We start from the raw sequence: 57,671 nt of genomic DNA on the forward strand, positions 1-57,671 counted from the left end.
TTAAATTATTATATTCAAACTGCTCCATCATTTCATCATAGGCCGCCTTTAGCTCAACATATTTGGTGTTGATATGATGGTTGACCTTGTGAATGTTCTTGTTTTTCCAGGCTACAGTGTCCGTAGCGGTGATCTTTGGTGCCCCCACTCCTGTGGCATAAGGCTTTAAAGCAGCGTCATAGCGCTGGTCTTCCTCATTAAAAACTATTTGATCTGGTTTTTTTGTAGTGCCCATAATTTTTGTAAACCTACTTCCGATTGTTAATTACTTTAAAAAATCGACGATTTTTGAACTCATGGGGTCTACGGATGGTTCAAATATCTCCAATAGCCTAACTTTTCATCCAACAGGTATTTTTGAAATTCCATTTAACCGTATATACGGCAGAAGCCTCCACTGGAGCACTTTTGTCCATTGGAGTTTTATTCATTACCAATTTCTTGGCCAAAGATTTTAAAGGGTGCATTACCGGATTTTTACGCTGACAAATTTCCTTTTAGCCGCTTCTCAATTTTTTGTTTAATAAGGGTCAGTCGTTTCATGAGATCCATGATTCTACTGTCATTTTTTTCCTTATAAACCTCATTAAGACCAAGAATAAGTTCTTTTACCTCCCTAGAGGCAACAATGCGGTCATTAGTAGATTTGAATGAAGTTTTGCGTTGTTCAAACTCCAAAGCTCTATCCATTATATCCATAGAAGAATTATTTAATAGTTGTGTTGACATCAATCTAATCGTTCCAATTGCTTCATAATTTCTTCGGCCTCAAATACTTTTTCATCACTTTGCTTTCGGTTAGTGGTGGAAAGGGCGTGTGCCTCCTTCATTAGTTTTTGATACTTTTCCTGAAGAACTTCTTTTTCTGATTTCTTTTTGAATAATCCGAACATAGCAATTTATGTATTAAATTTTGGAGTACATACTTTCTTAAGTCGATATTAACATGTACATGGTAAATTTACAAAATGTTTATATATTTTTACATTTTGTTAAACAAAATAACATGCTTTTAACTTTTTATACCATCAAAATTTAGCTGAAAGTCGAATTGTCGATTTCTGCATACTTGAAGATACACTTAATTTCCATGGTATTTTTTATCTTTAGGAATGTTTTCATTTAATTTGAGACCCCCTCGAAATTCTTTTTTAAAATTAGTTTTTAGGTATCGGGATATTAGTAACTTTTCCCCCACAATAAACCAACCAAAATGAAAAGACGTAATTTCTTTTTGCTTTCCTTGGCCGGACTTGCAACTGTGGCCGTTCCGTCTTACTGTATATGGAAAAAAAGCAATGAGAAGAAAAATCCACTTTACGAACCTAGAATTCTGACCACTATTTTAGAGCCCTCGGATATTGTAGAAATGGGGAGGATGTATTGTAGTCAGTTTCCCGATAACGGCCTAGAAGAGAAATTACAAGATTTTCTTACTGACAACGTAAATACAGATACTGATGATCTCGCATCTATGTTGGAACAAGAGGTTAAAAAGGATTACGAAACTGGGAATACTGTGATTTTAGACGGTTGGATCCTTTCAGAAACAGAGGCGGTACAGTGTGCCCTTTTTTCCATTTCAGAATCAAATCTCTCCTAATATGCATATAGATGCTCGGGAATTGGAAGCCAATACCACCATAGAAGGTGACATCTGCATCATTGGAGCAGGTGCTGCAGGGATCAGCATGGCCCTGGATTGGATCAATTCTCCATTTAAGGTGATTCTATTGGAGGGAGGAGGATTTTCATATGAAGATGAAGTACAAAATTCCTATGCAGGAGAGACTTCTGGTCAGAAATATTACCCCTTAAAATCTAGTAGGTTGCATTATTTTGGGGGAACAACAGGGCATTGGGCCGGAATGTGCTCACCGTTTGACAACATAGACTTTACGGAGCGCAACTGGGTACCCCATAGTGGTTGGCCCATTACCAAAAAAGATCTTGATCCCTTTTATAAAAAGGCACATGAAACGCTACAACTAGGCCCTTATAATTACAATTTTGAGTATTGGCGCCGCGTTCTCCCAAATTTGAACCCCTTTCCTTTGGACAAAAATGTAGTTTGGAACAAAATGTGGCAATACAGCCAGGCCAGATTTGGAAAAATATATAAGGATACCATACTTGACGCCAAAAACATACAACTCTATACCTATGCCAGTGTCACGGAAATAAATGTCAATTCCAATGGCAACCATATTGGGGAAGCAACCATAAAAAACCTTACGGGGAAATCCCATACCGTGAAGGCAAAATATTTTATAATGGCCTGCGGTGCCATACAAAATGCTCGACTCCTATTGGCCTCTAATTCCATTTCCAAAAAGGGTTTGGGCAATGAGAATGACCTTGTGGGACGTTATTTTATGGAACATCTGGAGGTCCCCTCCGCAGAACTCTGGCTCTCCAAACCTTTTCCGACAGACCTTTACTCATGGACCTTTGGGAAGACCAAAGCCAGTGCGGAATTAGCTATTTCCGAACAAATGCAAAAAGAACATCGTATTTTGAACGGTACAGCTTCTCTTATCCCCTTAACTATTGGAAGGCTTCAAAAATCTAAATTGGATTCATGGTCCAATGAAAATCCCAAAAAAGCCATGAAAAATATGATGAAGGATTGGGATTTGGCCGCCGAAAAAGCAAAAAAAGACAATAAGGGTGCCATTTCCAAAGCTTATCAGCTCAATACCCGCATAGAACAGGCACCTAACCCCAATTCCAGAATAACCCTAGGTTCGGAGCTAGATGCCCTTGGCGTTCCCAGGGCACACCTTCATTGGGAACTTACGGCCTTGGATAAAAGAAGTATCCGGAAGATATACGAGCTTATTGGGCAACAAATGGGGATATCAAATTTGGGAAGAGTCCGCCTATTAGAGTTCCTTCAAGATCCAAACGACGACAGTTTTCCGGACACTGTAAATGGAGGATGGCATCATATGGGGACCACTAGAATGGCCAATAGTCCCAAACAAGGGGTGGTAGACTCCAATTGCAAGGTACACGGGATCGCTAACCTTTATGTAGCGGGTTCAGGCTGTTATACCACCTCTGGCGCCCCTAATCCAACCCTAACCCTGGTAGCACTTTCCCTTCGTCTATCTGATCATTTAAAAGAAAAATTAAAAGAATCCATTCTCTAATAACTAATGCGGCATACTCTTAGTAACCGAAAAAAATCATATAACCCATGGACCAGTATATTCAAGAGGAAACTTTTAAGGGCGTCAATTTTTTTGAATCCCCTTTACAAAAAGGGACCTATGAATCCTGCTCCTTCAACAACTGTGTTTTTTCCAACTGCTACCTATCCAATATTATATTTGAGGAGTGCACTTTTAGCGATTGTAATTTTAGTATGGCACATCTGAAAAATGCTTCTTTCAGAGATGTGATATTTAAGGATTGTAAACTCATGGGTCTCCGTTTTGATGAGATGGATGACTTTTTGTTTCAGGTAAGTTTTATAGGGTGCAACTTGCAATTATCCTCCTTTTATCAGAAAAATATTCCCAAAACGAAATTTGTACATTGTAATCTGGAAGGGACCGATTTTTCAGAGGTGAACTTATTGGGGGCCACTTTTGATCAATGTAACCTTAGAAATGCCATTTTTGATAGAACAAATTTGGAAAACGTGGACTTTTCCACTTCCAATCATATTCAAATGGATCCGGAAAAGAATAAATTAAAAAACGCCAAATTCTCAACCGATGGGGCCTTAGGGCTTTTGGCCAAATACAATATAAAAATTGAATATTAAAAAGACATCATTTCTGGTTCTTATCAGTGTATTGAACTTGGTTGCCTGCAAGGAAAACCATCAGTCCAAATCCCAATCAAAACAGGAACCCGTTAACAGTTCCCCAATTAAAAACCAAGTTTCCCTCATCATTTTGGGAACTGTCCAGGATGCCGGTTCACCTCATATAGGATGTACCAAAACTTGTTGTGAAAATCTATTTTTTGAACCAAGTGAAGAAAGAAGGGTAGTCTCTTTGGGCGTAGTAGATCCTGATCATAAAAAGAAATACCTCTTTGAGGCTACGCCCGATATTTCCAAACAACTAAAAGCACTAAAAAACTACGACACGTCCATACAAGGGGAAATGCCAGATGGAATATTCCTTACACATGCACATATAGGACACTATACTGGTCTTATGTATCTGGGAAAGGAAGCCATGAATTCAAAAGCTGTTCCTGTATTTACTATGCCGAAAATGAAATCATTCTTAGAAGGGAATGGGCCATGGAGCCAGCTAGTGAACAATAATAATATTACCCTGAAGGAGATATCAGAAGTAGAAGAGCTCAGGCTTACCCCTCATCTTAGCGTTACCCCAATTATAGTACCGCACAGGGACGAGTATTCTGAAACTGTTGGGTTTACCATATTTGGCCCGAACAAAAAAGTGCTATTTATTCCTGATATTGACAAATGGAATAAATGGGATAACAGTATTATTGCCTCTATTTCCAAAGTAGATCTAGCCTTTATTGATGCTACCTTCTACGATGGGGAAGAATTGAACAATAGGGATATAACCCAGATACCACACCCCTTTGTAATAGAGAGTATGGCACTTTTTAAGGACCTATCACCCAATGAAAAATCCAAGATCCATTTCATCCATGTAAACCATACCAATCCCTTGTTGGACAAAAATAGCAGTGCGTATAAAAAAGTATTGGAAAATGGGTTTAATGTGGCCCAGTTTAAGGATGTGTTTGCCTTATAGCACAATTATTTTTTGATAAGGGCATTCTTTTCAAAAGATATACCCTCCCACCCTGTTCGCATAAAATTCCTAATGTTCTGATGATCTTCCCCATGGGGGTTTTCCAAAACATCTTGTCGATAATAGTCTCCAAAACAAGATAGGGCTTCTGCTTTGTTCAAATTATGGAGTTTAGCAAAAAAAAATAGTTTACAAGATCCAGAATTCTGGCCAGCCTCGTTTACCAGCCTTCCATTGGTAAACCTTACGGGCTCAAATAAATAATGGTCCTCAATAACGGCCATGGTATCCTTGAACGATATTTCTTGTGGATCATTTCTTAATTTTTCCATAAATGCGGATACGGTCATTGGACACTAATTTTATAGATTGAGAGCACAAATATATATCAAGTAAAATGATTGTCTAAAATTTAGGATGCTGAGTAATCTTCATTCTTTATCTAAAAAATAGAATTTTTTCCCCTTAAACACTTGGCATTAGTAAATTCTCTTTATTCGTTAAAATACTGTTAATCAAATCTTTAAATTGGTATTTCCATAATATTATAGTATCTTATGAGGTATGATACACGAAGAAAAGTTAGAAAACCAAGAATTTTTAAAGAAATCCATAAGCCATTTAGAATCCAGAGGCTTTGAATCCATTAAAGCAGATCTGGAGGGTTTTGAACATCCTAAATCGTATCTAAAAAAGAGTAATGGGATGAGGGTTACACCGGATATAGTAGCAATTAAAAATGGTAGAAAATATTTTTTCGATATCAGTCTAAAATCAGAAAAACACTCCCTGCTTAAATCAAAATGGTTATTCCTGGATACCTTGAGCAGAATGAAGAGTAATCGTTTTAAGATCATCACTACCAAAGGCCATTACAAATTTACCAATACCTTAATGGAAGATCTCAATATGGATGGAGATCATTTGATGAAAGTATAAAATATATTTCTTTGCAAAATTATAAAAGGAGGCCTGAGCCTCCTTTATTTTTGTCTTGTCATTCCTATATGGGGAATCCCATCTTCCAGATATTCTTCTCCCACTTCCTTAAATCCAAGTGAATTATAGAATTTAATTAAATAACACTGTGCAGAGAGATGAATAGTGCTTTCATTAAAATATTCTTCAACAGCGGCAATAGATGCTTTCATAATATCAACACCATACCCAAATTTCCTTTCTGAAGATTTTACAACTACCCTGCCTATACTGGCCTCATTGAAATAATCCCCACTTTTGAAAATTCGTGTATAAGCCACTACTTCATTTTCCTTATAACCAATGATATGTAGGGCTTTTTGATCCTTCCCATCCAAGTCCTGGTATACACAGTCCTGTTCCACTACAAAAACCTCACTCCTAAGCTGAAGAATATCATACAGCTGGCTGGCTGTTAGTTCTTGAAATTTTTTTATTTCTACCCTCATTGTAACCTTTAATAAAAGGAATTGTACATGTTATAATGACAACAAACCATCACCTTGGGATGCTCATTCATTATGAACAGGCAATTTTTTCAATCCTTCTTTCGTGTCTTCCTCCTTCAAATTTGGTTTCCAAGAAAGTTTTAACCATTTCCAATGCCTGGGGCATTGAAATGTATCTTGCAGGCAAACTGAGAATATTGGCATCGTTGTGTTCCCGTGCCAAGGATACAATCTCTTTATTCCAACAAAGTGCACAACGGACCTTTTGATGTTTATTGGCAGTCATAGAAGCTCCATTGCCACTACCACATATAATGATACCAAAATCAACTTCGCCATTTTCTACATCATTGGCAACCGGATGTACAAAATCAGGATAGTCAACACTATCCGTCCCATCGGTACCGTAGTTCTGAACCTCAATTTTCATTGACTTTAGGAGTCCAATAACGGCCAATTTATACTCTGTTCCCGCGTGGTCATTTCCAATAGCTATTTTCATAACATAATCGTATTAATCCTATACAAATGTACAACAACCTATGGTTTTACAACAAAATACGGGTTGTTAACAACATAAATTTCAAGTTTCACCAAACTTGCTGTAATTATGCATCTTAGGTTTTATTGTTAATTGTTAATAACAACCTCATAAAAAGTAACGACTAAATTTTTATTTCCATCCTTTAAATTCAATTAGAAAATTAATTGGATCTAGCATCATTTACTTCTGATTAAATAGGAAAAAGATATTAAACGTTTCTTCTTCGAAGTTAACATTATCCACAGGTCAAACTATTAAGAAAATCATGTTGATAACGGTTATGAATAATCGTTAATGAAATTTATAATAACTTGATTTTTAAGATAAAATTAAGAATATAAGGGGTGTATAAAATGTCAACAAGTTTTCATTTCCATACAATACAATCTTTTGTCCACTTTTTTATATCGACTATTAACAGCCTATAATAACCACCATTGATTTTTTAAATTAATAAAAGAAAAAGAATATTATAGTATATATGTTTATAACATCATATCTTTTTTCTTAGGATTAAGTTAAGATGATTGTTAGAACAAGCTCCAATGGATTATAATTTGTAATTTTCCAGAAATAAATGAAATTAATGTCAAAGAAGAATAAAAGGTCAAAAAGCCAGAAGAGAAATGAAATTACCAAGGGCATTTTTACCGTGTTGGAAAATGAAGAAGGCAAAAGCTTCAATTATAAACAAATAGCTGCTAAACTTAATATAACTGAAGGTAACGGTAGAAATGAACTTATAAAAAAGCTGGTTGAACTGAAAGAGAAAAAAAGGATACTGGAAGAAGGTACCGGCCAATACAAAGCAATACCAAGTACAAAAACTTACCATCAAGGTCGTGTAGATATAACAGGAAGAGGTAATGCCTATATTATTGTGGAAGGATTGGATGATGATGTATTCATCCCTTTCAATAAATTAAAGAAGGCTTTCCATGGAGATACCGTAGATGTGTATATTTATCCAAGAAGAAGAGGGAGAAAATTGGAAGGTGAGATTACCAAAGTTATTGAGAGGAAAAAATCAACTTTTGTTGGAATCGTAGATCTTCAAAAAACGTTTGCCTTTATACGGCCATCTGATCATAGAATGTATACCGATATTTTTGTTCCCTTGGATAAAATTGGCAAAGCTAATGATGGGGATAAGGTTATTGTAAAAATAGTGGACTGGCCAGATGACCGTGATTCTCCTATGGGAGAGATTACAGAAGTTCTTGGAAAACCAGGAGAACACAATACAGAAATACATTCCATTCTAGCGGAATACGGATTACCTTATGAATTTCCTTTGGAGGTGGAACATTTTGCCGACAAACTGGATACTTCTATTAAAGAGGAAGAAATTGCTAAAAGAAGGGATATGCGTGACGTATTGACTTTTACAATTGATCCCAAGGATGCTAAGGATTTTGATGATGCGCTATCCTTCCAAACATTGGAAAATGGCAATTATGAAATTGGTGTGCATATTGCAGATGTTTCGCATTACCTAAAGACGGATACAATATTGGATGACGAAGCTTATGAAAGGGCTACGTCCGTATACCTTGTTGACAGGGTAGTACCGATGTTGCCAGAAGTTTTATCCAACAACGCTTGTTCACTTAGGCCAAATGAAGAGAAATATACTTTTTCTGCCATCTTTGAATTGGATGATAAGGCTATGCTAATAAATCAATGGTTTGGTAGAACTGTCATTAATTCCAACGAAAGATTTGCCTACGAAGAAGCCCAACATATTATTGAAACTGGCTCGGGAAATATTCCTGAAGATGTTTCTATTAGGGGAAATTCCTATACCGTAGATGATGAGGTGGTCAGTGCTACTTTGACCTTTGATAGATTGGCAAAAATTCTCAGAGAAAAACGTATGAAGGCCGGAGCTATATCCTTTGATAAGGTAGAGGTGAGGTTTAACTTAAATGAGAATAGTGAGCCAGAAGGAGTCTACTTTAAAGAGAGCAAGGATGCCAATAAATTAATTGAAGAATTTATGTTGTTGGCTAACCGTAAGGTTGCTGAGTTTATAGGAAAGCAAAAACCTGTAAAAACTTTTGTCTATAGGGTACACGATGAGCCCAACGAAGAGAAATTAATGGCTTTAAATGGGATAATATCCCGTTTTGGTCATAGTCTTAACTTTAAAAGCAAAAAAGACATCAGCGACTCCCTTAATAAGCTTTTGGAGGATGTAAAAGGTAAAAAGGAACAAAATTTAGTAGATACGCTGGCCATACGCAGTATGAGCAAAGCCATTTATACCACGGATAATATAGGTCATTATGGATTGGCCTTTGATTATTACAGTCACTTTACCTCCCCAATTAGGAGATATCCTGATGTTATGGTCCACCGTTTGTTACAACATTATTTAGACGGGGGCAATTCTGCCAAAGCTGATGTATACGAGGAAAAATGTAAGCATTCTTCCAATATGGAATCATTGGCGGCCAATGCAGAACGAGACTCTATTAAATACATGCAGATAAAATTCATGGACGATCACAAAGACCAAGAATTTGTCGGAGTAATTACAGGGGTTACAGAATGGGGGATATATGTTGAGATTATTGAGAATAAATGTGAAGGAATGGTTCGCATCAGGGATATAAAGGATGATTATTATACCTTTGATGAAAAGGAATATGCAATTGTGGGTGATAAAACCAAAAAAACCTATCAATTAGGGGACGAAGTGGTAGTTATGGTTAAGAATACGGACCTAATGAAACGTCATTTGGATTTTTCATTGTTGGGCAAGGCATAAGAATTATTCTTTGGAATAGTATTTGTACAAATAGCTGTTCTTTTAAAAAATAATAGGAATGAAACATTTATTTTGGATATTCTTTATCTGTTTTGGGACTCATATTTCGAGTGGTCAAAATGAAAAGATTACCCAAGAGTTACAGAAATTTAAGGAGATAAAGGCATTTGACGGAATTTCTGTAAACCTTATCAAGTCCTCCGTGAACAAAGCGGTTATAACAGGTGCAAACACCAAAAAAGTAGCTATTGTAAACAATGAGGGAGTCCTGAAAATCCGCATGGAAGTGGGTAAGATCTTTAGTGGATATAGAACATTTATCGATGTATATTATACAGAAAATTTATTGGTGATAGATGTGAATGAAGATGCCAGGATTACTTCGGACGATATCATAAAGCAAGAAATTTTGGAGTTAAAGGCTCAGGAAGGTGCCCAGCTTATTATTAAGGCTCAAGTGGAGCAATTACTGGTTAAAACTGTTACCGGTGGGGTGATTAAAGCCTCCGGAAGCTCAGATAATCAGGATGTGCTTATTAATACGGGGGGTATCTATGAAGGAAAAGAATTTAAAACAAAATTTAGTACCGTTAATGTAAATGCTGGATCTAGGGCCTCCATTAATGCAAGTAGTTATGTTAAGGCTGTGGTTAAAGCCGGGGGGGAAGTACTTGTCTACGGTAACCCAACTAAAATTGAAGAGAAAACTGTATTTGGTGGTACCATTAGGAAAATGTAAAAGTGTATGTTAGAAGATATTCAGGCAGCTATTCCTTTAGGTTTTTTTCTAAGCTTCATGATAGGTCCTGTTTTTTTTGTGTTATTGGAGACCAGTGCCCTTAGGGGCTTCAGAGCCGCATTGTGTTTTGATTTGGGAGTAATAATTGCGGATATCATCTTTCTTATTGTCGCTTATTTCAGTAGTTTCCAGCTATTGGAAAATTTAAGCAACCAGCCTGGTTTATTTGTCTTTGGAGGAGCTATTTTATTGGTTTATGGGATAGTGATTGTTTTAAAGAAAGGTGTGAAACATAAGGAACCGAAACTCAAGGCGACCAAAGGAGATTATCTTGGTCTTTTTGTCAAAGGTTTTTTATTGAATTTCATCAACGTAGGGGTCTTGGTTTTCTGGTTGGGAGTATTGATAGTGGTTGGACCAAGTTTGGATAACGACCCTAAAAGATTGATTGTCTTCTTCTCTTCTATGTTAGGTGCTTATGTAGTCACTGATCTTTTCAAAATATTATTAGCCAAGCAATTAAGAAAAAAATTGACCCCTCCTAGAATTTATCGTATAAAAAAAGGGTTGGGATTTATACTGATAATATGTGGTATGGTCTTGATCGTAAAGGGTTTCTTACCCAAGGATAAATTGAATATCGAAAAGGGAATAGAGTTGATTAGAGAATAAAAAAAAAGCCCAACTGAATGCAGTTGGGCTTTTTTTTTGTGAAGGAGTGTTTATTTCTTGTATTTCGCATTTAAGATGTCCAACACTTCTTTGGTTACATCTTTGGCTTCGTCCCCGTAAAGTACGCTACCCCCTTCACCTCCACCAAGGATAAAAGTATAACCTTTATCTTTTCCGAAGGCTTTAATTTCTTTTTTAACTGTACTAATGATACTATCCATTTCTGTTTGACTAATGGATTGTAGCTCTTGTTCCTGCTGTTGCAATTGTTGACCGATCATTTGGCCTCTTTGCTGTAGCATACCGTATTCTTTTTGTGCTTGATCTGCAGACATTTTTTCTGCCTTACCTTGAAAGGCCTGTGCTTCCATTTGAAAGGCTTGGGAAATACTATCCCTTTTTCTGTTCAAAGCTTCTGCCTTGGTTTTGAATTTGGATTCCATATCTAATTTCTCCTGATATTCATCCATTAATTTAACATTGTCAACAAAAGCTATTTTATTCTGTTGGCATCCAATGATGGTAAATAAAAAAGCTGCAAAAATTAATTTTTTCATTTCTCTAATTTTATGAGGGCTAAAATAGAAAAGCTTTTTCAATTTCATATCAATCGCCGTAAAGTTTTAAATGGAACAATTTTTAAAAACTATAGGTATTATAAGGATTACCTATATTATTATTGATTGCTATTGTTTAATCTTATAAATTTTAGATCAATTAGGAGAAGTATGGGGTTGTTTTGAGTAATTAAGATATATTCACCCCACTGGACCTTTAAAATCATAAAGGAGCTTCTTAAAATGAGAATTAGGTCTTTTTTAGGACGTATATGATGGAAGAATGTTCTTTATTGAAGAAACCTTGTATATTGGAGATGGTGGCCACCATAAACGCTTTAATATAATTAGGCTTGCCAGTCTTATATTTTTCTGATAAGAGTGAGACGTAATAGGCGTCAAAAAGCATGGGTTTGGTGCTGAGTAAGGAAAAGTTGTATTTAGAAAATATTCTATTAATTGCTTTTCTTGAAAAGTGGTACAAGTGTCGCGGCACATCATAGGCTGCCCAAAATTCTTTATAATGTTTTGCGTCGTAGCTTTTGAAATTGGGAACGGCAACGATCAATGTTCCATTTGGTTTCAGCAAATTATGCAATTGACTAATCTTGGTTTCTAAATTTGGAAGATGTTCCAACACATGCCATAAGGTGATGACATCATAGGAGGGTTCCGGCAGTTCCTCGTTAGAAGTTACAAGAGTGATATTTTTTTTCTTTGCCAGATTCCTGGCCTTTGGATTTGGTTCTACCCCTGCGATGGTCCAACCATTAAGTTGTGCCTGTTTTAAAAAGTCACCCGTCCCTGCTCCTACGTCCAACAAACTTTTTGTGTTAGGTGCATATTGATTTATTAAATTGAGTTTATTTCTAAGGTTTATTTTTTTTACAGATTGATAGAGTTTGTCCTGAATGGATTTCGTAGAATCGGTATGTGAAATATATCCATCACTTTCATAATAGATATCTAAATTGTTTGGTACTGGAGATGTTATATAATAGTCTAATTCTTGATTATAGACCAAGGAAAATTCTTCCTGGCTTATACTGTGATCCTTTACGATAAAATTCTTTTTCATGGGATTAACTATACTATACATCAAGGATCAAAGATACTTGGTTCTGGCTAATGTGAAAAGATATTTTTTAGATTTAGATTGAGTTGATTAAGTGAATTGTTCCACGTGGAACATACTTAAAATTTGTCATCCTAATCTTGTTAGGTTGTATTATAATAAAGTTTTTAAGGAATGTCGTTTTAGTTTAGGGCGAAAAGAAAAAGGGATTGTTCCACGTGGAACAATCCCTTTTATTATACTGTGGTATAGGTTGATTTGTTATCTACCCATAAACACTAAGAGTACGCTAATATCACTTGGGGACACACCGCTTATACGAGATGCCTGTGATATTGTTACTGGCCGTATTGCATTTAGTTTTTCTCTAGCCTCAAAAGAGAGCGATTTTAATTTTGAGTAATCAAAATTCTCAGGAATCTTTATGTTTTCTAAACGCTGCAGTTTGTCAGCATTGTTTTTCTCTTTTGCGATATAGCCTGAATATTTCACTTGTATCTCGGCCTGTTCCAATACATCCCTATCAAAGTTTTCTTCATTGACAAAATTAGAAACCGTTTCTAATTGTAGCATGTGGTCCATGGTTACATTGGGTCGGGAGAATACTTTAAACATCTTCCCTGATTGGTTGACAGGTGCCGAACCAACGCTTTCTAAAATTGGGTTGATATCTTCAGCTTTTACACTGGTCTCCCTGAAGAACTCAATAAATTTATTGGAGTTGGTTTCTTTTTCTTCCATTCTCCTTAACCGATCTTCATCGGCTAGACCTATTGCATAGCTTCTTGGAGTTAATCTTAAATCTGCGTTGTCTTGTCTCAAAAGAGTTCTGTATTCTGCGCGGGAAGTAAACATGCGATATGGTTCCTCCGTACCTTTGGTGATAAGATCATCTACCAACACCCCTATATAAGCTTCGTCCCTATTTAGAATAAACGGGTCATTTTCATTGATTTTTAAATGGGCGTTAATACCGGCCATCAAACCTTGTGATGCAGCTTCTTCATATCCGGTAGTTCCATTTATTTGTCCGGCAAAATAAAGGTTATCTATCAATTTAGTTTCTAAGGTGTGCTTTAGTTGGGTTGGTGGAAAGTAATCGTATTCTATCGCATAACCAGGTCTAAAGAATTTTACGTTTTCAAAACCGACAACAGATTTCAATGCTTTGTATTGAATATCTTCCGGTAAGGAAGTGGAGAATCCGTTCACGTAAACTTCTACAGTGTTCCATCCTTCTGGTTCAACAAAAAGCTGATGACTGTCCTTATCTGAAAAACGATTGATCTTGTCTTCAATAGACGGACAGTATCTTGGTCCCAAACTTTTGATCCTTCCATTGAACATAGGGGATCTGTCAAAACCTTCCTTGAGTAAATCATGGACTAATTGACTGGTATGTGTCATATGGCAATCCCGCTGAACCTTTAAAGGTGAAGTTGGGGTATATGAGAATTTTTCTGGAATAGCATCTCCTGGTTGAACGATCATTTTGGAATAGTCCAATGATCTACCGTCAACTCTAGGTGGAGTTCCTGTTTTCATACGGCCACTATCAAATCCAAGGGACACTAATTGTTCTGTAATACCAGTTGAGGCTTTTTCTCCTGAACGGCCTCCTCCAAATTGTTTGTCGCCAATATGGATTAAACCATTTAAGAATGTTCCGTTGGTAAGTACTACTGCCCTACTTCGTATTTCTAGTCCTAATGAAGTTTTAACGCCAGCTACTTTGGTTCCTTCTATTAATAGACCCGAAACCATATCTTGATAGAAGTCAACATTAGGAGTGTTCTCCAATGCTATTCTCCATTCTTCCGCAAAACGCATTCTATCGTTTTGTGTTCTCGGACTCCACATGGCGGGTCCTTTGGATTTATTCAACATTTTAAACTGTATGGCGGACTTGTCACTAACAATCCCGCTATATCCACCTAAGGCATCTATCTCTCTAACAATTTGGCCTTTTGCAATACCTCCCATGGCAGGGTTGCATGACATTTGGCCTATGGTTTGTAGGTTCATAGTTACCAATAGAGTTTTGGAACCTAGGTTCGCAGCGGCCGCTGCTGCCTCTGCTCCTGCATGCCCAGCGCCAACTACAATTACATCATATTCTTTATCAAACATATATTTGGCTTATTGTTCCACGTGGAACATATTGATACATTCATTTTCTTTTTTCCTCATCACATCCGAATCATCTTCAGATTTGTCTTTGTATCCTAAAAGGTGCAATACTCCATGAGACATCACACGTAACAATTCGTCTTTGAAAGCTACCTTGAATTTGGATGCGTTTTCTTTTAACCTATCTACAGAGATAAAGATATCTCCCCCTATTACCTTATCCTCAGTATAATCAAAAGTGATAATGTCGGTATAGGTATCGTGGTCCAGATATTTTTGATTGATATCCAACAGATACTCATCATCACAAAAGATATAATCTATCTGTGAATGCTTTCGCTTGTGGGCGGTTATTATTCTAGTTACCCAATCGGAATACTTGGATGTATCCTCAAGCTCAAAGTCGGTTTCAAAGTGGAAATCAATCATTCTTTTTAAAATAGGTTTTTACCTTCTCCTTGTAAATTTGCCGCAAAGGTAATGCTTGTCTATTTAAAATTTCGATATCGTTCCTATAATTCTCTAGCTCTGATGGTTTGGTCGTAATGGGATTCGTAAAATTACGATTATTGGTGTTGCTTTCCCTCTCGGATTTTTGTCCTTGTTTTAAAACCGCATTTTCAAGTTTCATCAATTCATGTTGGATATTGTTGATCTTCTCTATACCGCGTTTGGTGATGCCGTTTTCCAAAAGGTCGTTTTCAAAATCCTCCATTTGTTGGAGTAACTTTTTGGTCAAATCCCGGTCTTCTTTATTGATCATATCCAACAATTGTTGTGCGAGTTGTTCCCTCAGTAATTGTTGCTCCTTGTAAATTTGATAAATCTCCTGTAATTCCTTTTCATTGTCTTCCCCATTTCCTTCGCCATTTTGTCCGCCAGTGGATCCGTTTTTGCCTTTCTTTCCATCTTTTCCCTCTCCTTGTTGGCCATCTTCTCCCTGGCCGCCTTCACCTCCTTTTTGGCCCTTGCCCTTTTCTGTGCCTTTGCCTTCTGATTCTCCCTCGCCTTTATCGGATGGACTTTTGCCTCCTTTTTCCATTTGGCCCATCTTATCTTTTAATTCTCCCTGACCTTTTATGATATCAGGTAATTGGAAACCCTGCTCCCCGTCTTCGGAACTAGACCCTTTTCCGGATTGCATGCTTTGCTGCATATTATTCAAGATATTTGCAAGTAGGTCGGCAAGGGTATTGGATGCGGTCAAAACATATTGCTGGGAAGAAAGGGATTGGTATGTTCTGCTTTCCGCCAAATTATCAAGGGCCTTGTCTACATTATAATAGACCTCGGTAATCTGTTCGTTTACGATTTCTGTGAGGTCAACCACCCTTAAAGAAAGTGCAAACAAACTGTCATCTACATGCTCAAAAAGATTTTTTAGCTCTTGTTGGTCTCTTATTATTTGGGAGCTCTGTGACACATCTTCGTCCAGCTTCGCTAATTTGTCATACAGTTTTTCTTGTTTAAAGGAAAAAACAACGAGGTTGTCCAAAATTTGTCTTAGCATTTCAGCGTCTTCTGTTATGGTAGAACCGCCATCACTTGAAGAACTGGATTGTTCTAGCGCTTCACTCATCTGCTGCATTTTATCAGATGCCGCTTTTTGTTTTTTCGCAGCTTTATTTGCGGAATTTTCTTTTTGTTCCTCTTTGGAAGATTGAGAATCTCCTGATTCCTTTTTTAACTCCTCTAAAGCGTCGTTTTGATCCTTTTTGATCTGCTCTTTTTTGTTGGAATCTATGTCCAGGGACATTGGTTTTTTAAGTGCTTTATTATCTTTCTGTAAATCTTCCAACTCTTTGGCCAACTCCTTAAATTCTTTATTTAAAAAGTTCTGGGGTTCTGGAGATAAGCCCTCCTTTGGCTTTTTAGAAAGCGCTTCTTGCCTTTTGGCCAGATCTTCGAGATCCTTGGCCAATTGAGACGCTTTTTCTTGGACATAATACCGTTTGGTAAGTTCCAACAATTGCTCTAGATTACGTTCGCTATTTTGTTGTTTTTTAGCAATTTGCTCTAAACGTTCTGCAAGCTCTTCCTTGTCTATCTTATCGGCGATTTTATTTAGTTCCTCCAATAATTTTTCATTCTTTTTGGCTTCAATTTCCTGCCGCTCCAAACGTTCCTGAAGCAATTTGTTCATCTCTTTATCTTGACCGGTTTTTTCTAAATTATCATTTAGTTGTTTGCTGAATTTTTGCATCAACTTTTCCTGTTGTTGTTGCTTTTGCAGGAAATCTGAAATTTGATTTTTGTCGTTAAAATTGAAGTTGCTTTTTTCTTTTTGCTCCTTGTTAATCTCCTCTAGTTTTTCCCTTTGACTTTTAAATTTGGTCAAGGATTTATCCATGTTTTTAATGATGCTATGTTGATTTTCCAATTCTTTTTTGTTGAGCTGATCTGCGTTCAAAACCTTAGTGCTAAATACTTTACTTTTGGTAGATTTACCATTGTGGATAGCATCGTTATCTGTCACTTGGAAGTAAAAATCATAGTTCTGTCCCGGTTCTAAGTTTAGACCACTTGGAAAGGTATAATAGAACTGGTCAAAATTTGACTTAGAGATTGGCAGCTTTAATATCTGTTTTTTGTCCCCATTGTTTTGTGGATAACAGACCAGGGTGATTTGGGAAATACTATAATCGTCCGAGGCTTCACCAATGTAAAAGGAGATGTTTGGATTTAATGAATCTTTTACTTCTTCTACGGCTATGGATGGATAAGCATCCCTAATTACGGTTATATTATAATCCAGGGCTTCGTAGTTGCTTACATGTGAGTTGGAGGTAGATAGCGTATAGGGAAAATCTTGATATATTCTTTTATTCAATATATGGTCAGTGCCCTTATTTTCAAATTGAAAGGACGTATCCTTCGTTTTCATTAAGATCGTATTAATGTCCTCCCCCACAATGCGCCAATTGATCTTTGTGCCTTCGGGTATCGTTGCATTTCCGCCACTCCTAACCAATTCATTGGGCTTATTCAAGTATTTTGGAAATTCCAATAACATGTTAAAGGACTGTATGACAGGTGTTTCTAGGGCCTTAAGGCTGTAAACACGAGATTTTATACCGTTTGATATAAAATAAAGGTCTGTAGACATCAAAGGGGTGCTTAGGTTGTAGCTATGAACACCATTTTGCGATTTTAATAGGATTTCTTTCCCATCCATCACCATATAGACTTCAAGGGGCTTTATCTTGCCCTCAGTAATGACTTGTATTTTCAAAGGTTCACTCTCTAGAACAGTCAGGGAGTTGTTGAGTAGCTTAAAGGTAAATGGAGCCGGAGGTTCATAGGCCACTTTATAGTTGACAACCCGGTCGTATGACCCAAAAAAAGAATTTAGGTTCCCTGTTAGCCAAAGCGCTCCTAAGAGTATCAGGGGAATAAGTAGGTATTTGCCATAGACCAAACCATCTTTATAGTTTATCGCCTTGGTAAAGGGAATGCTTTTCAGGTTCTCCGACCTCTGGTCAATACTGGCCAATAGAAGTTCCGATTGGGCGGGATCATCCGCTAATTCCAATAAGTTGTACAATTTATCCCCTACTTCGGGAAAATGTTTGCCAATAAGTAAGGAAGCCTGTTTGTTGCTGAGACCTTTTTTTAAGCGGAAGAGATAAAACAATGGTGTCAGGATGTACTGAAACAGTAAAAAGAATTCAATGGCAATAAATAACACCAAAAGCATCAATCGCCCATTGGAGCCTAACCATAGGAGGTATTCCACGCCTAAAATTATTAACATAAAGAGAAGGCCCAGGGATAAAAAAAGGAGTGTTCCTTTAAGAAGTACCCTGGTGTAATACCGCTTCGTAAAACGGTTCAATTTGTCAATAATCGTACTAAAACTACCCAAAATTAGCTGTATTTTATACCAAGATACCCGATTCCTGAAAAATAGGGATTAAAAATCTGTTAAAAAGCACCGCTAGGGAATTGCTGGATTTTAAGAAAGCTCTCTATTCTTTTTGCGCCGATTATAAGATTAAGACCCAAATCGTAATAATTTAATATCCCCTAAAACAAATCATGCAATAGATCATCCACTTATACCTAGGGAAGGCAACGGTTTTGTTTGGAAAGCGTTGGGTTAAATCCGAAGGAAAAAGAGACATATCCTGTTTTTATCTCCTCGACTAAAATATTTTTTCTTGCCGTTACAAGCCTTATCTTTGTGCCTTTAAATTATACCTATGACCAAAAGAGTACGCGTGCGTTTTGCACCTAGTCCAACCGGAGGATTACATATCGGAGGCGTCAGAACAGCGCTTTTCAATTATTTATTTGCCAAGAAGCATAAGGGAGATTTTGTGCTTCGAATAGAAGACACAGATCAGAACAGATATGTGGAAGGAGCGGAAAAATATATTGTGGATGCCCTTAATTGGTGTAATATACCCTTTGATGAAGGCCCAGGGAAAGAAGGCAATTTTGGACCTTATAGGCAAAGTGAAAGGAAACATATTTATAAGAAATATGCGGATCAATTGGTGGCTAGTGGCCATGCCTACTATGCTTTTGATACCACGGAAGAATTGGATGCCCACAGAAAGGACCATGAAGAGAAAGGAAAAACCTTTATTTACAATTGGCACAATAGGGAAAAACTAAATAATTCCCTTGCCTTGTCCAAAGAGCAGGTGGACAAAAATTTAAGCTCTGGGATGGACTTTGTCATCCGTTTTAAATCCCCTCAAGATCAAAAGTTGTCATTGCAAGACATTATAAGAGGTTCCATAGAAATTGACACCAACGTTTTGGATGATAAGGTTTTGTTTAAAAGTGATGGTATGCCCACCTATCATTTGGCAAATATTGTGGATGACCACCTGATGGAAATTACCCATGTAATCCGAGGAGAAGAATGGCTTCCCTCCTTGGCGCTACACCAACAATTGTATGATGCCTTCGGATGGGAAGCACCAAAATTTGCGCATTTACCATTGATCATGAAGCCAGTTGGAAAAGGAAAGCTAAGTAAGCGTGATGGAGAAAAGTTAGGGTTTCCGGTATTTCCATTGTCATGGAATGAATCCAACGGGTATAGGGAAGAAGGATATTTTCCGGAAGCGGTGATAAATTTCCTTGCGTTGTTAGGATGGAATCCAGGTACGGAACAGGAGATCTTTAGCTTGGAAGAACTTATCGAGGCCTTCACTTTGGAAAGGGTACATAAGTCAGGAGCTCGCTTTGATCCTGAAAAGACCAAATGGTACAACCATCAATATCTTCAACAAAAGAGCGATGAAGAACTAGCGGTATTATTTGAAGAGATATTAAAAGGCAGCCATACTAATGTATTAGAGGAAAAGAATTTAAATGATATTATCAAAATAATTACTTTAATCAAGGAAAGGGCCACATTTGTAAAGGAATTCTGGGAATTAGGGGATTATTTCTTCGAGGCGCCCACCTCTTATGAACAAAAGGCAGTAAAAAAACAGTGGAAGGAAGAAACACCACAAATATTAAATCAACTGATATCGGTATTAGTGGGAATAGATGATTTTTCTTCCGAAAATGTTGAGAACATAGTAAAAGAATGGATTGCAAAGGAGGAACTTTCTTTCGGAAAGGTCATGGCACCCCTGCGCTTGGTACTTGTTGGAGATATGAAGGGTGCGCATGTTTTTGATATTTTAGGAATAATCGGCAAAGAAGAGACAATCAAACGCATTAAGAATGCCATAACCAATATCTCATAAGTTGAGATGTACTGTAAATATAAAGTCCCCTATTCTTAGGGGATTTTTTTTGGGATTAAACGGCATCATTTTGTAAGCTGAATAGTATTTCGCTATCCGCTGTAACAATTATCGAATTTTTGCGACAGATATAGAGGTGTATTTGGCACATCTATTAAACTAATTTAAAACTTTTAAACATGGGCAGTTTCTTATTAATTCCGGTAATACTCATCGGTTTGGTTATTCTTTTTTCTTCATTTTTTACTGTAAAGCAACAAACAGCAGTCATCATAGAGCGTTTTGGAAAATTTCAGAGTATTAGAACCTCTGGTCTACAGATGAAAATACCATTGATTGACCGAATTGCAGCAAGGCTAGGTCTAAAAATTCAACAATTGGATGTGATTGTGGAGACCAAAACATTGGACGATGTTTTTGTAAAACTGAAGATATCCGTGCAATACGTGGTTCTAAAAGAAAAAGTGTACGAGGCTTTCTATCAATTGGAATATCCCCATGATCAGATCACATCTTATGTGTTTGACGTTGTTCGTGCAGAGGTGCCAAAAATGAAACTCGACGATGTGTTTGTAAAGAAAGATGATATTGCCATTGCGGTTAAAACTGAATTACAGGACGCTATGCTCGACTACGGGTATGATATAATAAAGACACTGGTAACAGATATAGACCCGGATGCCCAGGTAAAAGAGGCGATGAATAGAATTAATGCATCTGAAAGGGAAAAGATTGCGGCGCAATTTGAAGGGGATGCAGCGCGTATTCTTATTGTTGAAAAGGCAAAGGCCGAAGCTGAGAGCAAAAGGCTACAGGGGCAAGGTATTGCTGATCAAAGACGTGAAATAGCACGTGGATTGGAAGAGTCTGTGGAAGTGCTAAACAAGGTAGGGATCAACTCCCAGGAAGCTTCTGCCTTAATCGTTGTTACACAACACTATGACACCTTACAGTCCATTGGGGAAGCGACGAATACGAACCTGATCTTATTGCCCAATTCCCCTCAAGCAGGAAGTGATATGCTGAACAATATGGTGGCATCCTTTACCGCCAGCAATATGATCGGGGAATCTATGAAAAAAAAGACTGTGGCTCCAAAAGAAATTAAAAAGCCCAGAAATTAATAAACGGTACAATTGTAAATAAAAACCCATCCTTGCCCTTTTATAGGGAGTGGATGGGTTTTTTTATAAGATCTGTACGAATTAGTACTTAAGTGAACTTCTTAAGGATTTTTCTAAGAATAAAACCAAGAATTACTTTTTGGAATACACCGCTAAATTCTCCCAGTACATGGGATGGATAAAACGTTTCCTTAGATTTTTTAAGATTGTATTTCAAAGATTCCCTGCTGATATTCTTTTGTAACTTTAAGATTTTCAATCGGTCGTCTATCTCCTGAAAGGAGCTGTATTTCTTGTCGGCGGTCATATATCATCGAAATAAAATTCAGAAAACTTCTCCAATAGCGGCTTATTTAACTTATCCTTAAATATATACACCACTATACCTATCAGTATATAGAACAAGCCTACACACAAAAACCCATAAAAGGTATTGTCCAAAGCTTGGCCAATTCCGAATCCCGCTGCAAAAGACAGAATGGAAAGTGCCAAAAGGGCAATGGAGCCCAATAATAGCATTTTTATCAGGGAGGTAACACCTCTCATTAAGACCTTAAAGGTCTTAAGTTGGTAATATTCCCTACTGTGTTCTACAAAGGCCCGGACGTTTGTGTCCGCTTCGGAAAGATTTTCTTTTAATTCTTCAAAAGCCATAGGCGCTTATTTCTGAAGTTGGGCATTTTTCTGCCTTAACTCTTCCAATTTCTTTTCTAAAGTTACGATAATATCATCGGCCTTATAGCTCATGCTCGAAATGGTTTTCTCCAATCGTTTTTCAAAGTCTACTTTTTTGGCATCTGCAGTTTTGGATAACTCCGCAGAAAGATGGGAAATACGATCGGTCACATCCTGTGTGGTATCCATCGCTTTTTTCTTGATTTTCTTTCTCGTTTTCTCGCCCTTGTCCGGTGCGTAAAGTATTCCTACACCAATTCCAATGGCCGCGCCTGTTAGTAGGGCTAAGAATGTAGTTCCTGTATTGTCTGACATATATTTAAATTTAAAGATTAATATTCTATTTAAGTAAAAAGGTAAAATCAAAATTTTCTACACCAATTGAAAAAGTGGTGGAATCGAAATTTAACGATAAATTGGGTTCAGCAATTTTGAGTAGACCTTGTGAGGGATAAAATTAAGGAGCTCTCTACGGGATCTTTGATGCCATCCGTTAAACTTTTGACTGTATTCTAAAGATACGAATTTTAACGATATTACGGCGCTAATTTTATCAGAGCCGATATTCACGACACAAAAAATAAAAAAGCCCCTGAAAGGGGCTTAAATTAAGTGGTTTTCAATAGAAAATAACCATTGGTATGATAACAGTGATAGCTATTGACTATTTTATTCTTTTTCTTGGATTTTACCCCAGGTATCCCTCAAACCAACCGTACGATTGAAAATTAGTTTTTCTGGGGTAGCGTCTTTTTCGATGTTAAAATATCCCAAACGTTGGAATTGAAAAATATCGCCAACCTGCGCTTCCTTTAAACTAGGCTCAACATACCCAGTGATAATTTCCAAGGAATTTGGATTTACGAAATCCATAAAATCCTGGTCCTTATGAGAATCTGGTGTCGCGTCGTTGAATAAACGGTCATACAATCTCACTTCAGCAGGAATAGCATGAGCGACAGAGACCCAGTGTAGCGTCCCCTTTACCTTTCTAAGGCTTTCTTCCGTGCCACTACCACTCTTACTTTTCGGATCATAGGTACACTGTATTTCGGTAATATTCCCTTCGGCATCCTTTGTGCAGCTCTCAGCTTTTATAATGTAGCCATTTTTGAGTCGCACTTCCCCACCCAATTTCAATCTAAAAAACTTGCGATTGGCTTCTTCCTTAAAGTCGTCTTGTTCAATATAAAGCTCTCTTGAAAAAGGTACCGAACGGTTTCCTGCGGATTCATCTTCCGGATTGTTTTCAGCCTCAAGCCATTCTACCTCCCCTTCCGGATAATTGGTAATGACCAATTTAACCGGATCCAAGACGGCCATAACACGGGGTGCTATTTTATTGAGGTGCTCCCTTACACAAAATTCCAATAGGGAAACATCAACTACATTCTCTCTTTTGGCGATACCAATGGTATCTACAAAATTGCGAATGGATTCAGGAGTATAACCCCTTCTTCTCATCCCGGAAATGGTAGGCATTCTAGGATCGTCCCAGCCAGACACCACGTTTTTTTCTACCAATTGTAGCAATTTACGCTTGCTCACAACAGTATGGCTCAGGTTTCTTCTGGCAAATTCCCTTTGTTTAGGGCGTACCTTATCGGCATCCACCACCTGATTTAGGAACCAATCATAAAGCTCACGGTGCATCGCAAACTCCAAGGTACACAGGGAATGCGATACCTGTTCAATATAATCGCTCTCGCCGTGCGTCCAGTCATACATTGGATAAATACACCAATCGGTATCTGTGCGGTGGTGCGCCTTGTGGAGTATTCTGTAAAGAATAGGATCCCTCATCAACATATTGGAGGAGGACATGTCTATTTTTGCACGTAGCACATGCTGACCTTCTTGGAAATCCCCATTTTTCATGGCTTCAAAGAGCTCAAGGTTCTCTTTTATTGATCTTTCCCTAAATGGACTATTGCTGCCCGCTTCGGTTGGGGTGCCCTTTTGCTTGGCAATTTCCTCCGAAGACTGACTGTCCACATAGGCTTTTCCTTCCTTTATGAGCATCACGGCCCAGTCGTATAATTGCTGAAAGTAATCTGATGCGTAACATTCGGTATCCCATTCAAAACCAAGCCATTGTACATCTTTTTTTATGGCGTCAACAAACTCCTGTTCTTCCTTGGCCGGATTGGTATCATCGAACCTCAGGTTGACGGGTGCACTATAGCGCAATCCCAGTCCGAAGTTCAAACAAATTGAGCTGGCGTGCCCGATATGCAGATAGCCATTTGGCTCCGGTGGAAATCGGAATCGAAGTTTTTCTTTAGGAAAGCCATTGGCTAAATCCTCATCAATAATGTGCTCTATAAAATTTAGAGACCTAGATGTTTCGCTCATGAATCTGTATTAAGAGCACAAATGTAGCAAAATTGCGGTGATCCTATAGTAGAAAAGGAGATGACCATGTAATAAAAGGGTTTCACAACAGAATTAATCCCTAAGACAACATTAAATTCTTGGGGCTATAATTAAATATAATATTTGTTGTTATATAGTATAGAGCTTTAAGGTTATCAAGATTTTATCAACAATTTAAAATCTTTTCTACATCAATCGAGCAAAGGATTCCCCGTTAGGTTCTATGAATACGCCCAAATTATGAGATCAAAAACAAATAGCAGGCCCTACATTATATTAATTGCCCTATTATTATTGGGATGGTCACATACCATTGCACAGACACTCAACAAACCTATTCCAGCCGACAACCCCAATATTGCAGGGAATAGTCCATGGACCGCGGTTTGTGCTTCGGCGGATTTTAATGAATACTTTGTAAAGTTTACGTGGAACACCCCATTGGTTAATAGCGATAACTCATTTATATTGGAACTGTCAGATGCGAACGGAAGTTTTGCTACGCCTACCCAATTGGCTTCGGATAATACCAAGAACACAAATTTTAACTTCGATTTTAAGTTTGCTCTTCCTACCACTGCAAGAGGGGAAGGATATAAAATGCGCGTTAGAAGTACCAGTCCGGCAAAAACAAGTCCGGCTTCGGATGCTTTTTCCATGTATTATATTGATTTTAAATCATCCTTATTGATCAGTCCAAACGGTAATGGTAACATTCCTCCAGGAGGAAGAATTGAGCTTTGCGATGGGAATAGTGCAACCTTGGCAGTTCATAATGTTGCCAATGCAGAAACCTATCGGTATAATTGGTATAGGAGTGGAACACCACTTGCAGAGAAAAGTAATTCCATAACCATTTCCCAAGCGGGGATATATATGGTAGAAGTGGATTACGGTTCCATATGTTCCGGTTCGGCCAATACCTTATCCAATGATATAGAAATATCCACTGGTGCCAGTTTGGGGATTGCGATTAACGATCCATCCAAAACTGCTTTATGCAGTGGTGAGGCAGAAACGTTGGAAGCAAATATCATGGGTCAGGGTCTGACCTATACCTGGTTTAAAAATGGAGAAGCCATTACAGGACCTGTTGTTGATGCACACACCTACATTGTGGATGCATCTGTTCCTGGATTTGAAGGTGATTATGCCGTTGAAATTGATGGGGACGGTACTTGTTTGGAGCGTTCTGCTGCCGTGACCATTACCAATGCGGGCGATTTTACCGTAACCAGAGGCAATGAACCTAATATTGTTTTATTGCCAAGTCAGACAAAAACACTTTCTGTGTCCACCTCTGCCTCTTCTCCAGTGTACCAATGGTATAAGGATGGGGCAATCGTGCCAGGGGAAACAACGAGTACTTTAAATATAGACCAACCGGGTGTTTATTTTGCCAGGGTTTCACAAAGTGGTGGCGCTTGTACCGCTACGGCGATAGATTCTGAATCCACAACAGCAGTGGTGCCAGCTTCTTTTGAAATTTCTGTTGCCTATGCAACCGAATATGAGGATTGTAGTAATACTAGTATTGTATTGGAAATTGATGCTATCAATGCGCTGGATGACCAAGGAGCCAAGACCGATGTTACCGCTGATCTGATAGGTAATTTCACCTACCAGTGGAAAAAGGATGGTGTAGCTGTTAATGGCGCTACTGCCAGATCAATCAGTTTAACCGATATCTCCGAAAATGGAGGGTATGAATTGGATGCTGTTTTAGAAAGCTACAGCCCTACCTCCAATAGCTTAAATGTTTTGCTTTTAGTGAACGAGGACCTGAACATTACTGCCAGTAGTTTGGTAAGTTGTAATGATTCCGAATCCATTACCATAAGTACGACTACAGATTTATCATCTGCCACCTTTGATTGGATCAAGGATGGCGTTGATCTAAACATAGCAACGGAAACATTGAATGTTTCGGAAACAGGAAAATACCAATTGGTAGTATATAGAAATGGATGTCCTTTACCTTCTAATGAAGTATCCATTGCCCCATTGGACGATTCACTGATCACCTTGGATTCCCCTGAGACGGTTGTATTTCCGACGGGAGGATCAAAGACCGTAACAGCAAGTGGAGGAACGGCCTACCAATGGTTGGATATGAACAACGCACTCTTGAGTGATTCCCCTTCTGTGACGTTTACCGAAGAAGGAAGCTATTTACTGGTGGCCAATATTGAGAACTGTGAAATAACCAAACAAATAACCGTTGCGTTGCAAGACACCTTCAAGGTGCCCAATGTAATAACAGTCAATGGTGATGGGATCAATGATCAATGGATCATCCCCAATACCTATTCAAGGAATAAGGATATTAATGTATTGATCTATAATTCCAAAGGAGAGGTCATATTAAATGTAGTTGATTATCAGAACAACTGGCCAGAATCCACAATGGCCTTTTCGAAACAGAACATGGTTTTTTATTATAAAATAAAGAACAGTAAGGAAGTATTAAAACAAGGTACCATAACAATCATACGTTAACTAAGATGCTTAAGCAACCCATACTATATATGCTATTGTTCATCATGGTTCTGACCAAGGTCGGAGCGCAGGAGGAGAATCCTTTTGTGGCCTATGATGTGCCGGCACAGAACTTATTGAAGTTTAATAGATTCCTTATCAACCCTACCTTTTCAACGGTTAGGGAAGATAAATCCTATGTTAATCTTTTACACAGAAACCAATCAGTATCTTTTGATGATAACAATCAAACCTACTTTTTAAGTTACAGTGGACGAATAGATGATAGATCGGGATTGGGTCTAAGCCTTTATACCCAAAGGGAAGGTATTATTAGCAACTATGGGATTTTAGCGAATTACGCCTATGGCATAAAATTAAGTGATAAAAGCAACTTTACCTTTGGGGCCAATGTATCTTATTACAATAGTGGCTTTGATCAGAATAGGGCAAATCCAATTGAGGAAGATCCATTATTGAATGGTTTTCAGGATAGCTCTCTTCTGTCTGTACAACCTGGATTTAACATCTCCTATGGCCAATTTGATTTTGGTCTGTTTGCGGAAAACCTGTTCGATTACAATATGAAAAGCAGTCAGTCTGTAACCCAGTTCAACGAAAAAACATTTTCTGGACACCTTCAATATACCCATCAGTTTAAAAATGAAACGGGTATTATGGAAGCCGGTCGTTTAATGCCTATGGCCAGAGTGCGGAAGGTAGGCGAAAATGAGGTAGTATTGGGCGGGAGCCTTATTTTGGACCTTCCCAAATTAGGATGGTTGCAAGCTGGGTATGACGATTTCTACGGTGCTGCAGCTGGGATAGGGTTTAATTTGAACAAACGCCTGTCCTTGGGTTATACCATGGAAAAGGGGCTATCCAATAATTTTGACAATTTTGGGGTGACCCATGAGATCTCCTTTGCCTATTCCTTTACGCCGAACCTTACAGAGGACAGGGTAATGTTGGAAGACCAAGAAGATGAGTTGGCCAATTTGGAAGAGGAAATCAACAAGGACGAGGCAGTTACGTCCAAGGACGAAGAAATACAAAAACTTAAATTGGCTTTGGCCGAAAATAACGAAATACTTGCAGAGCTTATGTTCCGTCAGGATTCCTTGGAGGAAAATAGAAAGACCGACTTGGAAAAGCGATTTGAGATGGTGATGCGCATGGTCCGTAATGAGACCCAGGGCAAGCGACCAGATTTGGAGGAAAAGGCTAAAAAGATGTATTTCTTAAACAATGATAATGCCCTTGCTGGCAATACCAAAAATGGAAACGTTGTTGAAGAACCAACTGTGAGGAACGATTTTAAAAGGGAAATCACTCCAACCAAAGAAAATGAACCAAAAGGTATTAAACCAAGGGAACAGGTTAGGGATGCAGTGGTTGCTACCAAAACCAGTGAAGAGGATGAGTTCACCCAGGTGACAAAACAGAACAACATAAAAAGTAGAAAGTTCCGTAACCTCGACGGGGTCAAGGATGGTTACTATGTTGTGGCCAATGTCTACAAAGGCGAACATTACTTAAATAAATTTGTATCCGATCTCAATACAAAGGGACATGAAGCTGATTACTTTACCAATAACAACAATGGCCTAAAGTATGTGTATTTAAAGCGTTATGATACCTGGCAGGAGGCCGTTGCGGCCCATAAGTCCAACGTAGATGGCACCTATGCCGGAGACAAATGGATCATGAACGTGGATAACACCAAATATACCGATGCGGATAAGGCCTATGTGGACAATGTAACGAAGATCAAGCAACAATCTACCAAGTATGGGGTAGACGTGCTTCAAAAGAATATTGTAGAAAAGGACAAGGTCGCTTCCAATATGCCCTCAACCCAGAGCTTTAAAATTAATGGGGTAGATAGCGGGTACTATATTATTGCCAATGTATTCTCCAACCCAAACAATGCCAATCGCTTTGTAAAGATGTTGAATGCCCAAGGCTTAAATGCAAGTTACTTTATCAATCCAAAAAATAATTACCGTTATGTGTATCTAAAAAAGCACGGTTCATGGAACAATGCCCTGGTATCCTATTACTCTAAAATTAACCAGTCTTATGAACAGAAGATGTGGATCATGAAAGTAACCCCTAACCTTATTGCATAAAAATGAAATTATAATGAACATGAAAAGAAGGAATACTTCTATTCAGAATTAAAAATTTGAAAAAAAATAACAATAACCTGCATTGATTTTAAACCTCAAAATTTCATTTTTTCTATAGAGCCCAATATTATAAAAACACATTTCAGTGGTCATAAATATACTAGGACCTCTCCTATAATTTATCAAATAGGGAATATGAGTTTAGCTTTTATCTTGTTATAATTACAATCTGGCGGTTGCTAATTAAGGGCCTTTACATTCACCGATAATTAGTGTAATCCGTCGAAATCACCCTTTTTGTCCCTCTTAGAGAAAAAGAGCTCACACCATACGTAAAATGCGTTTCACAACATAATTATACGCCCCTACAACAATAACTTCATAGCTTCAGTATTAAAGACAATATTTGTTATTGAATGCTAGGCTTTTGGAAGTCCCCCCACGGTTTTCTCGTTAGAAAATCGACTTTTATCCAACATGCAGCAATTCAAAATAACAAAAAACGCATGTCCTCTAGACATGGATTGTGCGGGTTTTACCAAACGAATTAGCCGAATGAAAGTAACATTATTCTCAAAAATTATCCTGGCAATGGTAATCCTAATGGGGTTTACTGGCCTTTCTCAGGAATACAACAATTTTGGGGTGAGGTATCAGGACAATATAAAAGGTGATTTAACATTTATCGCCAACAATATTGTGAATAGGGACGGGGGAACAGGTTCTACAAGACCCAATAACGCTTATAATACCACAGGAAATTCTTCACAATACAATGATTACTTCAATATGAAGTATATTGATGTTGATGGGGACGCCACTACATTTAGCTCCAGTAGTGCAACGTTAACATATCCTGCGCCCAATTGTAACCAGATAAAATATGCCGGACTCTATTGGTCCGCCACCTACCCCAGTGATCAAGCTGGACAGGCCATAGGGACAGGAAGACAATCCGATTTTAATAAAGTTAAATTAAAGGTGCCAGGGGGCACCTATGTTGATGTTACGGCTAATGAAGTCCTTTTTGACGGGTTTACCAGTGCCGATGCAACCATAAGGGAAAACAGTCCATATGCATGTTATGCCGACGTCACCTCTATATTAACTGCCTTGGCCAACCCACAAGGGACATATACCATTGCCAATGTTAGATCAGTCCAAGGATCCTTATCTCCAGGAGGTGGGGCTGCTGGTGGCTGGACTTTAGTAATTGTTTATGAAAACCCTACCCTGACCGGAAAGTTGATTACTACTTTTGATGGTTTCGCAAGGGTAAATAGTGCAAACCCACAGGTAGATGTTAACTATACAGGATTTAAAACAATACCTGCAGGGCCCGTTAAAGCAAATATTGGAGTTGCTGCATTAGAAGGAGACAATAGAATTGTAGGAGATAGGCTCAATATTAAAGCAGCGAGCAAGGCTACGTTTACACAATTGAGCAACGCTACCAATCCAGGGGATAACTTTTTTAATAGTAATATTACCTTAAATGGGGTTGTAACCACCAACAGAAATCCCAACAGCACCAATACCCTTGGGTATGACACCGATATCTTTTCTTTGGACAATCCGGCAAATGCCACTTTGCCCAACTCAGAAACTGCGGCCACTTTTAGGTTTACCTCGAATGGGGATCAGTATTATCCATTCTTCAATTCCTTCAACGTAGAGATCATAGAGCCAGAAATTGATCTTACCAAAAATGTTCAGGATGTAATGGGCAATGATATTGCCAATGCCGATGTTACTTTGGGTCAGGAAATGTTCTATGTCCTGAAATTCCAAAACATAGGAAATGACAATGCCACCAACTTTACCATTAAGGATGCACTACCAACAAATGTAGATTTTGTTCCAAGTGGAATGGTACTCCCTGCACCTATCAATGGTAAGGCAATTACCTATGTCTATGATGCAGTTAACCATGAAGTGTTATTTACAATACCCAATGAATTTGTAGATAAGGGTGATCCTATCTATACCATAAAACTTAAGGTACGAGTTGTGCCGGATTGCTATCGATTAAGGGATGCTTGTTCCAACATTATACAAAACACTGCATACTCCACGTATAGCGGTGTCTTTAACAATAACGTCATCACAGATGACCCCAGTGTTTCCCAATTCGACAATTGTGGTTATGCTGTTCCAGGAGCTACCAACTTCTTGGTGAACTTGTCTGATTGTGATTTTACGAGGGAACAATATTTATGTGGTAGTACAGCAACGTTGACAGCTGGTACAGGTTTCGATACTTATGAATGGAAAGACCAAAATGGGACTGTAGTAGGAAACACCCAAAGTATTGTGGTAACACAATTGGGAACTTATACGGTAACAAAAACAGCTCCGGCACCTTGTTTAAGTTTTGATGAGGTGATCAAAGTGGTTCCGTTTACAAACAATGTTCCAAATCCTGTTATACCCTATGCAGATGAGGTGGCTACATGTTCTAATGACGGTTCTGCACTACCTAAGATTTTCTTGTGTGGAGCCAATGATGAGCGTTTAATAGAAACGACTTTCACCGATGCCATATCCTATGCTTGGCAGAAATTGGACGAGGGAAGTTGCTCGGCCACAGCATCAGATAATTGTGTGACCACCAGCGCTTCTTGTGTATGGACCACTGTTGCAACTACAGAAGATTATACGGCAACTGAGGCGGGAACTTTCCGCTTTGTAGTAAATTATGAAAATGGTTGTTCCAATAGGTTCAACTTTAAAGTATATGAAAACATCTTAACTCCCAATGTGATTAAAAAAGACATCATGTGCGGGCAACCGGGAAATATTACCATTACCAATGTTCCTGGTAGTTATGAATATAGTCTAGATCAAAACGATTGGAGCGCTTCCAATACTACAGGTGTTTTTGATATTGCTACTCCAGGGTCTTACAACGTGTACATCAGACAACAAAATGTACCTTCAAACCCATGTATATTTGAGGTTAACAGCATTGATATTTTTCAACGCAACTTTTCCGTAAATGTTACCAAAACAGATCCTTTCTGTCCTACAGGAAAAGGGACCATAAGTGTTTCTGTCAACGATGTAGATCCACAGTACTATTATGAGTTGAGACAAGGGGGAACCTTGATAGATTCCTTTGGACCTTCGGATGATAACAATTATACTTTTACTTCTGTAAATGTTGGTGATTATACTATAGTTGCTAACACGGATGATGGCTGTTCTTTCTCTCAAAATGTATCTATTACTGCCAGCTCTACATTATCAGCTACAGCCGTAGTTTCCCAAAATGTAAGCTGTAAGGAAGGAAATATCCAAGTAAAAGGTGTAGGAGGAACCGGAAAATACTATTACGCCAGATGGAGCTATGTAGATGAGAATGGTGTAGGCGGACCACTATATAATGATGTAAGCGAAATACCAGCTTCAGCCTATCAGACCAACGTAATTTTTGATGTAAAGATTGGGGAACAAGGAACGTACGAGTTTGTTGTGTTGGATGATAACAATTGTGTTGCCATATCTAACCCTGTAACCATAGTTTTAGAGGAAGAAGCTGATTACAATATTACAAAAACCGATGAGACTTGTTTTAATGCCAATGATGGAAGCATAAGAGTTGATCTTATCAATAGCAATGGCTTTACCGTAGAATATAGTTTGGACGGCATTACCTTTACTAGTCAAAAGAATTATTACAACCTGGCTCCTGGAGATTATACATTGTATGTTCGTCTTAAAAAAGGGAAAAATGGGTGTGATTATGATTATCCAATCACTATTAATGCCGCCACAGAAATTACTGCAGCGGCTACTTTAACGCAGACTTATACCTGTTTGCAAAATGGGATAATTACTTTTTCTGGTGCCACAGGTGGTTCGGGAAGTTACGAGTACAGTTTGGACGGGGTCACCTTTGGTGCCGCGACCACATATTCCAATTTAACCAATGGCACCTATTCCCCGAGTATAAGGGACACAAACAACCCTGCCTGTATTATAGCGCTGCCACAAATTGTAATTGATCCTCTTACACCTCCAACAGACTTGAGCTTTAGCGCTACACAGATCACATGTGCCGTGCCTACCTCAAATGTTACTTTAAGCACTACAGGTGGTAAAGGGATATTGACGTATAGAATGACAAGTCCGTCTGTGACAAACCCTGATTCCACTGATGGGGTTACAGCTACTTTTAATGGATTGGCTGTAGGCACCTACTCTTTTGAGGTGACCGATGAGAACAACTGTATCTATACCGAAAACTATACCATAAATGACATAACCTATATAGCCGTTAATGGAGCTTTAGTGAATAACGTGAGCTGCTTTGGTGGTAATGATGGGGCAATTGATTTCAATGTTGCTGGCTTTGGGACGACCTATCAGTATACCATCAATGGCGGGACGGCAGTGACAGGACAGTCTTCCGCGACTATCAACTTAACTGGCCTAACGGCAGGCAACTACACAATTGTGGTGACGGATGAGGCTACTGCCTGTACCGATACTACAACCATAGCAGTAAACCAACCTTCAGCTGCATTAGGATTTACCTTTAATGTGACACCACTTACCTGTACAGCTAATGGGTCAGTGTCCATTACCGCTAGCAATGGTTGGGGAGGATATACCCACCAATTGACACAACCCGATGGAAGTGTTCTTGGACCAAAGGCAGGCAAAGTATTTTCTGGGCTTACCCAGACTGGGAACTATACCATTAGTGTGGCAGATGCCGGTGGATGTATTGTAACAAATACCTTTAATATTACGGCTCCAGTTATTCCTACAGTAACCTTGGATCCTACTACGGACCTGTGCTATTCGCCAGCAACCGGTGTAAGCTTAACCGCCAACGCTTCCGGGGGTGTTACTCCATATTCCTATAGCTTAAACGGGGCGCCTGCACAAAATGGAAACGTTTTCAACAATCTTACCCCTGGATCATACTCAGTAGTGGTTCGTGATGCATATGGTTGTACCACAACTTCTAACACAGTAGTAATCAACCCACAACTCACAACTTCCTCGGTTTTGACCAAGGAATTGGATTGTAGTGCTTCTCCTGATGCAGTAATAGATATTACCATTAATGGAGGATATACCGCTTATTCCTATCAAATCAATGGAGGCGCAAGTTCCCCAGTGGTAGGAAATACCATAACTTATACTACTGCAACCGACGGTTCTTTTACTTTTTTAATAACAGACAGTGAAGGTTGTACAGCCCAAACAACAGTGGTTGTTGATCCAATATCAACTCCTGTAGCTACTCACAATGCCATTGATCCCGACTGTGATGGTGCGACCAATGGAAGTGTAGAAATAATCATAGATGGCAATTTTGGAACACCAGCTTACCAAGTGGATTTTAATGGAATGGGTCTTTCTTCCCAAACCTTATATACCGGCTTGGGTGCGGGTACCTATACTTATATTGTAGAGGACAGTAAAGGGTGTACCTATACCGACAGCGTAACATTATCAACCCCTAACCCTATTGCTGCAGATGCCGTATTGACTCAACCCTATACCTGTTTACAGAATGGGACCATACAAGCTCAAAATGTAACGGGTGGCACAGCTCCTTACACGTATAGTATTGATGGTGTTACTTTTGTTGGTTCCGATACCTTTGCCAACTTAACTGATGGTACTTTTACTATTACTGTAAAAGATGCCAGTGGTTGTACGTTTGTAACCAATAGTGTTGTAATTCCTGCACTAGACCCACCAACAGATATTACCTTTAGTGCAACAGCACCGAATTGTCCCGCCCAAACATCAGATGTAACGCTTACAGCTATTGGTGGTACAGGGGCGATTACCTATGAAATTACAGCCCCTGCGGCATTCAACAACGGAAATAACAATGTATTTTCTGGATTGGCTCCAGACACCTATACCTTTTTGGTGACCGATGCCAATGGTTGTACTTACACGGAGACCTTTACCATATCACCTGTAACCCCTATTAACATTGCTGGTACTTTGGTGAGTAACGTGACTTGTATGGGTGCGGCTGACGGGGTGATATCTTTTGATGCTTCAGGTTTTTCCGCCACTTATCAATATACCATTAACGGGGGAGCACCTGTGACCAATCAGTCAGCGACTACTACAACTATTAATGGTTTGGTTGCCGGGGATTATATTATTGTAATCACGGATGAATCCACCCTGTGTTCAGATACCACCACCATTACGGTAAGTGAACCGGCCACACCATTGGCTATAGATACTATTTCCGTTACCGATCCAACCTGTTCTCCTAGCGGAACAGTGCCTGGTTCTGTTTCCATTACCGCTTCTGGTGGATGGGGCGGCTATACTTATGAAGTTACAGATCCCAGCGGAGTAGTAACTTCCAATAGTTCAGGAACTTTTGGCAACTTGTTGGATACTTCAGCACCATATAATGTAACGGTTACCGATGCAAATGGATGTGTTGTTCCCGGTACTTTTACAATAAATCCAATTATTGCACCAGATTTGACCATCAGTGCCAACAACTTGTGTTATGACGCCACCGTTGGTTTAACTATAACAGCTTCCGTTGTTTCTGGAGGACAGTCACCTTTCCAATACAGAATTAATGGGGGTGCCTACCAGTCTGGAAATGTATTTAGTGGATTGGCTCCAGGGACCCATACCATTGATGTAATAGATAGTAAGAACTGTACCGATTCAGAAACAATAACTGTTAATCCTACTCTTACCGTTAATGCAACCTTGGTAAAAGATTTGGATTGTAGTGCTAGTCCGGCAGCGGACATCAGTGTTGCCGTGTCAAATGGTACCACGCCATATACCTATGAAGTCTTTAAAGATGGAGCATTGTTCCAAGCCAGTATGGCCGTAGGAGCAACCCCATTTTCCTACAACACCGCAACTGCGGGTTCTTATGAATTCGTAATTGCAGATGGTTCTGGATGTACTGTGACCTCAAATACAATTATTGTAAGTAGTAATACCCCACCAACTGCAGTGCCAGTAGTTACGGACCCACGTTGTGCAGGTTCTGCCGATGGTTCAGTAAACCTCGGTGTTTCTGGGGGTACTCCTCCATATCAAATTGTATTCAATGGCAGTGCACCTTCTACCCAAATGGTTTATTCCGGATTGGCGGCAGGATCGTATAATTATACCATTACCGATTCCAAAGGTTGTCAGGTTACAGGAACTGTTACTTTAACAGACCCACCAGCACTAACGCTCACAACGGCTGTTTCACAAAATTATACCTGTACAACTGGTTCTGCCACAATTGATGTGACTGGTACAGGTGGAGGTAAGGCACCTTATGCCTACAGTATAGACGGTGTAAACTTTGGTCCTGGAACTACATTTTCTGGATTATCCGCTGGGACATATACCATTACGGCAAGGGATGCTAATAACTGTACTGTTACAAGCACGCAAACCATCGACCCACTTAATGCACCAACCGATCTTTCATTCGCGCCTTCCGCTTTAACCTGTCCTGCAGTAGTCAGTAATGTTACTGTTAGTGTAACCAATGGGAATGGGCCTTTCCGATTTGAATTGATAGCTCCTGTCCTTAGCTATAAGGATAATGGTAACGATCCTACTTTTACAGGACTAACTCCGGGCACCTATACCTTTAAAGTGACCGATGCCAAAGGTTGTACGCTACAAAAATCCTATACGATCAATACCATTCCTAAAGTAAGTGTATTGTACCAATTGGTTAAAAATGTGACCTGTAAAGGGGATGCCGATGGGGAGTTTGTTTTTACGGTTAGCGATTTTGTTTCTACCTATAGTTATACCGTAAAAAATAGCTCGGGAGTGACCGTACAATCTGAAAATAATATCTCTACTACAACTCCTATTTCTGTCCCAGGACTTGCTGCCGACTCCTATAGTGTAAATGTAACAGATGACACTACTACCTGTACCGCAACGGCACCGGCAGTAATCACTGAGCCAATAACACCATTGGATTTTACAGCCTCCAATACGGATGTGACCTGTTTGAACAATGCTACTATTACAGTAAACGCTACTGGAGGATGGAGTTCCTACCAATACCAATTAATGAATGCCACAAGTACAGTAACTGTGGTGCCTTATCAAGGTAACAGGGTTTTCAGCAACGTTCCTGCAGGCGATTATACCATTTATGTAATGGATGCCAATGGGTGTGTGGTCAACAAACCTATTTCCATAGCTCCTGCATCAATTCCAAGCTTAACGCTTGATCCAAGTTCAGATTTATGCTTTGATGACAATGGCGCACAGATAATATTGACCGTGACTGGCGGACAAGCCCCTTACAGATATAGGGTAAATGGTGGACCATATAAACTAAGCAATACTTTTAATGGCATTATCCCGGGAACCTATGATTTTGAGGCCACGGATGCCTATGGTTGTACTGCGGCCACGTTACAAGTAATAGTACCTGCAAGGTTGATTTTTGCAAGTGCAGTGGTAACCAAAGACCTTACCTGTTCTGCACCGACCGATGCTGTGATTGATGTTACTATTAGTGGAGGTTATCCACCATATGACCGCTATGAAGTTAGTACCGATGGTGGTGCTACCTTTAATCCTGGAGCTGCATTAGCAGGGGCAAGCTTTAGTTTTAATACAAACCTTCCGGGAGATTATATTTTTAAAGTATTTGACGACTCAGGATGTGATGCCTTGTCCAATCCAATAACCGTAAATCCTGCTACAAATCCTCAGGCGAACCATACTTCTATTGATCCTAGCTGTAATGGCGGTTCAGATGGTATAGTAGAAATCATTCCCGTATCAGGGACAGGGCTTTCACCTTATCAGTACAGTTTCAATGGTAGTCCATTTTCCCCCCAGAGGACATACTCAGGCCTATCAGCGGGCATACCATATCCTTACACTATAAGGGACAGCAAGGGTTGTAGTACAACTTACACCGTAACATTAAATGACCCACCTATCTTTGATGCCAATGTTACAGTAACGGACGTTTCATGTGGAGGCGTAGGTGTTGGTGACTTACCGGGAAGTATTACAATTGATATAACAAGTGGCGGAGTACCAGATTACACTTATACCCTTTATGATCAATCGAATAATATTGTAGCTGTAGCTGGACCCACGCCTAACCCTGTAACCACTTCAAGTTCATCTGTAACATTTGACGGATTGGCTTTTGGGGATTATTATATTAGAGTGATAAATGCAAACGGATGTGAATATTATGAAGATCCTGTAAGAGTATTAGCAAGTCCATTTCTGGCCTTAAATTCAGCAACGGCAATTGCAGATTGTGCTACTGGCGGGACTGTTGAATTGTCTGCGGATGGTGGATCTGGGAGTTATACATTTACGATTTATGGTACTGCAATTGGTCCTGATTCAACGGGAACATCTGGAACTGCTGTTATAGCAACTTTCACAGGTTTAAATGCTGGCCAAACTTATGTTTTTCAAGCTATTGACGATGCTACTGGTTGTTCTAGTTATGTAGAGGAAACTATTCCAACCCTTTCAAATATAGATGTGGTAGATTCGCCAATCGTCACCAATGTAAGTTGTTTTGGTGACACAAATGGTTCATTGGAATTTCAGATTGAAGGTTTCGATCCTAGTGTAACAGTAATTAATTATGATATACTAAACGCCCTTACCAATTCTCAATTGGGGGCGGCTTATTCTGGTAGTGTGACCCAAGCAGCTGGAGGACCAACACCAACTCCATCAGTAACAATAAACAACATCCCTCCAGGGGATTATGTATTATATTTTGAAGAAGATACTAGTCCATTTTGTACTAATACCTACAATTTTAGAATTTTGGAGCCTACTCCTGTACAACTAAGTTTAGTGAGTAAGTCCAATGCCAATTGTAATGATGGTTCTTTTGTTACCGTTAAAGCAACAGGAGGTTCAGGTTCATACTCCTATGCTTATGTGCCTGCAGGAGATCCTACACCAGGGGCGTTTCCAAATTCAAGTACATTCCAAATTATCGCCGCTGCTTATCCAATAGATTATGACATTTATGTGCAGGATGCAAATGGCTGTATTGCTCCACCTATTACCATAACGCTTGAAAAAGATCCAGAATCAGCAATATCCATTGATGTCGCTGATAGTTGTGTATCTCCAGATGGAACTTTTCAAATAATAGTAACCATGAACAATGCTGGTATTGGGCCTCATTATATGAGTGTTGATGGAGGCACTTTTGAGCCAGTATCATTAAATAACTCAGGGGAAACAATTACTATATCTTCTCTTTCTTCAGGCAATCATACTGTAAGAGTAGTAGATTCCAGTGGTTGTGGGGAAGCAGCAGAATCCATTACAATATACCCTCCATTATTTGCCCAAGCAACTATTACCAAAGAGGAGTTTTGTAACCCATCAAACAATGCGGAGGTTACCATTATTACAGATGGCGGATCTCCTAGTTTAACTTTTGAGCAAACCAATCCAGCTGGTCCAACCCAAGTTAATGATCCAGTATTTACAGGACTGACCAGTGGCACTTACGATTTTAGAATTACAGATAATAATACTAATTGTTTTAAGGATGTTACAATTACCATTGACGCTCCTTCAAACCCAACCTTTACCCTTTCTGCAACAGATGTGAGCTGTTTTGGAGGTGCCGATGGTACCGTTACGGCTACCTTGGATGCAGGAAATCTGGATACCCCATACCTATACAGTTTGGATGGCGGTACCACAACACAAAATTCCAATGTATTTACTGGCCTTTTGGCAAGCACTTATACGGTGACCGTAATTTCAGGCAAGGGCTGTTCACATGATGAGACCATTACCGTAGATGAACCATCACAATTGGCTATCACGTCCTCATCCACTGATTATACATGTGATGACAATGCCAGTACTGTAACTGTAAACATCACAGATGATGGCACAGGAAATCCATCAGGAACTGCTCCGTATTTGTACAGCTATAATGGCGGTTCTTTCCAATCCGATAATACCTACATGGTTGCCTATGGTGCGGCCAATGTAACTGTTATTGTTAAGGATGACAATGGTTGTACCGTTTCCACATCAGTGGCAATACCAGTGAAACAAAAGGTAAAGGCATCTATCACACAACACCAGGCAATCAACTGTACCAATGGTCAGGAGATCATTGAAATTGTTCCCGCAGATGGTTCTGGGAATTACACCTATACGGAATTGCCAAGTGGTAATGTAGTAGCGGATCCAACCAATATAATACTAACCGCTCCTGGGAACTATGTGTATGAGGTATTGGATACGACCACGAATTGTACTGTAATTGTAGAACACAACGTGGCGCCATTTGACCTGATAGCAGTAACCGCTTCCTTAGTAACTGATGCTACTTGTAGCGATAGTTCTGATGGGCAGATGCAAATTAATATTACGGGCTATATAGGTACATTTAATTATCAAGTTTTGGATAATGTAGGGAATCCTGTTGCAGGAGCTGCCGGAAGTTCGGATGCCGTATCAGATCCATTTAACTATGTGATTCCACAAACATTGCCTGCAGGGATCTATACCGTTGAAATAACAGAAACCCAAGACCCATTTTGTTTTGAAGTTTCCAATTCAGTGACCATAGATGCTCCTGAAGAAGTGGTTGTGGTTGAGGTAAGCAATACTCCCGATAATTGTAATCAGGATGCCATTGTAGTGGTACAGGCCAGTGGAGGAACAGGACCATATACCTATGCCGTTGTCTTGGATGGTGCCGCTGTTCCAGGGGCCTTCCCAGAGGATGAAACGCTAAACCTTGACTTTAGTCTTGGTGCAAATTGGGATGTTTATGCCCAAGATGCCAACGGTTGTATTTCCCAAGTCTTGGATATTACCATCACTGAGGATACGAGACCGGATATTTCATTGACTTTAGTTGATGAGTGTGAGGAAGAAGGTAGTTTCTCGGTAGACGTAAGTTTGGATGCTGTCAATACTGGCGTAGCTCCATATAGAATTAGAATAGTTGGAAATGCTTTCCAAAATATAGCAACATTACCATATACGTTCAGCAACCTGTCTTCAGGATCATACGATATAGAAGTTGTGGATGCCAATGGTTGTGGTGAAATTGAATCCATTACCATTAGTCCTGAATTGGAATTTACCGCTTCAGTTAACTCCCAGCCGACTTGTACAACCAACGATGGGGTTATCGACTTTGCTGTAACGGGTGGATCTGGAGTTAACACTGTAGAATTGTTCGAAGCTGATGGAATTACCCCAACCGGGATTGCCCCAGCTGGAAACCAATTTACAGGAGTGGCCTTTGGAACCTATGTTGTTCGTGTTACGGACAATACCCTAGGAAACCCTGCCAATTGTACCAAGGAAATACAAGTTACTTTGGAAGAGCCGACACCTGTAACCTTACAGGCTACCCAAAAAACAGATATTAGTTGTTTTGGTGCAGCGGATGGAACCATAAATGTGAGATTGGTTAGCCCGAGCGCGGGAGTCAATGACAATCCTCCGTATACCTATACCATAAATAACGGAACAGATCCTGCCATTACCCAAAACAATGGGTTCTTCTCAGGGCTAAATCCGGGAATATATGACATTACAGTTACTTCTAACCGTAACTGTGTAATTACAGATCAGGTGACTATTTTGGAACCACTACAATTGGTGGCCTCTATAAGCAATGTAATTGATTTTGCCTGTGATGCGAACAATACTGCGCAGACAGCCTCTTTTGATATTACTGCTGACCCTACTACAGGAACAGGACCATACTTTTTCAGTATCAACGGTGGCGCCTATTTTGAAGGGACTGGAGCAGCCAAGAATAATTATACCTATGTAACTAATGTCGCGGGTAATTTTACAGTGAATGTTAAGGACAACAAAGGATGTACGATTGTTGCTCCATTGACGCAAACAATTGACCCATTACCTATAATCACTGATGTTACTTTTACACAACAAACGGCAATTACCTGTATCAATGATGAGGTGGTACGTTTAACGGTGACTGGTGGTTCGGGGGATTTCACCTTCGATCTGTTACCTGTAGGAGGGGCGACTGTTGCCCATGGCCCAGGTGTTTATACTACGGACTATACATTGACCACTGTTGGCGATTATACCTTTAGAGTTACCGATAATGTAACTGGATGTTATTTTACAACAACCCCTTACACCATAGCCCCTTTCGATATTATAGATGTGAAGGCTACGGCAATCAAACCAGTAACCTGCTTTGGGGACACGGATGGGGAAATGAGCCTTGAGGTCTTCAATTACCTAGGGAATTACACCTATGAAGTATTGGATGGAGCTGGAGCCTCTATAACAGGGGTGGTAGCTTCCAACACTTCTAGCAACCCGAGGACTATTTCCGGATTACCGGCAGGGAACTTTACTGTTCGTGTAATCGCTACCGATTCCCCTTTCTGTGATGATATCACAAATACGGTGACCATAGCCTCACCTAATGCTGCAATAAGTCTTATTGAGACCAATAATGTAAATGCTAATTGTAACATTGGGGCACAAGTGAGTGTTAAGGCCAATGGGGGAACCCCAGGGTATACCTATGCGTTTATCCCACAAGGAAATCCTATAACACCAGCAGATTATCAGGCAAGTGCTACGGCAACGTTAAATCCTGCTGTCTACCCAGCTAATTTTGATGTGTATGTTCAGGATTCAAGGGGATGTTTTACCTTCATCACCGTTACGGTCAATGAAGATCCTACACCAACGGTCTCTGTACCAGCCTACGCTGACGATCAGTGTACATCAAATGGAACATCATATACCTTTACGGCAACGGGTACTGGAATAGCACCATTGCAATACAGTGTGGGTAACGGCTTCCAATCCAGTGCATTCCTTACTGTATCCGCCCCTGGCACCTATACCGTTTCTGTGAGGGATGCCAATGGCTGTATCGCAACAACGCCTATGGTGATAATGCCACCTTTGGGAGCAACGCCTATTGCTACTTTACAACCTTCTTGTGGAGCCAGTGATGGAGAGGTTACCGTGACCGCAGCAGGAGGTTCAGGAAATTACCTATATGAACTACAAGATGAATTCGGAGCCCAATTGGTGGCACCACAAGCATCTAATCTTTTTGCCGGGTTGGCACCTGGGAATTACATTACTGTTCTTCATGATAATGGAGGCTCTGGATGTAGTACACAGGCACCGGTTTCTTTGGAAATACCTACGCCAGTTGTATTTACCTTTACCCAAGAAAATGTGTCTTGTAATGGAGGGGCAGACGGTTCCATTGAGGTTATCCTTGATGCTTCCAATAATAATCCGCCGTACACCTATACCATTTTTGATGGTACTACAAGTACTACCCAAAACAGCAATTTGTTTACAGGGTTGGCCGCTGGAGCATATGATATCACAGTTACTTCAGATAGGAACTGTGTCGATACACAAACTGTAACCATAACAGAACCATCTATTGTAACCGTAACGGCGACAAATACCGAGTTCGCATGTAATGCAAATAATTCGGTGGCCCAGGCAATAATTACTGCCACTGGCGCTAATGGTACTGCTCCTTATACCTATAGCATCAATGGAGTGAACTTTGTAAACTCCAATACTTTTGCCATAACGGACACAGGAGCTGTACAGAATATCACGGTAACCGTTAAAGATGATAACGGATGTACCAATACGACCATGGTCACCGTTAACCCATTGCCAAAAATTACGGCTGTGAACTTTACACAACAAACAGCGATTACCTGTATCAATGATGAAACAGTTCGCTTAACGGTTGTTGGTGGATCTGGAGACTTCAACTTTGATCTCTTGCCTATGGGAACCGCTACGGTTTCGCCGGGTGCTGGAGTACAAACAGCGGACTTCACTTTAACTGCTGTAGGGGATTATGTGTTCAGGGTAACAGATAACGTGACGGGTTGTTATTTCACAACCGCACCATATACGATTGTACCTTTTGATATTATAGAGGTTGTAGCTACTCCCACGAAACCGGTAACTTGTTTCGGGGATACCGATGGGGCCATGTCCTTACAGGTAAACAATTATGTTGGATCATATACGTATCAAGTATTCAGATCCAATGGTGCGTCTGTGACCGGGGTTGTTGCTTCAAATACATCAACGAACCCTTTAAGCATTACCGGATTGCCTGCAGGCAACTATTATGTAAATGTTGTAGCGACAGGGACACCGTTCTGTGATGATGTTTCAAACACCATTAAAATTGCATCACCGAACAATCCCCTGCAATTGATAACCGATATCACAGCTGAGGTAACCTGTTCCGATTTAGGGCAAATTACAGCTAATGGAACTGGTGGTTGGGGTTCATATACCTACGCCATTGCTCAAGGAACACCACCATCAGCAGGAGACTTTACGACAAACAATGTTTTTGGAGGTCTTGCCGCTGGAACATATGAAGTTTACGTAAGGGATTTGAACGGTTGTGAGGTTTTCTCTACAGAAACCTTAGTGCAGCCAGTTCAGATCAGTGCTACTGCTTCTGCTACGGCCACGATAATGTGTGAAGGAGATTTCGGAGGATCTATTACTACCACCGTTACCGGAGGAGGAAGGCCTGCAATTGATCCAACAGCTAGGTATAACTATATTCTTAACTATATAGATCTGGGTATTTCATCAGGACCGCAAACGTCCAACATCTTTGCCAACTTGGCGGCTGGAAATTATACGGTAACCGTAACGGATGGTTGGAACTGTGACTTCACTACTGCGACAGTAGTGATCAACGAACCATCCAAAGTGGTTGCATCCTTGGCCATTACCCAATTGAATACCTGTACCGTTGGTGCCAATCTTAGGTTGACGGCCAGTGGAGGAACTGCACCATATAACTATAGTACATCTGCTTCTGGAGTGTATACCCCAATGGTAGGAAGTACAGTTAGCTTGACCAATATGGCCGTAGGTGCATACGAATACTTTATCAGGGATGCCAATGGATGTATTTCAACTGTATCCAATAGGGTAACCGTGGATGCAGTACCGGAATTAAAATTGACTACAGATGCCATTGTGAATGTGGGCTGTTTTGGTGAGGCTACCGGTCTGATCCAAGTGAAAGCGATAGGCGGACTAGGAGGATATTCTTATTCCCTTTTGGCACAAGATCAGATTACTGTAGTTAGGCCAGCACAAACGAGTACAATCTTCAACAATTTGCCTGCCGGTACGTATTACATACAGGTAGACAGTCAGGATTGTATGGACAGGGAACAAGTGGTCATAACGGAAGGAAATGTATTGACGGCAAATACACCAATTGTCAACAATCCAATGTGTGCCGATGATTTTGGAAGCATAGAAGTTGGTTTGGTTGGCGGTACAGGTACATATCAGTATGCCATCTCCCCTAACCTGAACCAGTTCAGCTCTAAAAATGTATTTACAGACCTGTTACCTGGTTCGTATACCATCATTGCACAGGATTCAAATGGATGTTTGCCATTTATATTTGACCTTGAGATCGTAGCTCCACTTCCAGTGAATGTTACCACTACCTTGGTTCAATCGGAAATTTGTGCCGGTAGCGAAGATGGATCCATAGCGATCGATATTACAGGCGGAACAGCACCATACAGCGCTGCTTTCAACTCTAACAATCCATCGGATTTTGTACCAGGACAAACCTCGTTCACCGATTTGGCAGCAGGGACCTATGTGATTTTTGTAAAAGACAGTCAAGGGTGTGAAACCAACATCATTGTGGAAATAGAGGATGGCGTAAATCTAAACGCTGAGATAGAGCCTGTATACGAATGTACAGGAGCTACTCCAGAGGCCTCAATTATCCTAACGTTGGCGGACGCGTCTGTATCCGATGATGTATTATACGCTTTGGATTCAACAGATCCAGCGGATATGGTATTGGATCCCAACTTTACAAATATTGCGCCAGGACAACATTATATCACGGTATCCCACGCTAATGGATGTTTGAAGACCATTGATTTTGAAATTGAACAATACGAGCCTTTAACGCTGGTATTGGAACAAAAGAACATTAATGAGATAACAGCGGTCGCCTCGGGAGGTAGACAAAATTATACCTTCTACCTGGGAGATAAGGACAGAGGATCCAAAACTACTTTCTTCATCAATAGAACGGACACCTATACGGTTACTGTGGTGGATGAAAATGGTTGTGAGGCTTCACAACAGATATTTATAGAATTTATAGATATCGAGATTCCTAACTTCTTTACTCCTGATGGAGACGGACAAAACGACTTCTGGAAACCAAGGAATGAAGAATCATGGCCTAACATACTAACCATAATATTTGACCGTTATGGTAGAGAGGTGTACAGAATGAGATTAAATGATCAAGGATGGGATGGTTTCTATAGAGAAACCGAATTACCGACCGGAGATTATTGGTACATCCTCAAATTAAGGGGAGAAGAGGATAGCAGAGAATTTGTAGGTCACTTTACCCTTTATAGATAACCGACTTAACCTAAATTGAATTATGCGAAATACGGTGTTAACCCTAGTGTTGCTTTTTGTTACACTGGCCTCCAAAGGACAGGAGCTGACCTTACCCCAGCTTTCCCAATACTTGGCGGATAACCCTTTCGTAATTTCCCCTACTTATTCAGGGATCGGGGATCACATTAAGATAAGGATCAATGGGCTTACCCAATGGGTAGGAATTAAAGATGCACCTGACACACAATCCTTGGCGGCAGATGCCAGGGTTGGAGAAAAGTCGGGCGTAGGAATGCTCTTGTACAATGACAGTAACGGGGAGACGAAACAAAGGGGAGCCAGACTTTCTTTTGCTCACCATTTGACGCTGGACCGGTATGATGATGAGTTTTTGTCCTTCGGAATCTCTTATAATTTTAATCAGTTCCGTATCGATATAGAGAATTTCAGGGATAATAATGATGCTTCGGTCACGGATGATAGGGCCACTACCAATCATAACTTTGATGTGGGTCTACTTTATCGTAAGGATAAATTTTACCTAAGTGTCAATGCCTCCAACCTACTGGATAAGGATCTGACCAAGTTCAACCCCGTATTTGAACCTAATAGACTTAGGAATTACTATGTCTATACTGGCTACAGATATAAGAAGAGCAAGAACAGCGATATGGAGATAGAACCGTCTGTCTTTTATCAATATTTTGAAAGTGATGGGCGTTCCGTAACAGATTTGAACGTGAAATTCAGATGGTACGATTTTGAGGATTACTATTATGCAGGGGTGAATTATCGTTTCTTGAACGATCAGATTGGAAATCCTTTGTACATCGCCCCAATTTTCGGACTTAAAAAGAACAATTTCTATTTTGGATATTCCTATCAGGTAATCCTGAATGAAATAATGGGCTTCAGTACAGGAACCCACGTGGTCACCTTAGGGGTAGATCTATTCCAAGGACTTAGTAATTGTAGGTGTATGTACTAACTTTTCCATCCAATTGGATTAAATTTGTAGAAATTTAAAACGATTGTGGGGAAAGTAAAATTAAGTAACATCAAAGCTTATGCACACCATGGCTGCCTTGAAGAAGAAGCAATCATAGGAAGCGATTACCGAGTGGATCTTGAAGTGAAAACCGATCTAGCCAAAGCTTCACAATCAGACAATTTAGTAGATACCGTAGACTATGTGCATCTCAACCGCATTGTAAAGGAGGAGATGAAGGTAAGGTCCAAGTTATTGGAACATGTGGCAAAACGGATTATGGACCGCGTTTTCTCAGAACTGCCAACGGTGGAAGAGGTAGAAATATCTGTCTCAAAAATTAATCCTCCAATAGGTGGGGATGTGGAAATGGTATCGATAAACTTGCAAAGAACTCGTTGAAAAACGAAGGTTCAGTTTTTTAGAGTTATAAATTAAATTACTTTTGCAGTAGTACTTGGCATTGTGGTCGAAATGGAGAGACGGGGTCCCGCAAGGACCTTTATAGTGGTTCGAGTCCACTCGATGCCTCAAAGAAGAACGGTCTTATTTTTTAAGACCGTTTTCAATTACCGCAAAGACCAATTCTCTTTTGAGATAATTGGGGGGAGAACCACAACAAATAGTACAGGGGTTCGATTTAAATAAAACTACGATAAAATTAATTTTTCTTAGAATTAATTTTTGTAGATTTGCAATCCAAAATTGGCATCGTGGCCGAGTGGCTAGGCAGAGCTCTGCAAAAGCTTGTACAGCAGTTCGAATCTGCTCGATGCCTCAAAAAAAAACCGTCCCAACAGGACGGTTTTTTTCGTTTATAATGTTTTGCAGTTTTGAAAGGGTATTTTTAATACGCCTGTAATAGGAATACCAAAAAGATGGCAGGGATAAAATAGACCGCAATGGTCTTTGCCCCTTCGTAGTCCTTGGCCATGCGCTGTCCGAACAATAGCATCAATAGGGCAACACAGGATACAATGGCACTGTAAAATGCAAGCTGACTTTCTCCAGCTGTAACAATTTGGAACAATCCAACAGCAGAAAGGATCCCAGCTATCATTTCCGTGACCACCACGATCCCCAACAACATAGGCACCATATTTTTTAAAGGCGATTCGGCGAAATGTCCAGTCAACCATGATAGGTTGCCTTTCCAATCAACGAGCTTGTCAATTCCACTTTGTAAAAAGGTGATCAACAAGAAAAATAGTAAAAGAATTTCAGTGGCGTTGTTGGTAATGTTTTCCATTTGAGTATTAAGTTTAATAATTTGGTTTTTTTGAGTTTATGCGGCCTTCTTATGAAGTAATCGCGTAAGTTTTATAGATAGATCTGTCAGTATTATTTTAGAGTTGCCGTTGCGCCCTATATGATAAATGGCATCTTCCAGTTCCTGGGTGATCTGTAGAATATTGTTTTCATGGATAAAGGGGGCAAATTTCGCCAATTGGAAGCCCTCCACATGGATTTTCATAAACGCAAGGTCAGATACATTGTAATTGGTAAGCATGGCCTGTCTCATGACCGCTAGGCAGTACAGCAAAAATTTCTTTTGTGTTTCCCTTCCTGTTTTGGCTACCTCCTCACTCCATAGGATAAGGTCATGGATAGCAGCTTTGTTGCCCTTGGCTTTAAAAGCACTTCTCACCCACTGAACAAACCACCTTTCAAACACCAGATCTTCTGAATCTTTGTTCATCAAATCCAGAGCCTTGTTAAAATTTCCATCCGATTCATGTGCAATCCGCAAGGCTTCTTCCTTGGTAAGCCCCTTTTCCACAAGTCCTTCGGCAATAACCTCTTCGGCCAACGGGGGAAAGTGAAGCACCTGGCATCGGGAACGTATGGTCTGAATAATTTGTTCCTCCTCTTCTGTAATAAGAATAAAAACGGTCTTTGCAGGGGGCTCTTCAATTAGTTTCAACAGTTTGTTGGCTGCTGAATTGTTCATTCTATCGGCCATCCATATAATCATGACCTTATATCCGCCTTCGTAAGATTTTAGGGCGAGTTTTTTTACCACTTCCTGAGCCTCGTCAACCCCTATCATGCCCTGTTTTTTCTCTATGCCGATTAGTCGGTACCAATCGAAAAGGTTGCCATACGGCTGTTCCTTAAGAAACTCCCGCCACTCCTCCATATAATGGTTGCTCACGGCATGACTCTTTACCTTATCGCTGTTGGATACAGGAAAAGCAAAATGAACATCGGGATGGGAAATGGAATTGCATTTTGTGTTACAAGCGGTGTTTTCCCCAACGTTCTCCCCTTGAGTGTTGGCACAAATGACATATTGCGCATAAGCTAGGGCCATGGGCAATGTGCCACAGCCTTCTTTTCCCACAAATAACTGTGCATGCGGAATGCGGCCCGCATCGGCACTGAGGGTCAAATGTTTTTTGATATGGGATAATCCTAAAATGTCATTAAAAAGCATGGGTCAAATATAGTTTATTTGCTTGTTCTTCCATAATAGGAAAGCATCCGTCATTTACAACGGACCAAGAGCATTTTTATAAGGATTGTGTGCCAATTGGTTACAAAGTGAACAACTATAGGTTGTTTTGCGCCTGAACCTTAAAGAATATGTCTCCCTGGTTTAAACATACTAGAGAAATCTTTACATTTGTTTTTCTCAAAAAAAATCCTTGTAAAGATGAAAACCATAAACGATTTTAATTTTAAAGATAAAAAAGCCCTAATCCGTGTTGATTTCAATGTCCCCTTGGATGCAGATTTTAATGTAACGGATTCCAATAGGATTGAAGCAGCAAAACCTACGATCATCAAAGTTTTGGAAGATGGCGGAAGTGCTGTTTTAATGAGCCATTATGGAAGACCAAATGGGAAGCCAAACGCAGATATGTCCCTGGGCCATATCTTGGATAAGGTTTCTGAAATTATTGGGGTAAAGGTAAAATTTGTCAGTGATTGTATTGGGGAGGAAGCCGAGAAAGCAGTTGCCGAACTAAAAAATGGGGAGGTATTGATGTTGGAAAACCTTCGTTTTCATGCCGAAGAGGAAAAAGGGGATCGCGATTTTGCAGAAAAGCTTTCTAAATTAGGTGACATCTATGTGAACGATGCCTTTGGAACGGCTCACAGGGCACATGCCTCAACAACGGTTGTTGCTCAATTTTTTAAAGGGGAGAAATGTTTTGGAAATTTAATGGCCAAAGAAATTGAAGCGATAGAAAAAGTGATGCGCACGGGAGAGAAGCCGGTAACCGCTATTTTAGGAGGTTCCAAAGTTTCTTCCAAGATCACAATTATAGAGAACATCTTGAGCAAGGTAGACCATTTGATTATTGGAGGTGGTATGACCTATACTTTTGTCAAAGCAAAAGGGGGAAAAGTTGGGGATTCCATTTGTGAGGATGACAAGATGGATCTGGCTTTGGATATTTTAAAGCAGGCCGAAGAAAAAGGGGTAAAAGTACATATCCCGGTTGATGTTTTAGCTGCAGACAGTTTTAGCAACGATGCCAATACTAAAATTGTGGATGTAGACGCAATCCCTGAAGGATGGCAAGGTTTGGATGCAGGTCCAAAAACGTTGGCCAACTTTAAGGAGGTTATTTTGAACAGCAAGACCATATTATGGAATGGGCCTATAGGGGTTTTTGAGATGGAAAGTTTTGCCAAAGGAACCATAGCATTAGGTAATTATATAGATGAGGCCACAAGTAAAGGTGCATTTTCCTTAGTTGGGGGTGGAGATTCTGTTGCCGCAGTAAAACAATTTGGATTTGAGGAAAAAGTAAGCTATGTTTCTACCGGTGGTGGTGCAATGTTGGAAAGTTTAGAAGGGAAGGTTTTGCCTGGAATTGCAGCAATATTAGAGGATTAAAAACGTTATGAATGGTACACGCAAATTTAGTTTATCAATACTTTAAGAGGGTATTTTTTAATGTTTGCTAAATTTGTGCGATTTTCGTTGCTCCCCATATTAATCTGAAGAAAGCTTATGATGAAATTAAAACAAATTGGTCTTGTACTTTGTTGTCTTTTTGCAGTGTCCGCTATGGCACAACAAAAGGATGGTACGCGTAAAAAACAACGAAAGAATAAGGTTGTTGTGGAAGTTCCAGTAGATACCCTAGCCATGGATATGGAAGGTGTGGAACAAATGGAACTTATGGAGTCTCCCGGACAATTGGAAGATTCCCCGACAATATTGGTGAAGGTCAAGAATAAGTATAATTTGTCTGATCGTACGGATGTTTTAAAGTACGATAAATTGTGGTTGAAGGAACTGCATGAAAATCAAAGCTATTTCGATTCCATTTATAAAACAGTGACCACACTGGAAGTGGATTCCATTTACAATTACGATCTGGATACGGAAACACTGAAGGCCAGATTGAAAATATTGGATCAAAAGACTCCTTTTAATATCGCCTATAACCCATCGCTTGAAAATGTTATCAAGACGTTTTTGACCAGAAAAAGGGGATTGATGCAACGTATGCTCAAGGTAAGTCAGTTTTACTTTCCCATGTTCGAACAGGAACTGGATAATTATAATGTACCGCTAGAGCTAAAGTATTTGGCTATTATTGAGTCGGCCTTAAATCCAAGGGCAAGATCTCGGGTGGGAGCCACCGGTTTATGGCAATTCATGTACAGTACAGGGAAGATGTATGACCTGGATGTGAGCAGTTATGTGGATGAACGCAGTGATCCTATCGCCTCAACGAAAGCAGCGGCAAAATATCTGTCAAGGCTTCATGGTATTTTTAATGATTGGGACTTGGCCTTGGCTGCCTATAATTCTGGCCCAGGGAATGTCAATAAGGCCATCAGAAGGTCTGGGGGGTATACCAATTATTGGAACATCAGAAGAAACCTTCCTAGGGAAACCGCGGGATATGTTCCTGCATTTTTAGCGGCAATGTATATTTTTGAATATGCTGAAGAGCATGGATTTCAACGCGAAAAAATTGATAGACCTCTATTTGATACAGATACGGTACATGTAAAAAACTTGATTACGTTTAATCAGATTTCAGAGTTGGTGGATGTTTCAGTAGAAGAGCTGCAAATTCTTAATCCATCTTATAAATTGGATGTTATACCCTATGTAGAAGGCAAGAACTATGTGCTTCGATTGCCAAGAGAGGCCATGGGAAAATTCGTGACCAATGAAACTGCTATCTATGCCCATGTAAAATCAGAACTGGAAACGGAGGAAAAACCCTTGCCAGAATTGATAAAGGCACAGGACAAGATTGTTTATAGGGTTAGAAGTGGAGATTATTTAGGCAGGATTGCAGAAAGACACGGGGTTGGGGTAAGCCAAATAAAACAATGGAACGGCCTGAGGGGCAACACTGTTAGGGTAGGACAACGCCTCACGATCTATGCAAAAAATCCCGTTGCATCAAGTTCTTCGAGGACCTCCTCTTCATCATCAAATAGCTCAACAAAATCAGCAATAGCAAGCGGTACAAAGGTCCATACGGTTAAGAGTGGAGATTCACTTTGGACCATATCCAAAAAATATCCTGGAATTACTATTGAAAATTTACGAGAATGGAACGGTATTAGAGGGAATGACATTAAAATTGGCGCAAAAATAAAATTGTGCAGTTGTTAACCCATAAATATCAAACCAAAATGAAAAAATTAGTAACGGTTCTTCTCATCCTCTTAATTACAGTGACTTCCTGTAAGGACCAAAAGAAAATAGAGTACAAACCAGAATCTATTGGGGCCATAAATTCTGTGGCCGTGGTTATGGACAATGAGCTTTGGAAGGGACCGGTAGGGGACAAGGTCAGAGAATACTTTGCTGCACCTGTTCTGGGACTTTCATGGGAAGAGCCCTTGTTCACTATAAACCACATGGGTTCCAACGTTTTTACCGGCACAGTTAGAAATACCAGATCTGTACTGTTCGTTGATAAGGATTCGCTGGATTTGGGGCATATCAAAACGGATATGTATGCAAAGCCACAAAAGGTTGCGGTCATAAAGGGAAGGACTGATGAGGAAATTATCAAAAATTTAGAGGAGAATGCCGAAAAGATAATTGAGGCTTTTAAGTCTGTTGAAATCACAGAAGCACAAAAAAGATTCCTGAGATCCTTGAATAAGGAAAAAGTCCTTGAGGATAAATTTGGAATAACCCTTTCCATGCCATCTGTCTATAAGGTTGGTAAGCAAGAGGATAATTTTGTTTGGATAGACCGTCAGATCCCGAAAGGAGTCATGAATATTATTGTTTATTCAATGCCCAGCGATAGTTTTCAGAACGACTCAACCTTTACCAAAGATATTGTGGCGATGCGGGACTCTATTGGTCAAAAATACATTCCAGGACCGGATGTTCCTGAAAAGGTAACCTATATGATGACGGAAAAGGCTTTTTCGCCTTATGTGTTTCCAGCTGAAATTGCGGGAAAAAAGGCCGTTGAGGTCAAGGGCATCTGGGAGATCAACGGATATCCAATGGCAGGGCCATTCCTAACATATATAATCAATGATGAGGCCAATGACAGAAAACTGGTCATAGAAGGATTCACTTTTGCACCATCTACGGAAAAGAGGGATTATATGTTTGAATTGGAAGCTATATTGAAATCAATAAAATTTAATAAGCCCAAGAAATAGAAATCATTGATTTATAGTTATAAAAAGAGCGACCTAAACGGGTCGCTCTTTTGTTCTATGGGAGACACCATACAGCTATGGGCATAAAGGCTATTTAAGGCCTGTAGTGGAGTTTATAGGAAAGAAGAGCACAATACCGAAGTAAAATTGTGTTGGATGGGTTAGGGTCATTAAAAAAGGGTCGCATTGCGACCCTTTTTTCTTAATCCAAAAACAGATACTTAACCATTTTTTGTGGAAAAACAGTATTATAAAGACATTGCTATTTAATCAAATGCAAAGCCTGTGATCAATCTAAAAACAAAGGCATAAACCACAACGGCAAACAACCCAAAGCAAAACCATGAGAGTGCCTTAAAATAGTTTCTGATAAGTAAATGTCCTAAGTTTTTAAAACCTTCTAGGTATATCTCTTTAACAAGTAGTAGTTTGCTCATAATCGTATTTTTTCGGGTTAATACTATATTAAAGGTAGGTTGGTTATGCGCTTATTAATAATTTATTGGCCAAATGGAAGAAATACTAGATGTAGGAATCCTCCTATTTTATTTCCTCTATGAACTGTTTTTTTTGTGGGATAAACGGGTTGCTCCAAATGTTGGCGTGTAGTTATTAGGTGTTCAGGCTGTGAGAAGTATCAAGGTATATATTGTACCATGATAGGGCATAAGATAGGACCGTCAAGAAGAAGATTTATGAACGTTAATCGTCAAAGAGATGGGATGGGTTATAATAAAGGGCATAAAAAAATCCCTTTGGATGATTCCAAAGGGATTTGATATAAATTTTAATGGGCTCTAGTCTAATCCCACACGAATCCTGTTGACATTCTGAATACCAATGCGTACATGGCAACGAGAATTAAGGAGAAACACACCCAAGAAAATACCTTTAGGTAGTTCTTGATGATAAAATGGCCTAGGTTTCTAAAGCCTTCTAAATAAATTTCTTTGATAAGTAATAATTTTGTCATACCCCACAGTTTTAGATTAAGTTATCTCAAAGTACGGGGTATTAAGGGAATACAAGAAAAATACTAGCTCAAATGGGCGCTTCTGCGGATGAAATCACCAATATTTTATACTGGCAGATGAAGTGTTATTTTACTCGATAAACTACCAAGATAAAGGGATTGAAAAATCGGATTAAAGGAAACAGGTCCTGTTTAAGAAGTTTTTTAGATGAGCAGATGGGTAAAAGACCAACTGAGGATGACAACGCTGGAAAGATTGGGATATTTATTGGCAAAGTAAAATGCCCCAACAAGAAACATAGGGTTTATTGTTGGGGCATTAGATTATGGAATCGTTGGTAATAATAGAATATCTATTGGGATTTAAGTTGACATATATTACATATTGACAATAATGATTTCAGAGCGTCTGTTCAATTCGTGCTTCGTTCCAGAACAACGAACCCCATTTTTACATTCGTTGATCAATTGTTCTTCCCCGTATCCAGTAGCACTTTCTATTCGTGCAGCATCAATACCCTTCGAAATAATATAATCCCTGGTAGACTTAGCTCTTTTGTCTGACAGATACTTATTGTATACATCATTACCTCTAGAATCGGTATGTGATTCAATCTTTATGACCATATCAGGGTACTCATTCATAACATTGACCACCTTGTCCAATTCTAAACTTGCATCAGTCCTGATATTAAATTTATCAAAATCGAAATAGATCATGTCGGTTTTAAGCTTCCTTATACCATTCTCTATAGCGATAAGGTCTTTTAGCTTTTTAATGGAAATATCCATGTTCACCAACTCATTGTCTTTGGTAGTTACAGGCACCTCTTGATCAAAATAAGAGTCTTGGGTAACTTTTAAGGTGTATTTGGTATTGCCTTCCAGATCTTCAAATATAAAGCTGCCATCGTCTCCTGTGACCACTTCTTTTAACTTAATATTGTTTTCATCCAATAGTGTAACCAAACTTTGTGGCATCACCTCACCAGTAACCAGTTCTGTGACCACCCCTGCTATTGCATTTTGGTTGGGTGCTACCTCTTCCACTAGCAAACGCTTAAAGGAATAGATGTCATCATCGCCCTTTCCACCTTTTCTGTTGGATGCAAAATATCCTTTTTGATTTTCTTCATTCACGATATAGGAAAAGTCGTCCTTATTACTATTAATGGGCTGTCCCATATTTTTAACTTCCTGGAATCCCTCCTCATCGTAAGCTACTTCGTAAACGTCCAATCCTCCTAGACCGACATGTCCGTTGGATGCGAAGTATAATTTTTTGTCATTGATAAAAGGAAACATCTCCTTTTGTTCTGTATTTATTTCAGGGCCAAGATTTTTAGGGGCAGAAAACTGTCCACCTTCCAAAACATCCACCACAAAAATGTCCGTCTCACCTATACTTCCTGGCATATCAGAAACGAAGTACAGTTTTTTCCCATCTGGACTCAAGGCTGGATGGCCGGTAGAATAATCATCACTGTTAAATGGTAATTCTGAAGCTTCCGTCCATTCACCATTTACTTTAACCGATCGGTATATTTTGAGATTGTTAATTCCGTTTTGATCTCTTTTCAACTTTCTTCCATAATTGTTCCTAGTAAAATACATGGTAAGATTGTCGGGCGAAAACGTAACCGATGCCTCGTGATATTTGGTGTTTATTTTCTTAGAAAATTTAATAGCACTTTTTAAATCCTGTGATTCCAAATTAATCTTGGACACGTAGAGATCCAAATAAGGTTGGTTGTTCCATTTATACCGTCTGGTTTTTAAAAACGAAGAATCTTTCGCAGATGCAAAGACAATTTCATCTCCATTATGGAACATGGGGGAAAATTCAGAATACTTGGTATTAATGGCCAGGTTCTTAATCCCGAAATTCTGTTCTTTGCTTAAAATATTATCCAAGACAGCTTCTTTCTTTTCCGCATTTAGACTTACTTTGGAATTACCAGATTTGCCTTTTTTCATTTCCTGGTCATAAAGTCGCATCAAACGCTTTGATCTACCGTACTTACCTGTACCTTTTAACGTATGTGCATATTTGAACAGTTGGTCTGGAGATAGATCCTTCTCATAGCGCTCAAATAAGATATTGTACCAATAATAGGCTTTAGGCATATCGGTATTGTAATAATATGCGTCCCCTGCTTTTTGAAGGATGTCAAAGGAATAATTTTTACTATTCTTTTTTAAGGCCTCTTCATATAGTTCGGCAGCTTCTGCATACCACATTTTGTTAAAATACTCATCTGCCTTTTGGATAAGTCTACTTGCATTTGGGCTATCCTTTTCTTTGGAATAGGAAATTTCTCTTTTTAAAGGGCGTCTGTTTCTTGACTTATCATTGTTTTCCTCTTCTACCGCATTAAGCATATCATAGGTAACTTCGTCTATTGACAGTTCCTGATCACTCTGAGACTCTTTTGTCCTGCTATTTCTTAAGGGTTTGGTCTCTTGAGGGGGGGTATTGGTCTTAGTATCATCTGAAGATG

General features: G+C 39.5%; 39 protein-coding genes and 1 tRNA gene (2 of these 40 only partly in view). 19 read left to right on the forward strand and 21 right to left on the reverse strand.

Features of this window, described 5'->3' with window-relative positions; translation table 11 throughout:
• From ABXZ32_RS04980 to ABXZ32_RS04995, 4 genes are all read right to left on the reverse strand, one after another.
• Window positions 1-235 carry the 5' portion of a DUF2452 domain-containing protein gene (locus ABXZ32_RS04980; protein ID WP_354617568.1) on the reverse strand. The gene continues 185 nt to the left of window position 1, outside the view, so only the first 235 of its 420 coding nucleotides appear in the window; it begins with the start codon at window positions 233-235; the stop codon falls past the left edge of the window.
• 97 nt (window positions 236-332) lie between these two features.
• The gene (locus tag ABXZ32_RS04985; RefSeq protein WP_354617569.1) at window positions 333-467 is read right to left on the reverse strand and encodes a hypothetical protein; all 135 of its coding nucleotides are present in this window, start codon (window positions 465-467) and stop codon (window positions 333-335) included.
• 10 nt (window positions 468-477) lie between these two features.
• Window positions 478-699, reverse strand: coding sequence for a hypothetical protein (locus ABXZ32_RS04990; protein WP_062059171.1), 222 nt, complete (start codon window positions 697-699; stop codon window positions 478-480).
• Window positions 700-728: 29 nt separating this feature from the next.
• On the reverse strand, window positions 729-893 hold the full coding sequence (locus ABXZ32_RS04995) for a Lacal_2735 family protein (RefSeq protein ID WP_354617570.1): 165 nt from the start codon (window positions 891-893) through the stop codon (window positions 729-731).
• Window positions 894-1,213: 320 nt separating this feature from the next.
• Between ABXZ32_RS04995 and ABXZ32_RS05000 the strand changes: the two genes are divergently transcribed.
• The 4 genes from ABXZ32_RS05000 to ABXZ32_RS05015 are packed head-to-tail and all read left to right on the forward strand — an operon-like array spanning window position 1,214 to window position 4,754.
• The gene (locus ABXZ32_RS05000) at window positions 1,214-1,603 is read left to right on the forward strand and encodes a hypothetical protein (RefSeq protein ID WP_354617571.1); all 390 of its coding nucleotides are present in this window, start codon (window positions 1,214-1,216) and stop codon (window positions 1,601-1,603) included.
• Between the two features lies 1 nt (window position 1,604).
• The gene (locus tag ABXZ32_RS05005) at window positions 1,605-3,155 is read left to right on the forward strand and encodes a GMC family oxidoreductase (protein ID WP_354617572.1); all 1,551 of its coding nucleotides are present in this window, start codon (window positions 1,605-1,607) and stop codon (window positions 3,153-3,155) included.
• Between the two features lie 47 nt (window positions 3,156-3,202).
• Entirely contained in the window at window positions 3,203-3,775 is a 573-nt protein-coding gene (locus ABXZ32_RS05010; RefSeq protein ID WP_354617573.1) for a pentapeptide repeat-containing protein, read from the forward strand.
• Entirely contained in the window at window positions 3,765-4,754 is a 990-nt protein-coding gene (locus ABXZ32_RS05015) for an MBL fold metallo-hydrolase (RefSeq protein ID WP_354617574.1), read from the forward strand. The genes ABXZ32_RS05010 and ABXZ32_RS05015 overlap by 11 nt, the downstream gene beginning before the upstream one ends.
• 5 nt (window positions 4,755-4,759) lie before the next feature.
• Here ABXZ32_RS05015 and ABXZ32_RS05020 read toward each other — a convergent pair whose 3' ends face one another.
• Complete coding sequence (locus ABXZ32_RS05020) at window positions 4,760-5,104, reverse strand: HopJ type III effector protein (RefSeq protein WP_354617575.1); 345 nt, start codon at window positions 5,102-5,104, stop codon at window positions 4,760-4,762.
• 214 nt (window positions 5,105-5,318) lie between these two features.
• Here ABXZ32_RS05020 and ABXZ32_RS05025 point away from each other — a divergent pair, with 214 nt between their 5' ends.
• A complete protein-coding gene (locus ABXZ32_RS05025; RefSeq protein WP_354617576.1) occupies window positions 5,319-5,693 on the forward strand; it encodes a hypothetical protein in 375 nt (124 codons plus the stop codon).
• A 44-nt stretch (window positions 5,694-5,737) separates the two neighbouring features.
• Here ABXZ32_RS05025 and ABXZ32_RS05030 read toward each other — a convergent pair whose 3' ends face one another.
• On the reverse strand, window positions 5,738-6,181 hold the full coding sequence (locus tag ABXZ32_RS05030) for a GNAT family N-acetyltransferase (protein ID WP_354617577.1): 444 nt from the start codon (window positions 6,179-6,181) through the stop codon (window positions 5,738-5,740).
• A 70-nt stretch (window positions 6,182-6,251) separates the two neighbouring features.
• A complete protein-coding gene (gene rpiB / locus ABXZ32_RS05035) occupies window positions 6,252-6,683 on the reverse strand; it encodes a ribose 5-phosphate isomerase B (protein ID WP_354617578.1) in 432 nt (143 codons plus the stop codon).
• 628 nt (window positions 6,684-7,311) lie between these two features.
• On the opposite strand from rpiB, the gene rnr reads away from it, so the two are divergent.
• Genes rnr through ABXZ32_RS05050 form a run of 3 tightly spaced genes read left to right on the forward strand, consistent with a single transcriptional unit; the run spans window position 7,312 to window position 10,909 of the window.
• Entirely contained in the window at window positions 7,312-9,498 is a 2,187-nt protein-coding gene (gene rnr, locus ABXZ32_RS05040) for a ribonuclease R (protein WP_354617579.1), read from the forward strand.
• 58 nt (window positions 9,499-9,556) lie between these two features.
• Window positions 9,557-10,237 carry a head GIN domain-containing protein gene (locus ABXZ32_RS05045; RefSeq protein WP_354617580.1) on the forward strand — a complete coding sequence of 227 codons (681 nt, stop codon included), beginning with the start codon at window positions 9,557-9,559 and terminating at the stop codon, window positions 10,235-10,237.
• Between the two features lie 6 nt (window positions 10,238-10,243).
• Window positions 10,244-10,909, forward strand: a complete 666-nt coding sequence (locus tag ABXZ32_RS05050) for a LysE family translocator (RefSeq protein ID WP_354617581.1) — start codon at window positions 10,244-10,246, stop codon at window positions 10,907-10,909.
• A 50-nt stretch (window positions 10,910-10,959) separates the two neighbouring features.
• On the opposite strand, the gene ABXZ32_RS05055 is transcribed toward ABXZ32_RS05050, so the two are convergent.
• From ABXZ32_RS05055 to ABXZ32_RS05075, 5 genes are all read right to left on the reverse strand, one after another.
• Complete coding sequence (locus ABXZ32_RS05055) at window positions 10,960-11,466, reverse strand: OmpH family outer membrane protein (protein ID WP_354617582.1); 507 nt, start codon at window positions 11,464-11,466, stop codon at window positions 10,960-10,962.
• 250 nt (window positions 11,467-11,716) lie between these two features.
• Entirely contained in the window at window positions 11,717-12,544 is an 828-nt protein-coding gene (locus ABXZ32_RS05060; protein WP_354617583.1) for a class I SAM-dependent methyltransferase, read from the reverse strand.
• Between the two features lie 258 nt (window positions 12,545-12,802).
• Window positions 12,803-14,671, reverse strand: coding sequence for a tRNA uridine-5-carboxymethylaminomethyl(34) synthesis enzyme MnmG (mnmG, locus tag ABXZ32_RS05065; protein ID WP_354617584.1), 1,869 nt, complete (start codon window positions 14,669-14,671; stop codon window positions 12,803-12,805).
• A 9-nt stretch (window positions 14,672-14,680) separates the two neighbouring features.
• Window positions 14,681-15,100: an rRNA maturation RNase YbeY gene (ybeY, locus tag ABXZ32_RS05070; RefSeq protein WP_354617585.1), complete on the reverse strand. Its 420-nt coding sequence runs from the start codon at window positions 15,098-15,100 to the stop codon at window positions 14,681-14,683.
• The gene (locus ABXZ32_RS05075; RefSeq protein ID WP_354617586.1) at window positions 15,093-18,407 is read right to left on the reverse strand and encodes a hypothetical protein; all 3,315 of its coding nucleotides are present in this window, start codon (window positions 18,405-18,407) and stop codon (window positions 15,093-15,095) included. Before ABXZ32_RS05075 ends, ybeY begins: the two co-directional genes overlap by 8 nt.
• 466 nt (window positions 18,408-18,873) lie before the next feature.
• Here ABXZ32_RS05075 and gltX point away from each other — a divergent pair, with 466 nt between their 5' ends.
• Both gltX and ABXZ32_RS05085 read left to right on the forward strand, forming a co-directional pair.
• A complete protein-coding gene (gene gltX, locus ABXZ32_RS05080) occupies window positions 18,874-20,385 on the forward strand; it encodes a glutamate--tRNA ligase (protein ID WP_354617587.1) in 1,512 nt (503 codons plus the stop codon).
• 179 nt (window positions 20,386-20,564) lie between these two features.
• A complete protein-coding gene (locus tag ABXZ32_RS05085; RefSeq protein WP_354617588.1) occupies window positions 20,565-21,509 on the forward strand; it encodes an SPFH domain-containing protein in 945 nt (314 codons plus the stop codon).
• 88 nt (window positions 21,510-21,597) lie between these two features.
• On the opposite strand, the gene ABXZ32_RS05090 is transcribed toward ABXZ32_RS05085, so the two are convergent.
• The 4 genes from ABXZ32_RS05090 to ABXZ32_RS05105 all read right to left on the reverse strand — a co-directional run bounded on the left by ABXZ32_RS05090 (window position 21,598) and on the right by ABXZ32_RS05105 (window position 24,539).
• A complete protein-coding gene (locus ABXZ32_RS05090) occupies window positions 21,598-21,816 on the reverse strand; it encodes a DUF6327 family protein (RefSeq protein WP_354617589.1) in 219 nt (72 codons plus the stop codon).
• Window positions 21,813-22,163, reverse strand: coding sequence for a hypothetical protein (locus ABXZ32_RS05095; RefSeq protein WP_354617590.1), 351 nt, complete (start codon window positions 22,161-22,163; stop codon window positions 21,813-21,815). Before ABXZ32_RS05095 ends, ABXZ32_RS05090 begins: the two co-directional genes overlap by 4 nt.
• Before the next feature lie 6 nt (window positions 22,164-22,169).
• Window positions 22,170-22,499: a YtxH domain-containing protein gene (locus ABXZ32_RS05100; RefSeq protein WP_354617591.1), complete on the reverse strand. Its 330-nt coding sequence runs from the start codon at window positions 22,497-22,499 to the stop codon at window positions 22,170-22,172.
• 354 nt (window positions 22,500-22,853) lie between these two features.
• Window positions 22,854-24,539 (reverse strand): glutamine--tRNA ligase/YqeY domain fusion protein, encoded by a 1,686-nt coding sequence (locus tag ABXZ32_RS05105; protein ID WP_354617592.1) that lies wholly within the window; start codon window positions 24,537-24,539, stop codon window positions 22,854-22,856.
• Window positions 24,540-24,800: 261 nt separating this feature from the next.
• Here ABXZ32_RS05105 and ABXZ32_RS05110 point away from each other — a divergent pair, with 261 nt between their 5' ends.
• From ABXZ32_RS05110 to ABXZ32_RS05135, 6 genes are all read left to right on the forward strand, one after another.
• Window positions 24,801-27,059 (forward strand): T9SS type B sorting domain-containing protein, encoded by a 2,259-nt coding sequence (locus ABXZ32_RS05110; protein WP_354617593.1) that lies wholly within the window; start codon window positions 24,801-24,803, stop codon window positions 27,057-27,059.
• Window positions 27,060-27,064: 5 nt separating this feature from the next.
• Window positions 27,065-29,170: a PorP/SprF family type IX secretion system membrane protein gene (locus ABXZ32_RS05115; protein ID WP_354617594.1), complete on the forward strand. Its 2,106-nt coding sequence runs from the start codon at window positions 27,065-27,067 to the stop codon at window positions 29,168-29,170.
• 555 nt (window positions 29,171-29,725) lie between these two features.
• Window positions 29,726-46,612 carry a T9SS type B sorting domain-containing protein gene (locus ABXZ32_RS05120; protein ID WP_354617595.1) on the forward strand — a complete coding sequence of 5,629 codons (16,887 nt, stop codon included), beginning with the start codon at window positions 29,726-29,728 and terminating at the stop codon, window positions 46,610-46,612.
• A gap of 22 nt (window positions 46,613-46,634) precedes the next feature.
• A complete protein-coding gene (locus ABXZ32_RS05125; RefSeq protein ID WP_354617596.1) occupies window positions 46,635-47,582 on the forward strand; it encodes a PorP/SprF family type IX secretion system membrane protein in 948 nt (315 codons plus the stop codon).
• A gap of 45 nt (window positions 47,583-47,627) precedes the next feature.
• Window positions 47,628-47,984, forward strand: a complete 357-nt coding sequence (gene folB / locus ABXZ32_RS05130) for a dihydroneopterin aldolase (protein WP_354617597.1) — start codon at window positions 47,628-47,630, stop codon at window positions 47,982-47,984.
• 305 nt (window positions 47,985-48,289) lie between these two features.
• Window positions 48,290-48,360, forward strand: a tRNA-Cys gene (locus tag ABXZ32_RS05135).
• Between the two features lie 69 nt (window positions 48,361-48,429).
• Here ABXZ32_RS05135 and ABXZ32_RS05140 read toward each other — a convergent pair.
• Together ABXZ32_RS05140 and ABXZ32_RS05145 are read right to left on the reverse strand one after the other, a co-directional pair.
• Window positions 48,430-48,831 (reverse strand): DoxX family protein, encoded by a 402-nt coding sequence (locus ABXZ32_RS05140; RefSeq protein WP_354617598.1) that lies wholly within the window; start codon window positions 48,829-48,831, stop codon window positions 48,430-48,432.
• A gap of 36 nt (window positions 48,832-48,867) precedes the next feature.
• Window positions 48,868-50,019 carry a DNA polymerase III subunit gene (locus tag ABXZ32_RS05145; protein ID WP_354617599.1) on the reverse strand — a complete coding sequence of 384 codons (1,152 nt, stop codon included), beginning with the start codon at window positions 50,017-50,019 and terminating at the stop codon, window positions 48,868-48,870.
• Between the two features lie 219 nt (window positions 50,020-50,238).
• On the opposite strand from ABXZ32_RS05145, the gene ABXZ32_RS05150 reads away from it, so the two are divergent.
• From ABXZ32_RS05150 to ABXZ32_RS05160, 3 genes are all read left to right on the forward strand, one after another.
• Entirely contained in the window at window positions 50,239-51,432 is a 1,194-nt protein-coding gene (locus tag ABXZ32_RS05150; RefSeq protein ID WP_354617600.1) for a phosphoglycerate kinase, read from the forward strand.
• A 117-nt stretch (window positions 51,433-51,549) separates the two neighbouring features.
• Window positions 51,550-53,181 carry a lytic transglycosylase domain-containing protein gene (locus ABXZ32_RS05155; protein WP_354617601.1) on the forward strand — a complete coding sequence of 544 codons (1,632 nt, stop codon included), beginning with the start codon at window positions 51,550-51,552 and terminating at the stop codon, window positions 53,179-53,181.
• A gap of 20 nt (window positions 53,182-53,201) precedes the next feature.
• On the forward strand, window positions 53,202-54,197 hold the full coding sequence (locus ABXZ32_RS05160) for a DUF4837 family protein (RefSeq protein WP_354617602.1): 996 nt from the start codon (window positions 53,202-53,204) through the stop codon (window positions 54,195-54,197).
• Between the two features lie 266 nt (window positions 54,198-54,463).
• On the opposite strand, the gene ABXZ32_RS05165 is transcribed toward ABXZ32_RS05160, so the two are convergent.
• The 3 genes from ABXZ32_RS05165 to ABXZ32_RS05175 form a co-directional block, all read right to left on the reverse strand.
• Entirely contained in the window at window positions 54,464-54,634 is a 171-nt protein-coding gene (locus tag ABXZ32_RS05165) for a DUF6747 family protein (protein WP_354617603.1), read from the reverse strand.
• Window positions 54,635-54,999: 365 nt separating this feature from the next.
• Window positions 55,000-55,170, reverse strand: coding sequence for a DUF6747 family protein (locus ABXZ32_RS05170; protein ID WP_200960634.1), 171 nt, complete (start codon window positions 55,168-55,170; stop codon window positions 55,000-55,002).
• Window positions 55,171-55,548: 378 nt separating this feature from the next.
• Window positions 55,549-57,671, reverse strand: the 3' portion of a protein-coding gene (locus ABXZ32_RS05175; RefSeq protein WP_354617604.1) for an OmpA family protein. Its footprint extends 523 nt past the window's final position; only the last 2,123 of its 2,646 coding nucleotides appear in the window; its start codon lies beyond the right edge, outside the window; the stop codon is at window positions 55,549-55,551.

Origin of the sequence: Sediminicola luteus (genome assembly GCF_040566555.1) — a bacterium.
GTDB lineage: Bacteria > Bacteroidota > Bacteroidia > Flavobacteriales > Flavobacteriaceae > Sediminicola.

What these genes read in the sequence shown, in the direction of transcription:
- ABXZ32_RS04985 (WP_354617569.1), bottom strand. Translation starts at nt 467, where the DNA reads ATGCACCCTTTAAAATCTTTGGCCAAGAAATTGGTAATGAATAAAACT.
- ABXZ32_RS04990 (WP_062059171.1), bottom strand. Translation starts at nt 699, where the DNA reads ATGGATATAATGGATAGAGCTTTGGAGTTTGAACAACGCAAAACTTCA.
- ABXZ32_RS04995 (WP_354617570.1), bottom strand. Translation starts at nt 893, where the DNA reads ATGTTCGGATTATTCAAAAAGAAATCAGAAAAAGAAGTTCTTCAGGAA.
- ABXZ32_RS05000 (WP_354617571.1), top strand. Translation starts at nt 1,214, where the DNA reads ATGAAAAGACGTAATTTCTTTTTGCTTTCCTTGGCCGGACTTGCAACT.
- ABXZ32_RS05005 (WP_354617572.1), top strand. Translation starts at nt 1,605, where the DNA reads ATGCATATAGATGCTCGGGAATTGGAAGCCAATACCACCATAGAAGGT.
- ABXZ32_RS05010 (WP_354617573.1), top strand. Translation starts at nt 3,203, where the DNA reads ATGGACCAGTATATTCAAGAGGAAACTTTTAAGGGCGTCAATTTTTTT.
- ABXZ32_RS05020 (WP_354617575.1), bottom strand. Translation starts at nt 5,104, where the DNA reads ATGACCGTATCCGCATTTATGGAAAAATTAAGAAATGATCCACAAGAA.
- ABXZ32_RS05025 (WP_354617576.1), top strand. Translation starts at nt 5,319, where the DNA reads ATGATACACGAAGAAAAGTTAGAAAACCAAGAATTTTTAAAGAAATCC.
- ABXZ32_RS05030 (WP_354617577.1), bottom strand. Translation starts at nt 6,181, where the DNA reads ATGAGGGTAGAAATAAAAAAATTTCAAGAACTAACAGCCAGCCAGCTG.
- rpiB (WP_354617578.1), bottom strand. Translation starts at nt 6,683, where the DNA reads ATGAAAATAGCTATTGGAAATGACCACGCGGGAACAGAGTATAAATTG.
- rnr (WP_354617579.1), top strand. Translation starts at nt 7,312, where the DNA reads ATGTCAAAGAAGAATAAAAGGTCAAAAAGCCAGAAGAGAAATGAAATT.
- ABXZ32_RS05045 (WP_354617580.1), top strand. Translation starts at nt 9,557, where the DNA reads ATGAAACATTTATTTTGGATATTCTTTATCTGTTTTGGGACTCATATT.
- ABXZ32_RS05050 (WP_354617581.1), top strand. Translation starts at nt 10,244, where the DNA reads ATGTTAGAAGATATTCAGGCAGCTATTCCTTTAGGTTTTTTTCTAAGC.
- ABXZ32_RS05055 (WP_354617582.1), bottom strand. Translation starts at nt 11,466, where the DNA reads ATGAAAAAATTAATTTTTGCAGCTTTTTTATTTACCATCATTGGATGC.
- ABXZ32_RS05060 (WP_354617583.1), bottom strand. Translation starts at nt 12,544, where the DNA reads ATGAAAAAGAATTTTATCGTAAAGGATCACAGTATAAGCCAGGAAGAA.
- mnmG (WP_354617584.1), bottom strand. Translation starts at nt 14,671, where the DNA reads ATGTTTGATAAAGAATATGATGTAATTGTAGTTGGCGCTGGGCATGCA.
- ybeY (WP_354617585.1), bottom strand. Translation starts at nt 15,100, where the DNA reads ATGATTGATTTCCACTTTGAAACCGACTTTGAGCTTGAGGATACATCC.
- gltX (WP_354617587.1), top strand. Translation starts at nt 18,874, where the DNA reads ATGACCAAAAGAGTACGCGTGCGTTTTGCACCTAGTCCAACCGGAGGA.
- ABXZ32_RS05085 (WP_354617588.1), top strand. Translation starts at nt 20,565, where the DNA reads ATGGGCAGTTTCTTATTAATTCCGGTAATACTCATCGGTTTGGTTATT.
- ABXZ32_RS05090 (WP_354617589.1), bottom strand. Translation starts at nt 21,816, where the DNA reads ATGACCGCCGACAAGAAATACAGCTCCTTTCAGGAGATAGACGACCGA.
- ABXZ32_RS05095 (WP_354617590.1), bottom strand. Translation starts at nt 22,163, where the DNA reads ATGGCTTTTGAAGAATTAAAAGAAAATCTTTCCGAAGCGGACACAAAC.
- ABXZ32_RS05100 (WP_354617591.1), bottom strand. Translation starts at nt 22,499, where the DNA reads ATGTCAGACAATACAGGAACTACATTCTTAGCCCTACTAACAGGCGCG.
- ABXZ32_RS05105 (WP_354617592.1), bottom strand. Translation starts at nt 24,539, where the DNA reads ATGAGCGAAACATCTAGGTCTCTAAATTTTATAGAGCACATTATTGAT.
- ABXZ32_RS05110 (WP_354617593.1), top strand. Translation starts at nt 24,801, where the DNA reads ATGAGATCAAAAACAAATAGCAGGCCCTACATTATATTAATTGCCCTA.
- ABXZ32_RS05115 (WP_354617594.1), top strand. Translation starts at nt 27,065, where the DNA reads ATGCTTAAGCAACCCATACTATATATGCTATTGTTCATCATGGTTCTG.
- ABXZ32_RS05120 (WP_354617595.1), top strand. Translation starts at nt 29,726, where the DNA reads ATGAAAGTAACATTATTCTCAAAAATTATCCTGGCAATGGTAATCCTA.
- ABXZ32_RS05125 (WP_354617596.1), top strand. Translation starts at nt 46,635, where the DNA reads ATGCGAAATACGGTGTTAACCCTAGTGTTGCTTTTTGTTACACTGGCC.
- ABXZ32_RS05140 (WP_354617598.1), bottom strand. Translation starts at nt 48,831, where the DNA reads ATGGAAAACATTACCAACAACGCCACTGAAATTCTTTTACTATTTTTC.
- ABXZ32_RS05145 (WP_354617599.1), bottom strand. Translation starts at nt 50,019, where the DNA reads ATGCTTTTTAATGACATTTTAGGATTATCCCATATCAAAAAACATTTG.
- ABXZ32_RS05150 (WP_354617600.1), top strand. Translation starts at nt 50,239, where the DNA reads ATGAAAACCATAAACGATTTTAATTTTAAAGATAAAAAAGCCCTAATC.
- ABXZ32_RS05155 (WP_354617601.1), top strand. Translation starts at nt 51,550, where the DNA reads ATGATGAAATTAAAACAAATTGGTCTTGTACTTTGTTGTCTTTTTGCA.
- ABXZ32_RS05160 (WP_354617602.1), top strand. Translation starts at nt 53,202, where the DNA reads ATGAAAAAATTAGTAACGGTTCTTCTCATCCTCTTAATTACAGTGACT.
- ABXZ32_RS05165 (WP_354617603.1), bottom strand. Translation starts at nt 54,634, where the DNA reads ATGAGCAAACTACTACTTGTTAAAGAGATATACCTAGAAGGTTTTAAA.
- ABXZ32_RS05170 (WP_200960634.1), bottom strand. Translation starts at nt 55,170, where the DNA reads ATGACAAAATTATTACTTATCAAAGAAATTTATTTAGAAGGCTTTAGA.